Annotated in this window: 61 protein-coding genes (2 of these 61 cut by a window edge); 36 read left to right on the top strand and 25 right to left on the bottom strand. The window is 67.8% G+C overall.

The annotated features are described in order from the left end of the window. Both ACWZHB_RS22705 and ACWZHB_RS22710 read left to right on the top strand, forming a co-directional pair. Positions 1–1,380, top strand: partial view of a multifunctional oxoglutarate decarboxylase/oxoglutarate dehydrogenase thiamine pyrophosphate-binding subunit/dihydrolipoyllysine-residue succinyltransferase subunit gene (locus ACWZHB_RS22705; RefSeq protein ID WP_427903849.1) — the 3' end only. It extends 2,388 nt beyond the left edge of the window; 1,380 of the gene's 3,768 nt are visible here — the last part of the coding sequence; its start codon lies beyond the left edge, outside the window; it ends in the stop codon at positions 1,378–1,380. Between the two features lie 271 nt (positions 1,381–1,651). Next, positions 1,652–2,815, top strand: coding sequence for a hypothetical protein (locus ACWZHB_RS22710; protein WP_427903850.1), 1,164 nt, complete (start codon positions 1,652–1,654; stop codon positions 2,813–2,815). A 15-nt stretch (positions 2,816–2,830) separates the two neighbouring features. Here the strand turns inward: ACWZHB_RS22710 and ACWZHB_RS22715 are convergent, their stop codons facing one another. Together ACWZHB_RS22715 and ACWZHB_RS22720 are read right to left on the bottom strand one after the other, a co-directional pair. Further along, positions 2,831–3,295, bottom strand: a complete 465-nt coding sequence (locus ACWZHB_RS22715) for a hypothetical protein (protein ID WP_427903851.1) — start codon at positions 3,293–3,295, stop codon at positions 2,831–2,833. After that, positions 3,292–4,008, bottom strand: a complete 717-nt coding sequence (locus tag ACWZHB_RS22720) for an SDR family NAD(P)-dependent oxidoreductase (protein ID WP_427903852.1) — start codon at positions 4,006–4,008, stop codon at positions 3,292–3,294. The genes ACWZHB_RS22715 and ACWZHB_RS22720 overlap by 4 nt, the downstream gene beginning before the upstream one ends. 101 nt (positions 4,009–4,109) lie before the next feature. On the opposite strand from ACWZHB_RS22720, the gene ACWZHB_RS22725 reads away from it, so the two are divergent. Then, on the top strand, positions 4,110–4,958 hold the full coding sequence (locus tag ACWZHB_RS22725) for a helix-turn-helix transcriptional regulator (RefSeq protein ID WP_427903853.1): 849 nt from the start codon (positions 4,110–4,112) through the stop codon (positions 4,956–4,958). 96 nt (positions 4,959–5,054) lie between these two features. On the opposite strand, the gene ACWZHB_RS22730 is transcribed toward ACWZHB_RS22725, so the two are convergent. Continuing rightward, positions 5,055–5,687 (bottom strand): hypothetical protein, encoded by a 633-nt coding sequence (locus ACWZHB_RS22730; RefSeq protein ID WP_427903854.1) that lies wholly within the window; start codon positions 5,685–5,687, stop codon positions 5,055–5,057. Positions 5,688–5,766: 79 nt separating this feature from the next. On the opposite strand from ACWZHB_RS22730, the gene ACWZHB_RS22735 reads away from it, so the two are divergent. Next, positions 5,767–6,384 (top strand): TetR/AcrR family transcriptional regulator, encoded by a 618-nt coding sequence (locus ACWZHB_RS22735; protein WP_427903855.1) that lies wholly within the window; start codon positions 5,767–5,769, stop codon positions 6,382–6,384. Positions 6,385–6,484: 100 nt separating this feature from the next. Beyond that, positions 6,485–6,703 carry a hypothetical protein gene (locus tag ACWZHB_RS22740; protein ID WP_427903856.1) on the top strand — a complete coding sequence of 73 codons (219 nt, stop codon included), beginning with the start codon at positions 6,485–6,487 and terminating at the stop codon, positions 6,701–6,703. Positions 6,704–6,776: 73 nt separating this feature from the next. Here the strand turns inward: ACWZHB_RS22740 and ACWZHB_RS22745 are convergent, their stop codons facing one another. Then, positions 6,777–7,769 carry an NAD(P)/FAD-dependent oxidoreductase gene (locus tag ACWZHB_RS22745; RefSeq protein WP_427903857.1) on the bottom strand — a complete coding sequence of 331 codons (993 nt, stop codon included), beginning with the start codon at positions 7,767–7,769 and terminating at the stop codon, positions 6,777–6,779. Between the two features lie 81 nt (positions 7,770–7,850). Between ACWZHB_RS22745 and ACWZHB_RS22750 the strand changes: the two genes are divergently transcribed. Further along, complete coding sequence (locus tag ACWZHB_RS22750) at positions 7,851–8,432, top strand: helix-turn-helix domain-containing protein (RefSeq protein ID WP_427903858.1); 582 nt, start codon at positions 7,851–7,853, stop codon at positions 8,430–8,432. A gap of 28 nt (positions 8,433–8,460) precedes the next feature. Here the strand turns inward: ACWZHB_RS22750 and ACWZHB_RS22755 are convergent, their stop codons facing one another. Continuing rightward, positions 8,461–9,096 carry a TetR/AcrR family transcriptional regulator gene (locus ACWZHB_RS22755; protein ID WP_427903859.1) on the bottom strand — a complete coding sequence of 212 codons (636 nt, stop codon included), beginning with the start codon at positions 9,094–9,096 and terminating at the stop codon, positions 8,461–8,463. A 68-nt stretch (positions 9,097–9,164) separates the two neighbouring features. Between ACWZHB_RS22755 and ACWZHB_RS22760 the strand changes: the two genes are divergently transcribed. The 4 genes from ACWZHB_RS22760 (at position 9,165) to ACWZHB_RS22775 (ending at position 14,389) form a co-directional block, all read left to right on the top strand. After that, positions 9,165–10,700, top strand: coding sequence for a flavin-containing monooxygenase (locus tag ACWZHB_RS22760; protein ID WP_427903860.1), 1,536 nt, complete (start codon positions 9,165–9,167; stop codon positions 10,698–10,700). After that, complete coding sequence (locus ACWZHB_RS22765; RefSeq protein WP_427903861.1) at positions 10,697–11,530, top strand: SDR family NAD(P)-dependent oxidoreductase; 834 nt, start codon at positions 10,697–10,699, stop codon at positions 11,528–11,530. The genes ACWZHB_RS22760 and ACWZHB_RS22765 overlap by 4 nt, the downstream gene beginning before the upstream one ends. Before the next feature lie 16 nt (positions 11,531–11,546). Then, a complete protein-coding gene (locus tag ACWZHB_RS22770; protein WP_427903862.1) occupies positions 11,547–12,500 on the top strand; it encodes an alpha/beta hydrolase in 954 nt (317 codons plus the stop codon). Positions 12,501–12,592: 92 nt separating this feature from the next. After that, positions 12,593–14,389 carry an AMP-dependent synthetase/ligase gene (locus ACWZHB_RS22775; protein ID WP_427903863.1) on the top strand — a complete coding sequence of 599 codons (1,797 nt, stop codon included), beginning with the start codon at positions 12,593–12,595 and terminating at the stop codon, positions 14,387–14,389. Positions 14,390–14,440: 51 nt separating this feature from the next. Here ACWZHB_RS22775 and ACWZHB_RS22780 read toward each other — a convergent pair whose 3' ends face one another. Next, on the bottom strand, positions 14,441–15,310 hold the full coding sequence (locus tag ACWZHB_RS22780) for an alpha/beta fold hydrolase (protein WP_427903864.1): 870 nt from the start codon (positions 15,308–15,310) through the stop codon (positions 14,441–14,443). Positions 15,311–15,394: 84 nt separating this feature from the next. Between ACWZHB_RS22780 and ACWZHB_RS22785 the strand changes: the two genes are divergently transcribed. Next, positions 15,395–15,955 carry a CGNR zinc finger domain-containing protein gene (locus tag ACWZHB_RS22785; protein ID WP_427903865.1) on the top strand — a complete coding sequence of 187 codons (561 nt, stop codon included), beginning with the start codon at positions 15,395–15,397 and terminating at the stop codon, positions 15,953–15,955. Between the two features lie 51 nt (positions 15,956–16,006). On the opposite strand, the gene ACWZHB_RS22790 is transcribed toward ACWZHB_RS22785, so the two are convergent. Together ACWZHB_RS22790 and ACWZHB_RS22795 are read right to left on the bottom strand one after the other, a co-directional pair. Next, a complete protein-coding gene (locus tag ACWZHB_RS22790) occupies positions 16,007–16,717 on the bottom strand; it encodes a cutinase family protein (protein WP_427903866.1) in 711 nt (236 codons plus the stop codon). A 139-nt stretch (positions 16,718–16,856) separates the two neighbouring features. Further along, positions 16,857–17,279 (bottom strand): hypothetical protein, encoded by a 423-nt coding sequence (locus ACWZHB_RS22795; protein WP_427903867.1) that lies wholly within the window; start codon positions 17,277–17,279, stop codon positions 16,857–16,859. A 127-nt stretch (positions 17,280–17,406) separates the two neighbouring features. Here ACWZHB_RS22795 and ACWZHB_RS22800 point away from each other — a divergent pair, with 127 nt between their 5' ends. From ACWZHB_RS22800 to ACWZHB_RS22810, 3 genes are read left to right on the top strand one after another with little or no spacing between them, the layout of a single operon-like run. Beyond that, positions 17,407–18,990 carry a molybdopterin-dependent oxidoreductase gene (locus tag ACWZHB_RS22800; RefSeq protein WP_427903868.1) on the top strand — a complete coding sequence of 528 codons (1,584 nt, stop codon included), beginning with the start codon at positions 17,407–17,409 and terminating at the stop codon, positions 18,988–18,990. 45 nt (positions 18,991–19,035) lie between these two features. Then, entirely contained in the window at positions 19,036–19,245 is a 210-nt protein-coding gene (locus ACWZHB_RS22805) for a toxin-antitoxin system HicB family antitoxin (protein WP_427903869.1), read from the top strand. Then, positions 19,242–19,607 (top strand): type II toxin-antitoxin system death-on-curing family toxin, encoded by a 366-nt coding sequence (locus ACWZHB_RS22810; protein ID WP_427903870.1) that lies wholly within the window; start codon positions 19,242–19,244, stop codon positions 19,605–19,607. Before ACWZHB_RS22805 ends, ACWZHB_RS22810 begins: the two co-directional genes overlap by 4 nt. Here ACWZHB_RS22810 and ACWZHB_RS22815 read toward each other — a convergent pair. The 4 genes from ACWZHB_RS22815 to ACWZHB_RS22830 all read right to left on the bottom strand — a co-directional run bounded on the left by ACWZHB_RS22815 (position 19,579) and on the right by ACWZHB_RS22830 (position 23,876). Then, entirely contained in the window at positions 19,579–21,105 is a 1,527-nt protein-coding gene (locus ACWZHB_RS22815; protein ID WP_427909266.1) for a DHA2 family efflux MFS transporter permease subunit, read from the bottom strand. The genes ACWZHB_RS22810 and ACWZHB_RS22815 overlap by 29 nt on opposite strands. Next, positions 21,089–21,715 (bottom strand): PadR family transcriptional regulator, encoded by a 627-nt coding sequence (locus ACWZHB_RS22820; protein WP_427903871.1) that lies wholly within the window; start codon positions 21,713–21,715, stop codon positions 21,089–21,091. The genes ACWZHB_RS22815 and ACWZHB_RS22820 overlap by 17 nt, the downstream gene beginning before the upstream one ends. 222 nt (positions 21,716–21,937) lie before the next feature. Next, positions 21,938–23,113, bottom strand: a complete 1,176-nt coding sequence (locus ACWZHB_RS22825; RefSeq protein WP_427903872.1) for an alpha/beta hydrolase family protein — start codon at positions 23,111–23,113, stop codon at positions 21,938–21,940. A gap of 154 nt (positions 23,114–23,267) precedes the next feature. After that, complete coding sequence (locus ACWZHB_RS22830) at positions 23,268–23,876, bottom strand: type 2 periplasmic-binding domain-containing protein (RefSeq protein WP_427903873.1); 609 nt, start codon at positions 23,874–23,876, stop codon at positions 23,268–23,270. Positions 23,877–24,123: 247 nt separating this feature from the next. On the opposite strand from ACWZHB_RS22830, the gene ACWZHB_RS22835 reads away from it, so the two are divergent. From ACWZHB_RS22835 to ACWZHB_RS22850, 4 genes are read left to right on the top strand one after another with little or no spacing between them, the layout of a single operon-like run. Continuing rightward, the gene (locus tag ACWZHB_RS22835; RefSeq protein WP_427909267.1) at positions 24,124–25,008 is read left to right on the top strand and encodes an ABC transporter substrate-binding protein; all 885 of its coding nucleotides are present in this window, start codon (positions 24,124–24,126) and stop codon (positions 25,006–25,008) included. 8 nt (positions 25,009–25,016) lie between these two features. After that, complete coding sequence (locus tag ACWZHB_RS22840; RefSeq protein WP_427903874.1) at positions 25,017–26,165, top strand: ABC transporter ATP-binding protein; 1,149 nt, start codon at positions 25,017–25,019, stop codon at positions 26,163–26,165. Next, positions 26,162–26,821, top strand: a complete 660-nt coding sequence (locus ACWZHB_RS22845) for an ABC transporter permease (protein WP_427903875.1) — start codon at positions 26,162–26,164, stop codon at positions 26,819–26,821. The genes ACWZHB_RS22840 and ACWZHB_RS22845 overlap by 4 nt, the downstream gene beginning before the upstream one ends. Continuing rightward, the gene (locus tag ACWZHB_RS22850) at positions 26,818–27,525 is read left to right on the top strand and encodes an ABC transporter permease (protein WP_427903876.1); all 708 of its coding nucleotides are present in this window, start codon (positions 26,818–26,820) and stop codon (positions 27,523–27,525) included. The genes ACWZHB_RS22845 and ACWZHB_RS22850 overlap by 4 nt, the downstream gene beginning before the upstream one ends. Here ACWZHB_RS22850 and ACWZHB_RS22855 read toward each other — a convergent pair. The 5 genes from ACWZHB_RS22855 to ACWZHB_RS22875 all read right to left on the bottom strand — a co-directional run bounded on the left by ACWZHB_RS22855 (position 27,508) and on the right by ACWZHB_RS22875 (position 32,123). Then, on the bottom strand, positions 27,508–27,717 hold the full coding sequence (locus ACWZHB_RS22855; RefSeq protein WP_427903877.1) for a ribbon-helix-helix domain-containing protein: 210 nt from the start codon (positions 27,715–27,717) through the stop codon (positions 27,508–27,510). The genes ACWZHB_RS22850 and ACWZHB_RS22855 overlap by 18 nt on opposite strands. A 70-nt stretch (positions 27,718–27,787) precedes the next feature. Then, the gene (locus tag ACWZHB_RS22860) at positions 27,788–29,008 is read right to left on the bottom strand and encodes an NAD(P)-dependent malic enzyme (protein ID WP_427903878.1); all 1,221 of its coding nucleotides are present in this window, start codon (positions 29,006–29,008) and stop codon (positions 27,788–27,790) included. Positions 29,009–29,397: 389 nt separating this feature from the next. Next, the gene (locus tag ACWZHB_RS22865; protein WP_427903879.1) at positions 29,398–30,954 is read right to left on the bottom strand and encodes an FAD-binding protein; all 1,557 of its coding nucleotides are present in this window, start codon (positions 30,952–30,954) and stop codon (positions 29,398–29,400) included. 51 nt (positions 30,955–31,005) lie between these two features. Beyond that, the gene (locus ACWZHB_RS22870) at positions 31,006–31,272 is read right to left on the bottom strand and encodes a hypothetical protein (RefSeq protein WP_427903880.1); all 267 of its coding nucleotides are present in this window, start codon (positions 31,270–31,272) and stop codon (positions 31,006–31,008) included. Continuing rightward, a complete protein-coding gene (locus ACWZHB_RS22875; RefSeq protein ID WP_427903881.1) occupies positions 31,269–32,123 on the bottom strand; it encodes a PHP domain-containing protein in 855 nt (284 codons plus the stop codon). Before ACWZHB_RS22875 ends, ACWZHB_RS22870 begins: the two co-directional genes overlap by 4 nt. Positions 32,124–32,208: 85 nt before the next feature. Between ACWZHB_RS22875 and ACWZHB_RS22880 the strand changes: the two genes are divergently transcribed. Further along, positions 32,209–33,270: a magnesium and cobalt transport protein CorA gene (locus tag ACWZHB_RS22880; protein ID WP_427909268.1), complete on the top strand. Its 1,062-nt coding sequence runs from the start codon at positions 32,209–32,211 to the stop codon at positions 33,268–33,270. Here ACWZHB_RS22880 and ACWZHB_RS22885 read toward each other — a convergent pair. The 3 genes from ACWZHB_RS22885 to ACWZHB_RS22895 all read right to left on the bottom strand — a co-directional run bounded on the left by ACWZHB_RS22885 (position 33,267) and on the right by ACWZHB_RS22895 (position 35,353). Further along, positions 33,267–33,848, bottom strand: coding sequence for a suppressor of fused domain protein (locus ACWZHB_RS22885; RefSeq protein ID WP_427903882.1), 582 nt, complete (start codon positions 33,846–33,848; stop codon positions 33,267–33,269). The two genes, ACWZHB_RS22880 and ACWZHB_RS22885, sit on opposite strands and share 4 nt — an antisense overlap. A gap of 4 nt (positions 33,849–33,852) precedes the next feature. Beyond that, positions 33,853–34,347: a general stress protein gene (locus ACWZHB_RS22890; RefSeq protein WP_056813349.1), complete on the bottom strand. Its 495-nt coding sequence runs from the start codon at positions 34,345–34,347 to the stop codon at positions 33,853–33,855. A gap of 76 nt (positions 34,348–34,423) precedes the next feature. Then, positions 34,424–35,353, bottom strand: coding sequence for an HpcH/HpaI aldolase/citrate lyase family protein (locus tag ACWZHB_RS22895; RefSeq protein WP_427903883.1), 930 nt, complete (start codon positions 35,351–35,353; stop codon positions 34,424–34,426). A 52-nt stretch (positions 35,354–35,405) separates the two neighbouring features. Here ACWZHB_RS22895 and ACWZHB_RS22900 point away from each other — a divergent pair, with 52 nt between their 5' ends. The 9 genes from ACWZHB_RS22900 (at position 35,406) to ACWZHB_RS22940 (ending at position 42,993) form a co-directional block, all read left to right on the top strand. Then, positions 35,406–36,713: a magnesium transporter MgtE N-terminal domain-containing protein gene (locus ACWZHB_RS22900; RefSeq protein WP_427903884.1), complete on the top strand. Its 1,308-nt coding sequence runs from the start codon at positions 35,406–35,408 to the stop codon at positions 36,711–36,713. Next, positions 36,710–37,300, top strand: a complete 591-nt coding sequence (locus ACWZHB_RS22905) for a DUF1003 domain-containing protein (protein WP_427903885.1) — start codon at positions 36,710–36,712, stop codon at positions 37,298–37,300. The genes ACWZHB_RS22900 and ACWZHB_RS22905 overlap by 4 nt, the downstream gene beginning before the upstream one ends. Positions 37,301–37,411: 111 nt before the next feature. Then, entirely contained in the window at positions 37,412–38,773 is a 1,362-nt protein-coding gene (locus ACWZHB_RS22910; RefSeq protein WP_427903886.1) for a lytic transglycosylase domain-containing protein, read from the top strand. A 96-nt stretch (positions 38,774–38,869) separates the two neighbouring features. Beyond that, a complete protein-coding gene (locus ACWZHB_RS22915; protein ID WP_427903887.1) occupies positions 38,870–39,733 on the top strand; it encodes a lytic transglycosylase domain-containing protein in 864 nt (287 codons plus the stop codon). Between the two features lie 27 nt (positions 39,734–39,760). Further along, the gene (locus ACWZHB_RS22920) at positions 39,761–40,897 is read left to right on the top strand and encodes an Mrp/NBP35 family ATP-binding protein (protein WP_427903888.1); all 1,137 of its coding nucleotides are present in this window, start codon (positions 39,761–39,763) and stop codon (positions 40,895–40,897) included. 37 nt (positions 40,898–40,934) lie between these two features. Next, entirely contained in the window at positions 40,935–41,255 is a 321-nt protein-coding gene (locus ACWZHB_RS22925; protein WP_427903889.1) for a DivIVA domain-containing protein, read from the top strand. Further along, entirely contained in the window at positions 41,252–41,884 is a 633-nt protein-coding gene (locus ACWZHB_RS22930) for a DNA-3-methyladenine glycosylase I (RefSeq protein WP_427903890.1), read from the top strand. Before ACWZHB_RS22925 ends, ACWZHB_RS22930 begins: the two co-directional genes overlap by 4 nt. A gap of 105 nt (positions 41,885–41,989) precedes the next feature. After that, positions 41,990–42,157, top strand: a complete 168-nt coding sequence (locus tag ACWZHB_RS22935) for a DUF3117 domain-containing protein (protein ID WP_011211259.1) — start codon at positions 41,990–41,992, stop codon at positions 42,155–42,157. Beyond that, positions 42,154–42,993, top strand: a complete 840-nt coding sequence (locus ACWZHB_RS22940; protein WP_427909269.1) for a putative RNA methyltransferase — start codon at positions 42,154–42,156, stop codon at positions 42,991–42,993. The genes ACWZHB_RS22935 and ACWZHB_RS22940 overlap by 4 nt, the downstream gene beginning before the upstream one ends. Positions 42,994–43,099: 106 nt before the next feature. Here the strand turns inward: ACWZHB_RS22940 and glgA are convergent, their stop codons facing one another. Continuing rightward, positions 43,100–44,263, bottom strand: coding sequence for a glycogen synthase (gene glgA / locus ACWZHB_RS22945; protein WP_427909270.1), 1,164 nt, complete (start codon positions 44,261–44,263; stop codon positions 43,100–43,102). 110 nt (positions 44,264–44,373) lie between these two features. On the opposite strand from glgA, the gene glgC reads away from it, so the two are divergent. Then, complete coding sequence (glgC, locus tag ACWZHB_RS22950) at positions 44,374–45,591, top strand: glucose-1-phosphate adenylyltransferase (protein WP_378993377.1); 1,218 nt, start codon at positions 44,374–44,376, stop codon at positions 45,589–45,591. A gap of 119 nt (positions 45,592–45,710) precedes the next feature. On the opposite strand, the gene ACWZHB_RS22955 is transcribed toward glgC, so the two are convergent. Then, positions 45,711–46,343, bottom strand: coding sequence for an O-methyltransferase (locus ACWZHB_RS22955; RefSeq protein ID WP_427903891.1), 633 nt, complete (start codon positions 46,341–46,343; stop codon positions 45,711–45,713). A gap of 376 nt (positions 46,344–46,719) precedes the next feature. Here ACWZHB_RS22955 and sigE point away from each other — a divergent pair, with 376 nt between their 5' ends. The 7 genes from sigE (at position 46,720) to ACWZHB_RS22990 (ending at position 52,768) form a co-directional block, all read left to right on the top strand. Further along, a complete protein-coding gene (sigE, locus tag ACWZHB_RS22960) occupies positions 46,720–47,376 on the top strand; it encodes an RNA polymerase sigma factor SigE (RefSeq protein WP_427903892.1) in 657 nt (218 codons plus the stop codon). A 59-nt stretch (positions 47,377–47,435) separates the two neighbouring features. Beyond that, on the top strand, positions 47,436–47,804 hold the full coding sequence (locus tag ACWZHB_RS22965; RefSeq protein ID WP_427903893.1) for a hypothetical protein: 369 nt from the start codon (positions 47,436–47,438) through the stop codon (positions 47,802–47,804). Positions 47,805–47,814: 10 nt separating this feature from the next. Then, a complete protein-coding gene (locus ACWZHB_RS22970; protein WP_427903894.1) occupies positions 47,815–49,362 on the top strand; it encodes a S1C family serine protease in 1,548 nt (515 codons plus the stop codon). A 33-nt stretch (positions 49,363–49,395) separates the two neighbouring features. After that, positions 49,396–49,815 carry a Sec-independent protein translocase protein TatB gene (gene tatB, locus ACWZHB_RS22975; protein WP_427903895.1) on the top strand — a complete coding sequence of 140 codons (420 nt, stop codon included), beginning with the start codon at positions 49,396–49,398 and terminating at the stop codon, positions 49,813–49,815. 182 nt (positions 49,816–49,997) lie between these two features. Continuing rightward, positions 49,998–50,855, top strand: coding sequence for a hypothetical protein (locus tag ACWZHB_RS22980; RefSeq protein WP_427903896.1), 858 nt, complete (start codon positions 49,998–50,000; stop codon positions 50,853–50,855). Between the two features lie 116 nt (positions 50,856–50,971). After that, on the top strand, positions 50,972–51,538 hold the full coding sequence (locus ACWZHB_RS22985; RefSeq protein WP_427903897.1) for a hypothetical protein: 567 nt from the start codon (positions 50,972–50,974) through the stop codon (positions 51,536–51,538). A gap of 150 nt (positions 51,539–51,688) precedes the next feature. Next, a complete protein-coding gene (locus ACWZHB_RS22990) occupies positions 51,689–52,768 on the top strand; it encodes an XdhC family protein (protein WP_427903898.1) in 1,080 nt (359 codons plus the stop codon). Between the two features lie 94 nt (positions 52,769–52,862). On the opposite strand, the gene ACWZHB_RS22995 is transcribed toward ACWZHB_RS22990, so the two are convergent. The 3 genes in view from ACWZHB_RS22995 to ACWZHB_RS23005 are tightly spaced (each overlapping or abutting the next) and all read right to left on the bottom strand, a layout consistent with a single transcriptional unit that may run on beyond the window. After that, entirely contained in the window at positions 52,863–53,801 is a 939-nt protein-coding gene (locus ACWZHB_RS22995; RefSeq protein ID WP_427903899.1) for a glucosyl-3-phosphoglycerate synthase, read from the bottom strand. Then, the gene (gene folP, locus ACWZHB_RS23000; RefSeq protein ID WP_427903900.1) at positions 53,798–54,745 is read right to left on the bottom strand and encodes a dihydropteroate synthase; all 948 of its coding nucleotides are present in this window, start codon (positions 54,743–54,745) and stop codon (positions 53,798–53,800) included. Before folP ends, ACWZHB_RS22995 begins: the two co-directional genes overlap by 4 nt. Further along, positions 54,681–55,581 carry the 3' portion of a long-chain-acyl-CoA synthetase gene (locus ACWZHB_RS23005; protein ID WP_427903901.1) on the bottom strand. It continues 866 nt past the right edge of the window, so only the last 901 of its 1,767 coding nucleotides appear in the window; its start codon lies off the right edge, out of view — the gene reads right to left on this strand; its stop codon occupies positions 54,681–54,683. The genes folP and ACWZHB_RS23005 overlap by 65 nt, the downstream gene beginning before the upstream one ends.

Here is a 55,581-nt window from a genome sequence, read left to right on the forward strand (position 1 = left end):
AAGCGTTCGGTGCGTAAGGCGTACACCGAATCGCTGATCGGCCGCGGTGACATCTCCATGAAGGAGGCCGAGGACGCGCTGCGCGACTACCAAGGCCAGCTGGAGCGCGTGTTCAACGAGGTCCGCGAGCTGGAGAAGTACATTCCGGAGCCGTCGGAGTCGGTCGAGGACGACCAGAAGGTGCCCGCCACCGTGGTCACCGCGGTCGACAAGTCGGTGCTGCAGCGGATTGGCGACGCGTTCCTGAACACTCCCGACGGTTTCAACGTGCACCCGCGCGTGAAGCCGGTGCTGGAGAAGCGTCGCGAGATGGCCTACGAGGGCAAGGTCGACTGGGCCTTCGCCGAGCTGCTCGCCTTCGGTTCGCTGATCGACCAGGGCCACGATGTGCGCCTGACCGGTCAGGACTCGCGTCGCGGCACGTTCACCCAGCGTCACTCGGTGATCATCGACCGGATCAACGCGCAGGAGTACACCCCGCTGCACAACATCGGCTCGGAGAAGCCGGGCTGGTTCGCGGTGCACGACTCCGCGCTGAGCGAGTACGCCGCGGTCGGCTTCGAATACGGCTACTCCCTCGGCAACCCCAACGCACTCGTGCTGTGGGAAGCGCAGTTCGGTGACTTCGTCAACGGCGCGCAGTCGATCATCGACGAGTTCATCTCCTCCGGTGAGGCCAAGTGGGGCCAGCTCTCCGACGTGGTGCTGCTGCTGCCGCACGGCCACGAGGGTCAGGGTCCCGACCACACCTCCGGTCGCATCGAGCGGTTCCTGCAGCTGTGCGCCGAGGGTTCGATGACCGTGGCGGTGCCGTCCACCCCGGCGAACTACTTCCACCTGCTGCGTCGCCACGCGCTCGACGGGATCCGTCGTCCGCTGATCGTCTTCACCCCGAAGTCGATGCTGCGCAACAAGGCCGTGGTGTCCGACGTCAAGGACTTCACCGAGTCGAAGTTCCGTTCGGTGTTCGACGAGCCCACCTACGAACAGGGCATCGGCGACACCACCAAGGTCAAGCGCATCCTGCTGACCTCGGGCAAGCTCTACTACGAGCTCGCCGCGGAGAAGGCCAAGCACAAGCGTGAAGACGTGGCCATCGTCCGGATCGAACAGCTCTACCCGATCCCGACGTACCGCCTCAACGAGGCACTGGCCAAGTACCCCAACGCGACCGACATCGCCTGGGTCCAGGAAGAACCCGCCAACCAGGGCGCCTGGCCCTTCTTCGGCCTCAACCTCCCCGAGGTCCTGCCCGAGCGCCTCGGCCGCCTGCGTCGCATCTCGCGTCGCGCCATGTCGGCCCCGTCCTCGGGTTCGTCGAAGGTGCACGCCGTGGAACAGGCCGAGATCATCGGCGAGGCCTTCGAGCCGACCACGTAGCTTCTTCTCGCACAACGGCGAACGCCGGGTGGATCATCGCGATCCGCCCGGCGTTCGCCGTTTCGCGGCGAGAGATGGGTCACAGAGTTCTCTTATCCAGGCGGCAACCACGTCTCAATGAGTCCCGGTAGTGTCCGAGAACCTAAGGGGCCCGCCCTGATCTGGACTGACCGGAGGGTGCGACGAAGGAGTGCCCGGGGGGAGGGAAGATCAGGGGCCCGCAGGGCCCCGCTCGAGCGCGCCAGCGCTCCAACAAACACGGGAGCATGGCATGGCGAACGGACGTAACGGGTACCTGCTGTTGGGCGGGATCGCCTCGGTGGGAGCTGGCGCCGTGCATTTCATGGCGGCGGGAATGCACACCGAGCACGCGACTCTGGCACGGCTGATGGTCGTGCTCGCCGCGGTCCAGTGCGCGACCGGACTGGCGGTGTTGCTGAGTGAGCGCAAACTCGTCGTGACGTCGATGCTCGCGGTGAATGCTTTCGCGGCCGCGGTATGGGCGTTCACGCGGTTCGCTGATGTGGGGTTCATCGCCGGGTTGACCGCGGAGTCACCGCAGGTAGCGGATACCGTGTGCGCCGCGTTGGGTGCGCTGGCCGCCATTGCCGCGGGAATCGGCCTACTCAGGCCCACCGCGACGTTGCCGCCACTGCGGTCGGGGATCGCGGCCGCGGCGGTGGGGGTGCTCGCGCTGGCGGCGATGCTCAACGGTGTCGGACACGTCCACAGTCACGGGAGCGAGGACGCGCACGCGGCGGGCGGGGACCACGCGCACGGCACGGGCGACGACCACGGCACCGAGGCGAACTGGCCGCGCCCCTTCGATCCGGCGAAGCCGATCGACCTGTCGGGTGTCGCCGGTGTGACGCCGGATCAGCAGGCACGCGCGACCGACCTCGTTCGCAGCACCCTCGACGGCCTGCCCGCCTTCGCGGACGTGAATTCCGTTGGCGCCCTCGGCTTCCGCTCGATCGGCGACTCGGCCACCGGGTACGAGCACTACATCAACACCAGCTACATCCGCGACAACAACTTCCTCGATCCCGCCCACCCGGAGTCGCTGGTCTACCGGGTCGACGGAACCGACCGCACCCTCGTCTCGGCGATGTACATCGCCAACGGCAAGAAGATCGACGACCCGGCCCTGGTGGATTTCGGCGGTTCCCTGATGCAGTGGCACGTCCACGACAACCTCTGCTGGAAAGCCGGCGACAACGGCCCCGTGGTCGCCGGTGTGCTCGACGCCCAGGGCAACTGCCCGCCCAACTCCATCAACCCCGGCTCGGGAAACCCGATGGTGCACGTGTGGATCGCCCCGCACGAGTGCGGTCCGTTCGCGGCGCTGGAAGGCCACGGCGCCGGGCAAGCCTCGGCGGACGGTCGGCGCACCGACACCTGCGGCGGCCATGACCACGGCGGCGGCCACAAGTAGCAGCCGGTCTCTGCTTCACTCCGGCTGCACCCACCGGCGCAGCGCGTCGATGGTCGTTTCCGGAGAAGTGTTGAAACAGAATCGAATTCCCGGAGCGATCTCGCCGGCGACATTGATCAGGCGTTCGAACAGCAGGGTGTGCTCGGGGGCCATCCGCACACCGGCTCCGATCATGGCCACCCGGAACTGCCCGCTCGCCGCGCATTCACGCAGCGTCGCCTCGGCCGCGTCGGGATCGGCGGGGACCTGGCACGAGACGATGTCGAATCCCGCCGCACGCAGGGCGGTTTCACCTGCCGCGATGCGGGCGGTCAGGGTGGCTTCGTCCATCTGCGGGTAGCGGGAGTAGTCGACCGCGTTGGGGTGTAGACCGATCGACAGCACCGTGTTCGGCTGGGCCACTGGATTCTCCGTTCTCATCAGATAGGCGGTGATGCCGAGACCGGCGAGCACCGCCACGAGCAGTGCGCCCGCTTTCACCACGGTGCGGTACCCGTTCGGTCGAAGAATCCGCCGGTCGGGCCGTCCGGGTCGGCCATCGCCACGGCGACGACGGCGTCGGTGCCCTCGGTGACGGTCTGGAAACCACTGTGCCCGTTGAGGTCGGTGGCGGTGTAGCCGGGATCGATCGCGTTGACCTTCATCTCGCCGAGTTCGCTCGCGTACATGACGGTGAGCATGTTCAGCGCCGCCTTGGTGCCCGGGTAGCCGAGGGCTGGTGGCAGCAGGCCCTGCCACTTCGGGTCGGTGATCGTCGCGATCGAGCCGACACCGCTGGAGACCATCACGATGCGGGGGTGGTCGGACACACGCAGCAGCCCCACGAACGCGTTCGTCACCCGAATCGGGCCGAAGACGTTGGTCTCGAACACTTCTCGCAGATCGTCGGGCCTGGTTTCGGAGGGCGCGGTGCGCGGACCGCCGATGGCGGCGTTGTTGATGAGCACGTCGAGGCGGCCCGCCGTGGCCTTGACGATGTCGGCGGCCGCGGCGACCGAGTCGTCGGAGGTCACATCGAGCGGGACGAATCGAACGTCGAAACCGGCCGCGGTGAATTCGGCGGCGGCCGCCTCGCCGAGGGCGGTGTCGCGGGCCGCGAGGAACACCTGCCAGCCCGCTTCGGCCAATCTGCGCACCGTTTCCCGGCCGAGTCCCTTATTGGCCCCGGTGACCAGGGCAATCGTTGTTGTCATGCGTCCAGATTCCCGCCGACGCGCCACGTTCTCCAGTGCTGCCTCGGCATAGGACCGGCGGTACCACCCCCGCGCTCGGGTCCTGCGGCACCATGGGAGAGGTGGACAGAGCGGAATTGGCGACGGTTTTGCGCACCGCGCGTTCTCGGCTGACCCCCGCCGACGCGGGCCTGCCGAGCGGGTCACGCAGGCAGGTACCCGGGTTGCGGCGCGAGGAAGTGGCGAACCTGGCCGGTGTCAGCGTCGACTACGTCGTGCGGCTGGAGCAGGGTCGCGGACCCAAACCGTCCGAGCAGGTGCTCGGCGCGCTCACCAGGGCGCTGCGGCTCACCGATGTCGATCGCGATCTCGTCTATCGACTCGCCGGGTCGGAACCACCGCAGGCCGGGCGGATTCCGATGCTGATCCGCCCCAGCGTGCTGCGCCTGCTGGATCGCCTGGCCGATCTGCCCGTGCTGGTGCTCTCCGCCAAATCCGATGTCCTCGCCTGGAATCCCTTGTCGGCGGCCCTGCTCGGTGATTTCTCCGCGATCCCCGTGACCCAGCGCAACATCATGTGGCAGCGCTTCCTCGGCAGCGGTATGGGCCGCATCGTCATGACACCCGAGGAGGCCGACAGCAACGCGGCCGCCTGCGTCGGCTGCCTGCGCGCGGTCAAAGCCACCTACCCCGATGACCCCGGCCTGACCCGCCTGCTCACCGAACTTCGCACCGGCAGTACCGAATTCGAGGAGCACTGGCAGGCGGGCCGCTCCAGCGTCATGCACAGCCTCACCAAAACCATCGCCCACCCCGACCTCGGCGCCCTCACCCTCGACTGCGACGCCATGCACGTCCCCGACACCGACCAGACCGTCATCATCTACTCCGCGGCCCCCAACACCCCGACCGCCACCGCCCTCGACCTACTCCGCGTAACCGGCCTCGAATCCTTCGCAACACCCGAATAACACCTGGCCGCCACTGGGCTACATCGAGGTCGTCCGCAGTTTCCGGCGGACGCCGCTCCCTGACCGGCCGTGAACCTCCGGCATTTTCGTCTCCGCTCAGTCAGTTTTCTGACTGGCCAGCCCCGAATCGGGCGAAAATGCGGCGCGGATCGATGCGACCGCGGCCTTCGGATCATCGGCCCAGAATGCGACGGTGCTCGCCGTGAAGTCGCCGTGCGGGGTGTGGAAGGTCTGCGGTTCGATCAAGTCGACGCGGATATTGGTCGAGCTGCCGACGATGACAGCGAGCGTTGTCTCGCCGGGGCCGGTGAGCTGCAAGGACTTCGCGCCGTCGTAGGCGCGTAGATCGTTGCGGACGGCGCGGATGCCGGCCAGCGGGAGGTCGAGGGCGACCCGGCGCAGGTAGCGGACCCGCAGGAGTTCATCGGTGAGCACATGGGGATACATGTGGTGCGCGGCCAGCATGCCAACCATCCACAGCAATCCCCAGACCCCGAGTCCCAGCGCGACAAACCGCGCCGCGGGCCACGGAATCAGTAGGTGAACCGCCGGGATCTCCACGGCGCTGACCACGATGAACGCCCAGATGACAGCCGACTCCGCGCCCGCGTACCGAATCGGCGTGCCGCCTTCGGTGTCCGGCCTGCGGCTGACGGCCCGCGCGAGGCTCACCCAGATGTCGGTTTCCAGACGAACGAAAGACCGTGCGAGCCGGCTGATCGGGCGCATGGGACCCTCCTTTTCAATACACTCGCATTGTAAAGGGGCGAAGTGCGGCAATACAAGTGCATTGTGAAAAGATTGGCCCATGCCGAAGCGGGTGGATCACAGTTCTCGACGCGCGACGATCAGCGATGCGGTGATGCGCCTGCTCGCCCGCGACGGCCTGGAGTCGATCAGCCTGCGCCACGTCGCCGCCGAGGCAGGAGTCTCCGCGGGCCAGGTGCAGCATTATTTCCCCAGCAAGGAGGCGATGATGGAGTTCGCGACCACCACCATCGCCGACCGGATCGCCACGCGGATCTCCGCGGCGGGCCCCGACCCCGATCTGCGCCAGATCCTCACCACGCTGCTCCCCACCGACCCCGAATCGGCCGCCGACGCCCGCATCCTGATCGGTTACCTGGCCTTCGCCACAGTCCGCCCCCAGATCGCCGAAACCCTGAAAATGAACGGCCTCGGCTTCCGCGACCACGTCGCAGGCATGCTCCCCGACCACCCCGACCCGACCGCCGCCGCCGAATCCCTGCTCGCCCTACTCGACGGCCTCGCCCTGCACGTCACCATCGGCCAGCTCTCGCCGGACAAGGCCCGCGCCCTGCTGACCACGGCCATCGATGACGCGCAAGGCTATCGCACTCGACCACGACCCCCGGCGGACGACGCACCCACTGCCGACCAGGAGGAAACCCTGACCCCGAACTGATCGACAGCCCCGGTTTTCAGGGCTACCGGTCGGTCGTTTCACAGGGAATCATTCTTCTCGCCGACTCTGCGGCAACACTTTTCGAGATTTGGGAGACAGCGTGTCGATCGGGAAATTTGTCATGGCCGGTATGGCGATTGTGGCGCTGGGGGCCATGGCTCCGGCTACCGCGATGGCCGCGCCGACAGCAGCCGCGCCGGTCGCCGAGACCGGCAGCGCCGATGCGACCAGTGGCAGTGGCACCCTGGTCATGCTCATCGAGGAGCTGTTCAAGCCGTGCCCGTTCAGCAGCACGGTGTGCCCGGCCACCGATAACTGAGTCCGTCGCGAAGGGCCCCGCCGAGACGTTCGGCGGGGCCCTTCGCGCCAGATCGAACCGAGGGTCGATCGGCTTACGCCGACGCCGATTCGGCCAGGTCGGCATCGGCGCGACGTACGGCCACCGCCGCGGCGGTTTCGGCCATCACCAGTTCCGCGTTGATCTGCGCACCGGCCATTGCGCCGGCGGCCGCGGCCGCGCCGACCTGGGCAGACGGGTCGGTGGCGTTGCCCGCGATCCAGACGCCGGGCACCGCGGTCCGGCCGACGGGATCAGCGGGGATGTGGTCGCCCGCGCCGGACGGGTGCGGCTCGGGCGTGAGGCCGAGGTCGGTAAGGAAGGTGGCGCGCGTGTTCATGCGGGGTGCCACGACCAGGGCGTCGCGTTCGATGATCGTGCCGTCGGCGAGCTGGACACCGGTCAGGCGGTCGGCGCCGAGAACCTCGACGACCTTGCCTTCGATGATCCGAATACCCCGCGCCACAAGCTTTTCCGCATCTTCTTCGCTCAGCGGCGCAGCCGTGTGCGTCAGGAACACGATATCGTCGCTGAGCTGGCTGAACAGCAACGCCTGATGCACCGACATCGGTCCACTCGCCAGCACGGCGATGCGCTGATCGCGCACTTCCCAGCCGTGGCAGTAGGGGCAATGCAAGACGTCGTGACCCCAGTGTTCGCGCAGGCCGGGAACATCGGGGAGTTCGTCCGCGAGGCCGGTGGCCACGAGAATCCGCTGAGCGGCCACCGTGCGACCGTCGGCGAGGGTCACCGCGAATTCATCGATATCCGATGAATCAGCCGCACGCCCCACCGCGACAACCTGACCCGACACGACGTGCCCGCCGTACCCACGCACCTCGGCGCGGCCGAGTTCGAGCAGCTCCAACGGCGACATCCCCTCGCGCCCGAGCAGTCCGTGGACGCCCTGAGCAGGCGCGTTACGCGGCGCCCCCGCGTCGATCACGGCGACCGAGCGCCGCGAACGCGCCAGCATCAGTGCCGCGTTCAGCCCAGCGGCTCCACCACCGAGCACCACCACGTCGTATGAATCGTTCAGCTGTGTCATCTCGACCTCCTTCGAGCTCCACCATGCATTCCAGCGCCGAATACTGGCAACCTTCTTTGCCGACATGGCAAACTGGAGAGCATGGACGACCTCGATCAGACCCTCGACTCGGTCGGCCCTCGCCTGCGCGCCCTGCGCAAACAGCGCCAGACCACCCTCACCGACCTCTCCCAGGAAACCGGCATCTCGGTGAGCACCCTGTCCCGCCTGGAATCCGGCGACCGCAAACCCACCCTGGAACTCCTGCTCCCCCTGGCCAAGGCGCACGGCGTCACCCTCGACGAGCTCGTCGACGCCCCGCCCACCGGCGACCCACGCATCCACCTGCGCCCGGTCAGCCGACACGGCATGACCATGCTCCCGCTCACCAAACGCGCGGGCGGCATCCAGGCCTTCAAGATGATCATCGCCCCCGGCGCCCGCGATCGGCCTCAGACGCCGCAGGTGCACGAGGGTTACGAGTGGCTCTACGTGCTCAACGGTCGCCTGCGCCTGATCCTCGGTGACAACGACATCATCATGAACCCCGGCGAGGCCGCCGAATTCGACACCCATGTCCCGCACTGGTTCGGCGCCGCCGACGAACAATCCGTCGAATTCCTCAGCCTGTTCGGCAAGCAGGGCGAGCGCGCACACCTGCGCGCCCGCCCGAAGTCCGAATAGGCCGGAAAGGGCAAGCGATTCGGAGAATTCAGCCCTGCAGTGCCGCGATCAACGCCGGACTCAATGCCAGCGCGGGCAAGGACTCGACCAACAAGTCGACCAACTGCTCGCGGCTGATCGGCTTCTCGACGATCCAGGTGAGGATGGTCTCCTCGACAAACGCGATCCAGCCACGAATGGCCAAGGTGAGCCGCGCCAGTTCGGCACCCTCGGGCGGCAGCGGCAGTTCGCCGATGATGAGATCGGCGATGGCGCCGCGGGTTTCGTTGACCTGTCCGGCCACGTCCGGGGTGACGCTAGCGGGCCCGCGCAGCACCGAGCGGTAGGGCGCGGAGTGTTCACAGACGTAGTCGACGTAGCGTTCGATCGAGTCGCGCAGCATGTCGAACAGCGACAACTCACGGTTGGGCATGATCGCGACGAAGAACTCGGTGCTCACATGCCGGGCGATCGCCTCGTGGAACTCCTGCTTGGACGCGAAGTAGTGGAACAGCAGCCCGCGCGAAATGCCCGCCTGCTTGGCGATGTCGTCGACCGAGATCTCCTCGAGTGATCGGTCGACCAGCATCTCGGCGCCGAGGGTGATCAGCTGCAGCCGACGCTCCTCGGGACTGAGCCGCACACGCTTGGTCTCTCCCACGCTCCTGGTACTCACATCAGCCATCCTAGCCACTACTGAATACGGTTCAATAGCTGTTGACTACGGCTCAATAAGACCGTATTCTGCATTACATGAGTCGCAAGGTTACAGACAAAGTTGTCGAACCCGGAGCAGGCGCCCGCCACGTCACGACGGTCATCGTCGGCAGCGGGTTCGCAGGCCTCGGCCTGGCCATTCGCCTGCGTCAGCAGGGTCGCGAGGATTTCCTCGTGCTCGAGCGCGGCAGCGAAGTCGGCGGCACCTGGCGCGACAACACCTATCCCGGTGCCGCCTGCGACGTGCCTTCGCACCTGTACTCCTACTCGTTCGCCCCGAACCCGGACTGGACCCGGTCGTTCTCCAAGCAGGGCGAGATCCAGTCCTACATCAAGAGCGTCGCCGAGCGTTACGACGTGCTCGACCGCCACGTCTTCGACTGCGACGTCCAGAGCGTCCGCTGGAACGAGGCGACCGCGCAGTGGGACATCCGCACCACCAAGGGCGAGTTCACCGCTGACACCGTGGTCTCCGCGGTCGGCGCGCTGTGTGAGCCGTCGCTGCCGGACATCAAGGGCATCAACGGTTTCGAGGGCGAGATCTTCCACTCCGCCCGCTGGAACCACGACGCCGATCTCACCGGTAAGCGCGTCGCGGTGATCGGCACCGGCGCCTCCTCGATCCAGATCGTGCCCGCCATCGCGAGCAAGGTCGCCACGCTCGACGTCTACCAGCGCACCGCGCCCTGGTTGCTGCCGCGCATGGACCGCCCGTATCTGCTGCCCGAACGGCTGGCGTTCAAGCACCTGCCCGTCGTGCAGCGTCTGTCCCGCGCGGCCATCTACGCCGCGCGCGAGACCCAGGTCGTCGGCCTGACCCGCTTCCCGGCCCTGATGAAGGCCTTCGAGGCCATCTCACGCGCCAAGCTGCAGATCGAGATCCGCGACAGCGAGCTGCGCAAGAAGGTCACCCCGAACTACCGGATCGGCTGCAAGCGCATGCTGATCTCCAACGACTACTACCCCGCGCTCGATCGCGACAATGTCGACGTGGTCACCGACGGTATCGCCGAAGTGAAGGCGGGTTCCATCGTGACCAAGGACGGCACCGAGCGCGAGATCGACGCGCTGATCGTGGCCACCGGCTTCCACGTCACCGACTCCCCGACCTACAACTCGATCGTCGGGCGCGACGGGCGCACGCTGACCGAGGTGTTCGACCAGATCGGCCAGCAGGCCTACAAGGGCTCGGCCATCGCGAACTTCCCCAACATGTTCTTCCTGGTCGGCCCGAATGTCGGCCTCGGCCACACCTCGATGGTGTACATGATCGAATCGCAGATCAATTACGTCAGCGACGCGCTGGCGACGATCGACAAGCAGGGTCTGCGCACGGTCGAGGTGCGCGAAGACGTGCAGCACGCCTACAACGCCGACCTGCAGGAAAAGTTGGGCAAGACCGTCTGGAACACTGGCGGCTGCGCCAGCTGGTACCTGGACAAGCACGGCAACAACACCACGTTGTGGCCGGACTTCACCTTCGAATTCCGTAGGCTCACACGGTATTTCGATGCCGATGCCTACACTACGACAACCGCAGACGCCGACAGGGAAGTGGTGGCAGCACAGTGAGCAAAGATGCTTACTTCACGAACAAGGTATGCGTGATCACCGGAGCAGGCTCCGGCATCGGGCGCGCGCTGGCCGAGAACCTGGCCGCGCGTGGCGCCAAGCTCGCGCTCTCCGACATCGACGCCGAGGGCCTTGCCCAGACCGTCGCCTCCTGCGAGAAGCTGGGCGCGCAGGTCAAGTCCGACCGGCTCAATGTGGCCGAGCGCGAGTCGTTCCTGCTCTACGCCGATCAGGTGAAGGCGCATTTCGGCGTCGTGCACCAGATCTACAACAACGCGGGCATCGCCTACCACGGTGACGTGATCAAGACCGAGTTCAAAGACATCGAACGCATCATGGATGTGGACTTCTGGGGCGTCGTCAACGGCACCAAGGCGTTCCTGCCGATGCTGATCGAGTCCGGCGACGGCCACGTCATCAACGTCTCCAGCCTGTTCGGCCTGGTCACCGTGCCCGGCCAGGCGGCCTACAACTCGGCCAAGTTCGCGGTGCGCGGCTTCACCGAGGCGCTGTACCAGGAGATGAAGGTCGCCAAGGCGCCCGTCAAGGTCACCTGCGTGCACCCCGGCGGCATCAAGACCGCGGTCGCCCGCAATGCCACCTACGCCGAGGGCATGGATGGCGCCAATGCCGCCACCCTGTTCGACAAGTACCTGGCGATTCACAGCCCGGAGATGGCCGCGCAGACCATCACCGAAGGTGTGCGCAAGGGCCAGGCGCGCGTGCTGATCGGCTGGGAGGCCAAGCTGCTCGACGTGAGCGTGCGTTTCCTCGCCTCCGGCTACAACCGAATCTCGGCCGTGGTCAACGGCCGCTTCATGCCGAACTGACAGACCAGGAAACTCCATGCGCGAGTTCAAGATTCCGCTGCCGATCGCCCGCACGCTGCTCGACCCGGTGTTCCGGGTGACGCTGAACGCGCGGCTACCGGTCGCGGTGCAGCGGGTGCTGCTCGACACCGTCTCCCGGCTGCAGTTGGTGCCCGACGGTTCCGTCGTGCAGCACCTGCAGCTGGGTGGGCGCCCCGCCGAGCGGGTGATCGCCGAAACCCCCATTCCGGGTTCGCGTACCCGGGCGGTGCCACCCGAACGTGCCGCGGGCGCGATCTTGTACCTACACGGCGGCGGTTACGTGGTCGGTTCGATCGCCACACACCGTTCGCTGGTGGCCGGTCTCGCGCGCGAGACCGCGTGCGCGGTGTACTCGCTGGACTACCGACTGGCGCCGGAGCACCCGTTCCCGGCCGGGCTCGACGACGCCGAAGCAGCGTTCCTCGACCTGGTCGGCAACGTCGGCTACCGGCCCGATCAGATCTGCCTGGCCGGTGACTCGGCGGGCGGCGGCCTGGCGATGGCACTGGCTCAGCGACTGATCCAACGGCATCAGATGACGCCCGCCGCGCTCGGCCTCATCGCCCCGTGGGTCGATCCCACCGAGGTGCCGAGCAAGGACCGCGATCTGGTGATCAACCGGGCGTGGTCACAGGCGTGTGCCGCCTACTACCTCGGCGACGCCGCCGCAACCGAAGTGGGTTACGCCCCGCTCTCGGGAGACCTGATCGGCCTGCCACCCACCTACGTGCAGGTCGACGTGAGCGAACTCCTGCACGACCAGTGTTGCAAGCTCGTCTCAGCCCTGCGTGGAGCGGGCGTCCACGTCCGGTTCACCGAAACCCGCGGCCTCTGGCACGTCGCGCAACTGCAAGCCGCGCTGGTCACCGAGGCAGCGATGGCACTCAGCGAACTCGCAGAATTCCTGCGAGAAGCAATACAGCCGGTATCGATCAACGATTTACGATAAAGCCTGGTGACGGGCAATTCGGGCGGCGATATCGCAACCGGGCCGAACGTGTCGTAGATTACTGGCGAGTAGAACCCACTGGAAGGGCACAGATGCGAGAGTTCGAAGTTCCGGCTTCCTACACCATCCCGGACGATGCGAACAATTCCGACAACGTCTTCCGCTTCGCGCAGGAGACGCCGAACACGGTCTTGTTCAACGTCCCGAACGGCAGCGGCGGCTGGAATGACGTCACGGCGGCACAGTTCGAGAAGGCCGTCCTCGGCGTGGCCAAGGGCCTGATCGCCGCAGGCATCGAGCTGGGCGACCGCGTCGCGATCATGGCGGCCACCCGCTACGAGTGGACGCTGCTCGACTTCGCGATCTGGGCCGCCGGTGGCGTCACCGTCGCGATCTACGACAGCTCGGCCGCCGAGCAGGCCAAGTGGATCCTGCAGGATTCCGAGACCAAGCTGCTGGTCGTCGAGAACGACAAGCACCGCGCCACGATCGACGAGATCGAGGCCGGTTCGCTGCCCGCGCTCGCCGAGACGATCCAGATCGACAAGGGCGCGATCGACGAGCTCACCAAGCGCGGTGCCGATCTCGGCGACGAGGCCGTGCACGAGCGTCGCAAGCAGGTCGGCGCGGCCTCGCCCGCCACCCTGATCTACACCTCGGGCACCACCGGCAAGCCCAAGGGCGTGCAGCTCACCCACGCCAACCTGTGGGCCGAGTCGCGCTCGGGCGGCATCGAACTGTCGGCGTTCGTGAAGCCGGGTCAGAAGACCCTGCTGTTCCTGCCGCTGGCGCACGTGTTCGCCCGCGCGGTGGCGCTGATCGCCTTCGATTCCAAGGTGATCATCCGCCACAGCTCGGACTGGACCACGCTGGTCGAGCAGTTCGGCGACTTCAAGCCCGACTTCATCCTTTCGGTGCCGCGCGTGTTCGAGAAGGTGTTCAACTCCGCCAAGCAGAAGGCGCACGACGGCGGCAAGGGCAAGATCTTCGACGCCGCCGCGGAGACCGCCATCGCCTACAGCACGGCGCTCGAGACCCCCGGCGGCCCCGACCTGCTGCTCAAGGTCAAGCACTTCGTCTTCGACAAGCTGGTCTTCAGCAAGCTGCGCGCGGCCCTCGGTGGCCAGTGCCTGGCCGCTGTCTCCGGTGGCGGCCCGCTGGGCGCGCGTCTGGGCCACTTCTTCCGTGGTGCGGGCGTGACGATCTACGAGGGCTACGGCCTGACCGAGACCACCGCCGCGTTCAGCGTGAACACCGCCCAGCACATCCGGGTGGGTTCGGTCGGTCGCCCGATCCAGGGGCATGCCGCCAAGATCGCCGAGGACGGCGAACTGCTGCTCAAGGGTTCGGTCGTGTTCGACGGCTACTGGGGCAACGCCGAGGCCACCGGCGAGTCGTTCGAGGACGGCTGGTTCAAGACCGGCGACCTCGGCGCCATCGACGCTGACGGCTTCATCACCATCACCGGCCGCAAGAAGGAAATCCTGGTCACCGCGGGCGGCAAGAACGTCTCCCCCGCGATCCTCGAGGATTCCCTGCGCGCGCACCCGCTGATCAGCCAGGTCATGGTCGTCGGTGACGGCCAGCCGTTCATCGGCGCGCTGATCACCCTGGATCCGGAAGCCCTGCCGGGCTGGAAGGATCGCAACGGCGTGGCCGCCGACACCGCGATCGAGACCCTGATCGAGAACCCGGCGCTGGTCGCCGAGGTGCAGGCCGCGATCGACGAGACCAACAAGAAGGTCTCCAAGGCCGAGGCGATCAAGAAGATCCGTATCCTGCCGGTCGATTGGACCCAGGAGACCGGTGAGCTCACCCCGAAGATGTCGCTCAAGCGCGCCGTCGTCATGAAGCAGTACGCGGGCGAAGTAGACAAGATCTACTCCTAGTCCCCACCCTCGAAAGGCCGGTTGCGTTGCCGCAACCGGCCTTTCGGCTGTTCAGGGCTCGAGTCGGTCGAGGAAGTGCGCCACCAGCGGGGCGATCTCGGGCAGGTGGGTTTCGAGAGCGAAGTGGCCGGTGCCGAACAGGTGCACCTCGGCCGCCGGGAGGTCGGCGAGGTAGGCGTGGGCGCCAGGTGCGGGGAAGAACGGGTCGTCGGCGCCCCAAACGATCAGCGCCGGCGGTGTGTACTTGCGCAACCATGCCTGCCAGGCCGGGTACGCCTCGACATTGGACTTGTAGTCGAAGGCCAGCGAGACCTGCGCTTGTTTGCGGCCGGGCAGGTCGAGGAAGTGCTGGTCCAGAGTCCAGCCCTCGGGTGAGAGCACGGCGGGGTCCGGCACGCCGTGCTCGTATTGGCTGCGCGTGCCTTCCAGCGTGAGCAGGCCGCGGATCGTGTCTTCGGCGCCTTCGTCGTCCGGGCTCAGGGCGGTGAATTCGCGTGCGCCGTCGGACAATCCGGCCTCGTAGGCGTTGGCGTTCTGTATCACCAGCCCGGTGATCCGGTCGGGCATGCGGTCGGCGATCCGCAAACCGACGGGCCCACCGAAGTCGAACAGGTACATCGCGAAGCGACGCAGGCCGATTCGCTCGACGAAAGCCGCGATCGTGTCGGCGAGCCCATCGAAGGTGTAGTCGAAATCATCTGGCGCACTGGTGTATCCGAACCCGGGATAGTCGGGGGCGATCAGCCGGTAGCGGTCGCCGAGCGTATGCATCAGGGTGCGGAACTGGTGTGAGGCTGTCGGAAACCCGTGCAGCAGAAGCAGAACCGGAGCGTCGGGCGCGGTCGGCACGGACTGCCGATAGAAGACGTCTACCCCGTCGATGTCGACGGTGCGGTATTCGATACGGGGCACTTCGCTCATCTTCACATGCTTTCATCCGTAGTTGATGCATTAGTCATACCGCGCCATGACTAATGCGTCAACAGGGCGATGTAGCATTACATGATGACCGCATCGACTCCGCTTATCGGCGAACCGCTGGCGGTGGACCTGGTCAACACCCGTCCGCTCGGCGCGGATCTGCTCGCCAGCCCCGCGCTTCTCGAGGACTGGCTGACCATCCAGGCCTCCCGCGACCCCGACCTGGCCGTCGCCGCCCCCAGTCCCGCCGACCTGCGCGCGATCCGCGCCGTTCGCGAGCACACCGCGGCCGCTATCGACGCTCTGCGCCACGGCCGCCGACCACCCGAATCCGCCCTGCGCGGACTTATCGCAGCCCAGAACGCGGCCCCCGCGATCCTGCGCCCGGCCTGGACCGGTACCGAGATAACGACCGTCCGCCACCGCACCGGGCCGGCCGGGGCCAGGGCCGCCGCCGCCCTCGCCGAAGCCGCCGCCGAGCTACTCGCGGATCCGGCACTGCGCAAACTCCGCCGATGCGCCGCCGACGACTGCGTGCTCCTGTTCGTCGCCACCCACCCGCGCCGCCAATGGTGCTCTCCCGCCCGCTGCGGCAACCGAGCCAGGGTCGCCCGGTACTACCAGCGGCACAAGGAACACCCCTGAGAACGCGCAAGGCCGGTCGCGCCTTCGCGACCGGCCTTGCGCTGTCTGCGATCAGAGTCGTCGCACCGCGAATTGTGCAGCGGTGAGGGTCATTCCATTGATGCCGTAGAGGGTGTGCAGGGCATTGGGTTGGGCGAGGGGGGAACCGTCGCAGATGTTGTCCGAGGGGACACACAGGTCGATGGTCTTGTTCTTGTAGAGCGCGCCGATGGAGATCGCGGGCGCGTCCGCGTCGCGCATGAACCGATCCGAGGGTTTGCCGAACAGCGCGACCGCCGCGACATGCTCGGCGATCTCGGGCGCCATCGGCTCGGGCAGGTACATCTCGTACTCCGGCGGCACACCCTCTGGCACACCGACACCGGTCGCGAACCCGGCCAGCGCCGCACCCTGGGAATACCCGCCGAGGACGATCCGGGAACCGGGGCAGTTCGCCGCGATGTACTCGACCCGACGCTGGGCATCGCTGATGCCCTGCACGACGGAGTGCGCGAAGGCGAGCCGGTCGGCGAAGTTGCTGCCGGCCGGGTAGTCGACGCCGTAGGAGCCGACCGAGCGTCCACCGGCGTTCGCGCGCAGCGCTTCGACGAAGGAGATACCGGTCAGGCCTAGTTCGCCGCCCGGCTCGGCGGTCCCGCGAGCGAACACCACCTCGATATCGGAACAGGGCGCGGCGGTAGCGGAATGGGTGGGCGATACCAGGGGAATCGCGGCTGCCAAGAAGACTGCAGACACGAATCGCGAGAAGGAACGTGCTGTCATTCCGCGCAGACTACCGACCGCGACCGTTCACCGACGCCTTCGGTGCCGATGGCGCGCCGCTGGTGGGCGCGTCATTGCCGAGGTAGGCCGCACTGCTGTGCCGCTGCCGAAACGGCGGTCGCGCATCGGCACTGCGCTTTCACGCCACGCTCACCCGCCTCGATCGCAGTACTCGCAAGCCCGCGACGGCGATCGCGAGGTCGGCGGCGATCTCGAATAACGCTGCGAACCAGGAGAATCCGGTGACCCCTGAGCTCGCCGGTGCATTGACGAAGCTGTCGCTGAGTGGGCCGAACCAATCCGGGAGCAAGTGCACGATCGTGAAGCCGACGGCGCTGGCGAAGCCGACGAACACCGCGGCGCGTGCGGCCTCCTGGTGGCGGCGCAACACCAGGAACACGGTGAGTAGCGCGAAGAGCAGTTGCAGGGTGCCGAGGGCGTTGACGAGGGCTGAGGTCGCGTCCATGCCGCGGCGTAGGTGGTCGGCGCCGTGGACCAGGAGTGCGACGGCGAAGACCGCCGTGGTGGCGCGCAGTGTGGAGTCGGGTGTTGTCTCGGTCATCGGGTTCTCCTGCCGAGCGGGATCACTTCTACTACGCAGTGTAGTTTTCATGGGCCTCCGGTGACAGGTGTTCGGCCGTCACAAATCGGTCACCGCCGCTGATCCGGCCGCGACGTACGCTCTGTGCATGGCGTTCTTGCGGGTGGTGGCCGGGATCGTGGCCGCCGCACTGGTGCTCGGTGTGGCGGAGTTGGTCGCGGTGTTCACCGGGGCGGGTGGTGCGCCGGCGTACGCGCTCGGGGCGACGGTTATCGACCACACGCCCGATGGGATTCGGGAATGGGCGATTTCGACCTTCGGGACCAATGACAAGGCCGTGCTGTTCGCGTGCATGGGGGTGGTCGCGGCGATTGTCGCGGGGGTCGCTGGAGGGTGCGAGCGCAGGACTCAGCCGATCGGGTCGGTCACGTTCGCGGTTTTCGGCGTGATCGCCGCTGTCATCGGCGCCGGGCGGATCGGCGGGTTCTTCGGGGCACTCCCCGCGCTGATCGGCACTGCCGCTGGGATTCTCGCGTTGCGAGGGCTCACGCGCCGGATCGACGCGGCCTCTGGTCAGCAGCCCGCAGCGGCAGCGTCCGGCGATACCCCGGCGCAGGACCGCGGCATCGAGGGCAGTTCGACTGCTGCCGAGAGCCTCGCCGCGAAGGCCGGGCGCCGTCGAGTCCTCGGCGGGATCGCGGCCACCGGGGTATCGGCTATCGGCGCCGGGCTGGCAGGGCGATTGCTGGGCGGGGCACGCAGTGACGTGACCGCCGAGCGGGCGACGGTCGAATTGCCCAGGCCCGCAACCCCTTTGCCAGGCCTCGCGCCGGACGCCGATCTGCGCGTACCGGGGCTGACCTCCTACATCACCCCGAACAGCGATTTCTACCGTATCGACACCGCGCTGATCGTTCCCCAGGTGTCCACAGACTCCTGGTCCCTGCGCATCCACGGCATGGTCGAACAGGAAATCACGCTCACCTGGGACGATCTGCTTCGCCGGACGCCGGTCGAGCGCCTTGTCACCCTGGCCTGTGTGTCCAACCCGATCAACGGCGACCTCATCGGCAACGCCCGGTGGCTCGGCTACCGCCTCGACGAGCTCCTCGCGCAGGCCCGCCCGCTCCCCGACGCTGATATGGTGCTGTCGCACAGCAAGGACGGCTGGACCGCGGGCTCGCCGCTGTCGGTCCTCACCGACGGTCGCGACGCGCTGCTCGCCATCGGCATGAACGGCGAGCCCCTCCCGGTGCAGCACGGCTATCCCGCCCGCCTCGTCGTCCCCGGTCTCTACGGCTACGTCTCCGCCACCAAATGGGTCACCGAACTCGAGGTCACCCGCTTCGACAGGGCCACCGCCTATTGGACCCGCCGCGGCTGGTCGGCGCAGGGCCCGATCAAGACCGGCACCCGCATCGACACTCCACGCGCCCGCGGCCGAATCCCCCAGGGCCGCACCGTGATCGCCGGTGTGGCCTGGGCCCAACATCGCGGCGTCACCGGCGTCGAAGTCCAGATCGACAACGGCGACTGGCGCCCCGCCCGCCTGTCCACCGAGGTCACCATCGACACCTGGCGCCAATGGACCTACGACTGGGACGCCACCCCGGGCCAGCACACCCTGCGCGCCCGCACCCTCGACCCCACCGGCCCCCAAACCGCCGTCTCCCAGGACGTCGTCCCCGACGGCGCCACCGGCTACCCCACCCTCACCATCCAGGTCAGCTGATCGCAAGGTCAGGCCCGAAACCATCACCGCTGGTATCATTCCGGTATGACGACGATCAGTGTGCGACTCCCGGACCAACTACACTCGGGGATCACAGCAGCAGCCGAAGCCGACCATATCTCGGTGAATTCAGCGATCGTCCAGGCTGCGCAGGCATGGGTCGATGCGCAGGTTCACCGCGCACGGGCACGCGTCTCGGTGCAGCAGATCATGCTCGAGGACGCCGACCTGCTCGCGCAGTTGGGTGACGAGTGACGCCGGAGGTTCTCCTTCGAGTCAATGCGACGGTGCTGGATGGGCGTGCGGAAGTGCGCGATCCTGGTTTGGTCGCTTCTGCCGCAGACCGACCTCATCTGACTATGTCAGGTTCCGAGGCCTACCCCACCATCGAAGAGAAGGCCGCTGCACTGATTCACGCGATTGTGCGAACGCGACCATTTCTCCGCGGGAACAAGCGAACCGCCTGGGTCGCCGCTCGCCTGATGCTGAGTTGCCATAGCAAACGCCCCGGCTGTACGGCCACCGAAGCGAACGATCTGTTCCAGCGATTGTGGACTGATGACGACGATCTGACCGTTTCCGACATCGTCAAGAGACTCCAGATCGTCGAGTTCTAGCGCTGGCAGATTGAAATTTCACGATCAGACCGAGGCGTCCGCTTTCTCCAGCGTGGGAGCCTTGCCCGCGGACTTCCCGATGGCCGACGAACAGGGCCGAGGCGACTACACCGATCAGGAGGATGGCGGCGGGCAGGATCATCGACTGGGCCAGTGAGGTGCTGAATTCGTCGAGGACCTGGGGTGGGAGCGGGCCGGTGGCCGTGCCCTCGCCGACCGGCCCACCGCCGCCGAGGCCGTTGGCGGTGAGGCGGGCGGCGATCAGGGCACTGATCGCGGCACTGCCGAGGACCGCGCCGACCTGGCGGGTGGTGTTGTAGACGCCTGCGCCCGCGCCTGCCTGAACGACCGGCAGGTTGTGGGTGGCGGTAGAGGCGAGCGGGGCCCAGATGCACGAGCTGGCGAGGCCGCCGACGCCTGCGGCGATCAGGAACCAGATGATCGACGAGTCCGGGGTCATGAGCACACCGAAGGACGCCACCGAGCCGGCGAACAGCACGAAACCGATGGTCGGCAGCAGCCGTGGTGGCAAGCGGTCCGATACCTTGCCGATGAACGGCGCGGTGAAACCGGTGATGATCGCCATCGGCGCGAAGACGAGCGCCGACATGGTCGGCGACATCTCCCGCACCGACTGCAGGTAGAAGTACGACGGCACCATCATCGAGGTGACCGCGGCGCCCATCGCGGCGATCGCCAGGTTCGACAGGGCGAAGTTGCGGTCGCGGAACAGACTCAGCGGCAGCAACGGTTCGCCGGTGTTGCGCGCCTGGTTGATCACGAACACCACCAGCATCACCACACCGAAGCCGATCAACAGCCAGATCCGCAACGACCAATCCTGCGAATTGCCTTCCTGGATACCGAAAACCAGTGCCAGCATGCCGATTCCGCTCAGGATCACCCCGACGATGTCGAACTTGTGGTCGTTGGTCGGCAGCGCGGGCACCAGCCACACGGCCAGCCCGAACGCGATGATGCCGACCGGCACATTGACGAAGAAGATCCACTCCCAGCCGAGGTTGTCGACCAGCACACCGCCGAGGATGGGACCGACCAGCGTCGCCAGCCCGGCGACACCGCCCCACAGACCCATCGCGGCGCCCCGCTTGTCCGGCGCGAAGGTGCGGGTGATCACGGCCATCGTCTGCGGCGTCATCAGCGCGGCACCGATGCCCTGGGCCGCGCGGGCGGCGATCAGCATGCCGATGCTGCCCGACAGACCGCACCAGAGCGAGGCGGCGGTGAAGATCGCGAGGCCGATCAGATAGATGTTCTTCGGCCCGAACTTGTCACCGAGGCGACCGGTGACCAGCAGCGGCACCGCGTAGGTGAGCAGGTAGGCGCTCGTGACCCAGATGACGTTGGAGATGTCGGTGTGGAGTTCGGTCATGATGGCCGGATTGGCGACCGCGACGATCGTCATATCCAGCAGGATCATGAAGAACCCGACCACCAGGGCGAAGAGCGCTAGCCACGGATTACGTTGGGAGGTCATCGAATTGGTTCCCATCGGGAGAAGGATTCAGACTGATGCGTTCGCCGGTCTCGGGGTCGAACTGTTCCCACGGCACGGCACCGTTGCCGAGTTCCGCGGCGAAATCCTGGATCCAGGTGAGTTCGGCGTGGACGGTGGCGCGAATGTATTCCAGGACAACGTAATAGCGACGCGGGACCGCACGGCTGCGCGTCCAGCCGAGCAGTTCGTCCAGTTCGGTCCGCGACTGACTCAGGTGCTCCACGCGCTCATCGAGCAACGCGACAACCTGCTCTTGCGGGAGGGTGTGCGCCTCGGACAGCGCCACCCGGAAGATCGGATACTCCTGCACGGGCATGCGCAGTAACTCCGCGATCCGCTCCCGCAGCGCGGTACGCCCGGAATCGGTGATCCGATAGGTGGTCCGCTCGGGCCGATTCCCCGCCCGCCCGATCCCCTCCGCGGCCACCATCTCACCATCGGCCAGCCGCGCCACCACGTGATACAGCGAGCCCGGCCGCACCTTGACCAGCAGATCCTCGCGCCGGGCAATCAGCAGTTGATACATCTCATACGGATGCATCGGCCGCTCGTCCAGCAACGCGAGCACCGCGATAGCCAACGGCGTCATCGCATTCCGCCCGACCTGCCCCACCCAGGCCACCTCCACTCAGCTTCATGTTCCAGACCAAATATTCCAGTAGGAATATACGGATTGGGACATAGCCTGGCAAGGCCGTAACAGACCGCTTACCCCGTCCTTGGGAATGCGTACTCGCTGGATCTACTTCACGCCGCCCGAGAACTACCGCGAGCGGGAGTGTGCGCTCGGCCGGGCGTGGCTGTCATCGGCCTACGGGACCAGGACCATGTCCGGGTGCAGCAGGGTGGCCGGCAGCTCGGCGAGATCGGCGTATCGGCCCAGCGTCGTATCGAAGAAGCTGCGCAGATAGTCGCGTTGCACATCGAGCGACGCGAGCGGATCGATGGTGCCGACCGCCTGTGCCGCGGCAGCGGCGGGGATGAGGCCCGCGGTGATCAGGGGAGCGGCCATCAGCTGGATGTCGCAGAACGACATATGTTGTGCGTCGCCGAGCTGGAAATGCAGCTTCGGTCCGCGGCTGGTGGCCCAGAACTGTTCCCAGCTCGGCACGTCGTCGCGGTCGTGACCTTCGCCGCTGATGAGCATGAAGGGGCGGTCCAGCCCGTTGGTGACGGCCGAGCCCCAGAGGCGGCCGTCGAGATCGACTGCCGCGGCGATCCGGCGGTCGTCGTGCATCGCCTGGGCCGCGGTGGCGCCGCCGAGGGAATGGCCGAACATCCCGATCTTCGACACGTCGAGCACTCGGGCCAGGTTCGCGGGCAGCGGCTGCTGACCGGCGTCCGGGTTGTTCCCCGCGGTGATGTCGACGAGCTTGTCGAGCACAAATCGTGTGTCGGCCACCCGCGCCGCCATCGCGATCGCGCCCTGAGCCTCGACTTCGCCGGGATCGATGGTCGACGGCAGCACGCTGGGTTCGATCCGCCCGTCGGGGAATTCCGTCGCAACCGACTCGTACGTATGACTCAGGGTGACCACGATGAAACCGTGGCTGGCAAGGTCTTCGACGTGCGCGGTACTCAGCTCACGCGGCATGCCCATACCCGGCGAGAACACAATGATGGGGCGAGGTCCACGAGAGATCTCCGCGGGCGCGCCGAGGTGGCCGTGGCTGGGCGCCAACGTCAATCGCTGCGTCGATGCTGCCCCGATCTGAGCAATGCTGTCGGCATAGATCCGGGTGAGGCTGGGAGACATCCATGGCCGCACGGGCGTTCGGGTCACGTCGGCAGCGGGATACCAGATGCTGGCCATGAATTCGCGCGGCACGGCCGGCTTGTACGGATCGGGCCGCGAGGTATCCACCATGTGCAGATCCACCACACCGATCGGCTCGGCACCGGATGGTTCCGGCAGGGTCACGAGCACCGGGTCCTGGTGCGGCGGCTCAGGTTCGGCGTGTGCTACGACGTCGACCGTGGTCAACATCAGTAGCACGAGAACCGAAACGCACCGAAATACTCTCGTCCGCAAGGCTATTCCCCCCAAGCATCGACACCACACGCCTTCTGCCGGTTCAGCCTAGCCCGAGCCGCTCGGAGGCGGATCGGCCGGCGCAGGCCGAGTGGTCCGACGTCCCGCGCTACAGCCCGTGGGCGTCCAGCCAGGATCGGGCTGCGTCGGCGGGGTGGGTGCCGGTTTCGATCTTGTTGATCGACTCGATCAGATCCTCGGTGGTGAGTTCGCCGGCGACGTAGTTGAGCTTTTTCAGCTGCTGACGGTCGAAGATGCCGGTGCGGTAGAGGGCAAGGATGTTCTGGGCGCGGAGGGTGTAGTCGGGGTCGGGGAGGGCGTCGCGGGGGCGCAGGTCGGTGCCCTCTGCCGCATCGGTCACCGAAAGACCCGGTGGGAGCGCGGCATTGACCGCGGCGGCGACCTCGCCCGGTTTGCGTGCGGGAGAGGTCGGGTTCCAGCGGTCGAGCAGGGCGCCGTTGCGGGCGGGCAGGACGGCGATGCGGGCCGCGTCGAGATCGGCGAGGGGGGTGGTCAAGCCGGTGACGACGGTGGAGTCGACGCCCACGCGGTCAAGGGCTTGGGAATAGATCTCGGCGAGCAGAACCGATTCCGCCGACGAATCCGCACCGACCGCGATCACCGGACCGGCCTCGTCGGAAGCGCAGGAAAGGGTGCTGAAAGCGCAGGTGACGGCCAGGATCGCGGCGGCGGTTCGACGCACGGCGACCGAGTGCATCCGGCGACACCAACTTTCTGTATTTGCCGTCAACCCGCGCAATTCGGCCCGACGGCGGGCAGTATGAACTACCAGAATGTACCTGTGGCCCCCGGGTCGCACGCACAGCGCACTGCCCGCCTTTGCCGGAAGGACACCAGTGAAAACCGCCTTCGCCTCCTCATCACCAGGACAACGTCGACCGGCACGCCGCCTCGCGGTGCGGGCGGGCCGGGTGCTGGCTGCCGCGGTGGCGCTGGCCGCCGCCATGATCGTCGCCGCGTGCGGCAACAGCGATCCGCTTGCCGCCAAGGGCGATTGCACCAGCGACGCGTTGATCATCGGGTCGGCCAACTTCCCCGAATCCGAGACCGTCGCCAACATCTACACCGAGGTGCTGCGGATCAACGGCTTCAAGGTGGACACCAAGTTCGACATCGGCTCGCGCGAGGCCTACATTCCCGCGCTGCGCCAGTGCGCGATCTCGCTGATCCCGGAATACACCGGCAACCTGCTGCAATACCTCGACAAAGACGCCACCGCGACCGCGGCACCCGAGGTGAACGCCGCACTCACCAAGGCACTCGGCGAGGACCTGGCCATCGCGACGCCCGCGCCCGGCGAGGACTCCGACGCGGTGGTCGTCACCCGCGCGACGGCCGACAAGTGGGGCCTGAAGTCCATCGAGGATCTCGCGCCGCACTCGGCCGAGGTGAAGTTCGGCGGGATGGCCGAATTCGCGCAGCGCCCAGGCGGGCTGCCGGGTTTGAAGAAGACCTACGGACTCGACATCACCGACGCCAATTTCGTGCCGATCGCCGACGGCGGTGGCCCGGCAACGGTGCGCGCGCTGGTCGACGGCCAGGTGAACGCGGCCGATATCTTCACCACCTCGCAGGCGATCGCCCAGAACGACCTCGTGGTGCTCGCGGATCCGAAGCACAACTTCGCGGCCCAGAACGTGGTGCCACTGTTCAACGCCGCCAAGAAGACGGACAAGGCCGTCGCGGTGCTCGACGCGGTGTCGGCCAAACTGACCACCACCGAACTGATCTCGCTGAACACGGCCGTCTCGGGTGACAGCAAGATCGAACCGAAGGCCGCCGCGCTCGCCTGGATCACCGCACAAGGGTTGAACTCCCCCATCGGCTAGGAGCCCCGTTGTCCGACATCGTCTTTCGCGGCATCGACAAGACCTATCCGAACGGCACACACGCGGTACGCGACCTGAACCTGCACATCGACTCGGGTTCGTTCACCGTCTTCGTCGGGCCGTCGGGCTGCGGCAAGACCACCTCGATGCGCATGATCAATCGCATGGTCGACCCCACCGCGGGCACCATCACCGTCGACGGACGCGACATCGCGACGGTCGATCCGGTGAAACTGCGCCTCGGTATCGGCTATGTGATCCAGAGCGGCGGGCTGCTGCCCAACCGCAAGGTGATCGACAATGTGGCGACCGTGCCGATGCTGCTCGGGCAATCGCGCAGGGCCGCCCGCGCGGCCGCGCTGGACGTGCTGGACCGGGTTGGCCTCGATCGCGGTCTGGCCGAGCGGTATCCGGCGCAACTGTCCGGCGGCCAGCAGCAGCGCGTCGGGGTGGCGCGGGCGCTGGCCGCCGACCCTCCGGTGCTGCTGATGGACGAACCGTTCAGCGCCGTCGACCCGGTGGTGCGGGCGGAACTGCAGTCGGAGATGCAGCGACTGCAGGCGGAGCTGCACAAGACGATCGTGTTCGTCACCCACGATATCGACGAGGCGATCACCCTCGGCGACAAGATCGCGGTGTTCGGGCGCGGCGGGGTGCTACAGCAGTTCGACACACCCGAACACGTCTTGGCCCAGCCCACAACGGATTTCGTCGCCGGGTTCGTCGGCCGGGATCGTGGCTATCGGGGGCTGTCGTTCCGCAGCGCCGAAGCTGTTGCGCTGGCACCGATTCGGACGATCGAACCGGACGAGATCGCCGACCTGCGGCTCGCCCAGGGCGAGTGGGCGCTCCTCGTCGATGCCCTCGGCAAGCCGGGCGGCTGGATCGACGTGACCGGTGTGGAACGAGTACGCGCCGGAAAACCCTTGGACTCCAGCGTTTCCGCCGGTGGTTCGCTGTTCACCCCGGGCGGTGACCTCCGCCAGGCGCTGGACGCGGCCATCTCGTCACCGTCGGGTATCGGCGTGGCCGTCGACGACGCGGGTACGGTGCTCGGCGGCCTGCTCGCCACCGATGTCCTCACCCAACTCGCCGAACAACGCGAAGCCGAGGACGCCGAACGCAACCAGGAGTTCTTCGCCAAGGGCACGTCGTGAGATATCTGATCGACAATTTCGCCGACATCATGGCGATCACCCGCACACATCTGGTGCTGGCGCTGGTGCCCCTGGTGCTCGGCCTGGTGATCGCGGTCCCGGTCGGCGCACTGATCCGCGAAAACCGCTGGGCCAGAAGAATCGTCACCACCGCGTCGAGCCTGGCGTTCACGATCCCCTCGCTTGCCCTGTTCGTGATCATCCCGCCGCTGATCGGCATCTCGATGATCGACCCGCTCAATGTGATCATCGCGCTCACCGTGTACTCGGCGGCGCTGCTGCTGATCGCGGTGCCGATGGCGCTCGATACGGTGCCTGCCAGCGTGATCGACGCCGCCGACGCGATCGGGTTCGGACGATTCCGGCGCACCGTCACGGTCGATATGCCTTTGGCGCTCCCGGTTTTCACCGCCTCGCTGCGCGTGGTGGTGGTCACCAATATCGCGATGGTGTCGGTGGGTGCGCTGATCGGAGTGGGCGGGCTCGGGAAGCTGTTCACGCAGGGCTATCAGCGGGATTACCCCGACCAGATCGTCGCGGGCATCATCGTCACCCTGGTGCTGGCGCTGATCTTCGACCGGCTGGTCTTCCTGCTCGGCACCCTCGCCACGCCGTGGACCCGCGCCGATTCGCGCGTGAAAGGGGCGCGCTCGTGAATCTTTTCGTCGAAGCCTGGAACTATCTGAGCGATGGCGCGAACTGGGGCGGACCCACCGGCATCGAACATCGCCTGCTGCAACACCTGTGGTACAGCTTCCTCGCGGTGGCCTTGTCGGCGGTGGTCGCGGTGCCGCTGGGGTTGCTCATCGGGCACACCCGCCGTGGCAGCGCGGTGATGGTCGGTTTCGCCAATGCCATGCGGGCACTGCCGACGCTGGGTCTGCTCACCTTTCTGGTACTCGGACTGGGCCTCGGGCTGATCCCGCCCCTGCTGGCGCTGATCACCGTCGGCGTTCCCCCGCTACTGGCGGGTGCGTACGCGGGCATCGCGAACGTGCAGGCCGACGTCGTTGACGCCTCACGGGCGATGGGGATGACGGAGAGCCAGATCCTGTTCCGGGTCGAGGTGCCCAATGCGATGCCGGTGCTGCTCGGCGGGTTGCGTAGCGCCACTTTGCAAGTCGTCGCCACCGCGACCATCGCCGCCTACGTCAACCTGGGTGGGCTCGGCCGCTACATCTTCGACGGGATCGGCCTCTACCGGTACGACCTGGTGCTGGTCGGCGCGCTGCTGGTGGCGGTGTTGGCGCTGGTGCTCGACGGGCTGCTCGCGGTGGCGGTCTGGGCCAGCGCGCCGGGGTCGGGCCGGGTCACGCGCTCCGCTGCCCCCGGACCCGCAGCCTCAGTCGTCGCCGAGTAATGCGCGCAGGTGCGGGTCGTCCGCCAGGACCTCCCGCATTCTGGCCCGCTCACGCGCACGATGCGCCTGCGCCTGGATCCACTCCTGCGCGGCCAGCACCATCGCCACGTTCACCGACACGCCCTCGGCCTCGGCTCCGGCGGCCAACTGCTCGTAGACCTCGTCGGGGAGCTGCACGGTGATCGCGGTCATCGTTCGATGATCCCAGACGACAGGAAAGCGCCCCCGCTCCGGTGGGAACGGGGGCGCTTGTCAGCAGAAATCAGGCGACGCCCTCGGCGCGCGCGGCTTCCGCGACGGCCTCGGCAACGGCCGGGGCGACGCGCGGATCGAGCGGGCTCGGGATGATCTTGTCGACCGCGAGCTCGTCGGCGACGACACCGAAGATCGCATCCGCGGCGGCCACCTTCATGCCCTCGGTGATGCGGCGGGCACCGGCATCGAGCGCACCCTTGAACACACCGGGGAAGGCGAGGACATTGTTGATCTGGTTCGGGAAGTCGCTGCGACCCGTCGCCACGATCGCCACGTACTTGGCGGCCACGTCGGGGTGGATCTCCGGGTCCGGGTTGGACATCGCGAACACGATCGCCTCGGGGGCCATCGAGGCGATGAGCTCCTCAGGGATGGTGCCGGCGGACAGGCCGAGGAACACATCGGCACCGGCCAGCGCGTCGGCCGGACCACCGGTGAGACCACGCGGGTTGGAGCGTGCGGCCAGGTCGGCCTTCACCCCGTTGAGACCGTCGCGACCGGCGCTGACGATGCCCTTGGAGTCGAGCACGACCACGTCGGGGACACCGGCGGCGAGCAGGATGTTCGCGCAGGCCACACCGGCCGCACCGGCACCCGAGACGACGACCTTGAGCGCGGACATGTCACGGCCCTGCACCGCGGCCGCGCCCTTGAGGGCGGCGAGCACCACGATGGCGGTGCCGTGCTGGTCGTCGTGCATGACCGGGCAGTCGAGTGCCTCGATGACACGACGCTCGATCTCGAAGCAGCGGGGGGCGGAGATGTCTTCCAGGTTCACCGCGCCGAAGCTCGGGCGCAGGTGAATCAGTGTCTGGACGATCTCGTCGGGATCGGTGGTGTCGAGCACCAGCGGGATCGAGTTCAGACCCGCGAACTTCTTGAACAGCGCGGCCTTGCCCTCCATCACGGGCAGCGAGGCGCGCGGGCCGATGTCACCGAGGCCGAGCACGGCGGTGCCGTCGCTGACCACGACCACGAGCCGGTCGGTCCAGGTGTAGCGCTTGGTGAGCGCGGGGTCCTCGGCGATCGCGCGGCTGACCTGGGCGACACCGGGGGTGTAGGCGATCGAAAGATCACGCTGGGTCTCGAGGGGGGCGCTGAGCTCGACCGACAGCTTTCCGCCGAGGTGACCCGCGAAGATCTCCTCCTGGGTGATCGCGGCGAGGCTCGCTGCGTCATCGGCCTTGGGCGCCGCGGTGGCATTCGGTGCGTCAGTCACAGGTGACACGATTTCACTCCTGCTCGAGTCGGGCTCAACCGGGGGACGGTTACCGCCGGGTATATCGGAACAATGATTTCTAGGACGCTCATCGGGTGCGCGACCGCACGCGTTTCGCGGTGGCTACCGGTACGCGTGGCGCGGCACTGATCCGCCGAGCGGAACCGGACGGGTGTGTCCGGGCGAGCAAAACGGGTCGACCTCCGTTGCGACGGTGCGTCGCAGGGAGAAGGTCTCCAATGTCCCCGAACCCGGCGGTGGCAAGGGTAGGGAATCCGCAACATTCTGCCAGCACGGTGCGCCTATTACCAAACCGCGTCATGTGTCGAGCGTAGCCGCGTCGAATTGCCGTGGCGTAAGCGAAAACTCGCAGTGCAGCGGGAACATCCGGTGAACTCTCACACCGTGGCGGGGGTGGCCGCGGTGAGCTCGCCGCCGAGCGGCTCCGGCCATTCCTCGCGGCGCACCCACACGTCGTCGAGCCCACCGCAGCGCAGCCGCACCCGCCAGTCGGCGTGGGCGGCCGGGTGGTCGATGCGCCGGTGGATGCCGCGGGTCTCGGTGCGCACGAGCGCGCTGTAGCCGGCCCACCGGGCGACGGCGAGCAAGGCGGCGGCCTGGCGCGCCCGCAGCTGCCCGACGCCGAGGCCACCGAGTTCGAACTGGGCGCCGGGCCACATGGCGTCCAGTTCGGCGATGCTGTCGCCGAGGCTGCCCGCGCTGCGCCGGTAGCTGCGCCGCAGCGGCAACGTGTGTTCCTGCACCAGACCGACCACCGAGCGCGGGTCGATATGAGCATGGGGACCGAGGCCGGCGCCGGGCACAGCGCGCGCACTGCTCGCCCGCTCGTTGACGAGCGCGAACGCGGCGGCACCCTGACCGGCCCAGGTGCCCGAGGCCAGCGCCCACGCGCCATTCAGTCCCGCGGTGGCGCCCGCCGCTCCGGTGACGACCTGCCTACCGGTCACATCGCCCGCGCAGAACAGGCCGCGGATCGTCGTCGAGCAATCGGTGCCGGCGATGGCCAGCCCACCCGCACCGCGAATGGTCCCCTCCAGCACCGCCCGCACGGGCACCCGGCCCGTGGCATCGATCGCGCCGTGTCTGCTCAACCAGTGCCGCACCGTGTCGGGCACCTCGTTCAGTGCGGCGAAGACCCGCCGACCGTCCGCGATCGCGGTGAGTGCCGCCGGGTACCGGTCGGGCAGTTCGGCGCCCGCCTCGTCGTAGAGGGCCGCGAAATGCACCGAGAGTCCGGGCGCGACCGCCGGATGCGGAAGTACTCGCGACAGCACCGGCGCCAGTCCGTAGGCGCTGGAGAATTCCATCCCACACAGTTCGGCACCGGCCTCGGCCGCCATCAGCAGGCCCTCGCCGGTGCTCACCTCGGTTCCCGCACCGCCGGACAGGAAGGCACAGCCACCGGTGGCGACCACGACCGCACCCGCCCGGATGGCCCACGGCCGAAACTTGTTGTGGCGCTGGACCCCCGCGGCCCCGGCCACGGTGCCCGCCGGATCGACGAGTAGTTGCAGCGCCGGATGGTGATCGAGAATCCGCACGCCCGCCTCTAGCGCGCCGCGACGTAGTCTGCGCAGGTAGCTCGCGCCGTCGAAGTGAAGGTGGGCCGGGTCGCCGTTCGGGTGTGGCACGCGGTGGCGCGCGCCCGACCAGGTCTGCAATTGCCGGTGGGTCTCGTCGACGACGCGGTGCAGCCAGGCCCGATCACCGAGCCCGCCACCGGCGGCGAACACCCTCTCGACCGCCTCGGGCCGCCCGGGACCGGGCGGGATATCCCAGAGCACGGTGGTGCCGTACACGGTGGGACCGCTGGAACCGCAGCGGCTCTTGTCGACCAGAATCACCCGCGCGCCCGTCGCCGCGGCCGAGACGGCGGCCCAGAGCCCGGCGGGTCCACCGCCGAGGATCAGGACGTCGGTTTCGATACTGGCCACAAAGAGAAATATTCGGGCACCGTTCACCCGGCCGCAACCATTACGCGGCCATCAACCCCACCATTGTGTCCAAAGCAATACACCGGCCGTGATCAAGACCGTCCCGGAGCCGAACAAGGTGGACATTCCGCGACGCCGGTCGGCGAAAACCTGCGCGACGACCACCACCACGGCGGCCACGAAATGCCACGTCAGCGATTCGGCGCCCGGCCCCGGAAAGTCGCGACGCGAGCCGATCACCGCCGCTCCGATGACCACACACAACAGGGCGAGCACCCCGCCCGCGACGACGCCGCTGACCGTGCGCACCAGTGTCACGGGGCGATCACCGGCGTCCCGCTCGCCTTGTCGATGAGCGCCTCGTACTGGTCGGGATCGGTGCCACACGCGCCGATCTCGATGGTCTTGTTGGTGCCGTGATAGTCCGACGAGCCGGTGCGCACGAGGCCCAATTCCCGCGAAAGTCCGCTCAGCACAAGGCGATCGGCTTCGCTGTGATCCGGGTGGTCGATCTCGAGCCCGCCGAGGCCCAGCCCGGCCAGCTCCCTGATCTCGTCGAGCGCCAGCAGCCTGCCCCGCTTACGCGCGCGAGCATGGGCGATCACACTGACGCCACCCGCGGCCGCGATCAACTGCACGGCCCTGGTCAACGGGGTATCGGCCTTCTCGGCGTAGTACGGCCCGTGCGGGGCGAGCAGATCGATGAACGCGTCGTTCACACTGTCGACCACCCCGGCCGCCATCAGCGCCTGCGCCAGATGTGGCCTGCCCACCGCCGGACCCGCGCTCGCCATCACCGCGACGGGATCGATCGGCAGTCCGTCCGCCGCCATCTTCTCGGCCATCGCGCGCACCCTGGCCACCCGCTCGCCGCGCAACCGCTCGCGCTCGTCGGCGAAGCCGCGATCGGCCGGGTCGAACAGATACGCCAGCAGGTGCACCGGCACCGGGTAGCCGTCCTCCCCCATACCCGTGCACGACATCTCCATGCCGCGCACCAGGGTGAGCCCCGAGGGGCGGGCCGCCTCGGCCTCGGCCCAGCCGCCGGTGGTGTCGTGGTCGGTGATCGCGACGACGTCGAGACCGGCCGCCGCGGCATGCCGCACCAGTTCGGCAGGGGTGTCGGTGCCGTCGGAGGCGGTGGAATGGGTATGCAGGTCGATGCGCACACCCTCAGTCTTACAGTGCGGTCTCGGGTCCCGCGCGTCGCCGGTCGCTGCCCGTAGGATCCGCCTGGTGCCCTCCCTCCCGCCGATGCCGTCGTTTCACGGGCCGAATCGCGTGACGAAATCGCCGAGACCGCAAGTCCCCGTGCCGACGGCGCGAGCGATCGTCGACTGCGGGGTCTACGTCGACGGCAAGCGGCAACCAGGGCATTTCACGCCACAGCAGGCACTGACAGCGGCCGACGCCACCGATTCCGGATTCGTCTGGATCGGCCTGCACGACCCGGACGAGCGGCAGATGAACGACATCGCCTCGACCTTCGACCTGCACCCGCTGGCGGTGGAGGACGCCGTGCAGGGGCGTCAGCGACCCAAGCTCGAGCGCTACGGCGACACGCTGTTCCTGGTCTTGAGTACGGTCTGCTACATCGACCACGACATCGACTCGACCAGTGAGATCGTCGAGACCGGCGACATCATGGTCTTCACCGGACCACGCTTCGCGATCACGGTGCGCCACGGCGAACACACCCATCTGTCGAACGTGCGCCACGAGCTGGAAGCGCAGCCCGAACAGCTCGGATACGGGCCGACCGCGGTCTTGCACGCCGTCGCCGACCACGTGGTCGACACCTACGTCGACGTCACCGAATCCGTCGGCGGTGATATCGACGAGATGGAGGAGGCGGTGTTCACGCCCACTTCGAAGATCGGCATCGGGTCGATCTACCAGCTCAAACGCGAAGTGGTGGAACTGCGAAGGGCGGTGGCGCCGTTGGCGGTTCCGCTGGAGCGGCTGGTGAACAACACCGACCTGCCGGTGCCGACCGAGATCCGCCGCTATCTGCGCGACGTCGCCGACCACCAGGTCACCGTCGCCGATCACATCAGCTACTTCGACGAAGCGCTCAGCAGCTTGGTCAACGCGGCGCTGGCCAAGATCAGCGTTCAGCAGAACACCGATATGCGCAAGATCTCGGCCTACGCCGCGATGGCCGCGGTGCCGACGATGATCGCCGGCGTCTACGGCATGAACTTCGACCACATGTGGGAACTGCACCAGGTGTGGGCCTACCCCGCGGTGCTGCTCGTCATGGCGGGGCTGTGCGCGCTGCTGTTCCGCAGTTTCCGCCGCAACGGGTGGCTCTAGAGCGTCACCGCGCCGCGCTCGGGGTCACGCACGTCGATACCGGCCTCGGCCCAGGCATCGCGCAGTGCCTGGGCACCGCGCACCCGCACCCAGGCGGCCTCGGTCGCGGTCACCGGGGTGACGCTGAGATAGCGGACCGGCTCGGCGGGATCGGGCAACGGGATCGCGGGAATATCACTCTCACCGAGCACGACCGCGGTGAACTTCGCGTTGCGCCACAGCGGTTCGCCGAGATCGAGGAGCGCGTCCGCTTGCAGCACAACGCCTTCCACCGACGGCGAGGCGACGAGGATGCCGAGGGACTTGGCCACCCCGACCTGCGGATCGGCGCTCATCAACAGTGTCAGCACCAGTTCCGCGCGCGGGCCACGCACCGGGTCGGCCAGGAGATCGGACGGATCTCCCATCGGATGACGTGAACCGCCCAGCGTCGCGTAATGGACCGCGCCGTCGCCGGGGATGCGCAGGATCTCGACGGGTTCGAGCCCGAGGAAGGTCAGCGAGGCCGAATCGACCTGCGCGCGTTCGACTTCGAAGTGGTCCAGCACCGCGGCGCGGACCGTGTTCTCCACATCCATCGCGCTACAGGGCCAATCGGGCCAGCATGTCGCGGGCCTGTTCGGCCGACTTCGGGTCACACAGCACGTCGTAGCGCCCCGCGACCAACTGCATGGTCGAGGCGAAATCGCGCTGGCCCTTCGTGGCCGCGTACGGGATCGAGGTGGTGATCACGCCGAACACGATGCCGCCGAGCAGGCCGACGACGAGTGGTCCGAGCGCACCGCCGGTGGTGGTGAACAGGCTCAGCAGCAGACCGAGGAACAGGCCGAGCCACGCGCCCGACACCACGCCGCCGCCGATGACCTTGCCCCACGTCAGCCGGTAGAGCACCCGCTCGACCTGCATCAGATCGACACCGACGATGGTCACGTCCTGCACCGGGAACTGCCCGTCGGCCAGGTAGTCGACCGCACGCTGCGCCTCGGCGTAGGTCGGATAGGAGCCGACCGGCCAGCCCGACGGCGGCGTCGGCAACGCCTGCCGCCCGCGATTCGAGTTGCCCAAGGGATTCGTCATAGTCCTATTCTGCTATTCGTCGACCGACTGTGCCGCAGTGAAACGCACCATCGCGCTGCTCGGCGGCTATCGGCGATCAGCCGGCAGTCCTTGTCATTCCCGCGGCGCGGCCTTTGTCGGCTACCACCTGTGCCATTTTGGCGCTGGCCTCGTCGATCATCTCATCCCCCAACATGACAGCGCCACGTGCGCCGCCCGCCTCGGAGGTGTGGAAGGCGTAGGTCTCCAAGATCAACTCGGCGTGGTCGTAGTCGGCCTGGCGCGGGCTGAAGATCTCGTTGCACGCCTCGACCTGGCCGGGATGCAGCACCCATTTGCCGTCGAAACCCAGTGCGGCCGTGCGGCCTGCGGCTCGACGGAACCCCTCGACATCGCGAACCTGCAGGTAGGGGCCGTCGATCGCCTGCAGGCCGTGCGCACGCGCGGCGAGCAGGATCGTCATCAGGATGTGGTGGTAGGCATCGCCGACGTCGTAGCCCTCCGGCTGCTCGCCGACGACCAGCGTGCGCATATTGATGCTGGCCATGAAATCGGCGGGCCCGAACACCAGCGCCTGCACGCGCGGGCTCGCGGTGGCGATCGCGTCGATATTGCGCAGGCCGAGGGCGTTCTCGAGCTGCGGTTCGATGCCGATCCGGCCCACCTCGAGGCCGCTCGCCTTCTCCAGCTGGGTCAGCAGCAGGTCAAGGGCCCGCACCTGACCGGCGTCGGTGACCTTGGGGAGCAGGATCGCGTCGATCCAGCGGCCCGCGCCCTCGACCACGCTGATCACATCGGCGAAGGTCCACTCGGTCGACCAATCGTTGACGCGCACCACCCGCAACTGCGCGCCCCAGCCGGGTTCGTTCAGCGCCGCGACGATGTTCGCCCGCGCCGCGGCTTTGGCACCGGGGGCGACCGCGTCCTCCAGGTCGAGGAACACCTCGTCGACCGGTAGCGTCTTCGCTTTCGCGATCATCTTCGGGTTGCTACCCGGCACCGCGAGTACCGAACGACGTGGCTTCATGAGGAGCGCCTCCTGACTCTGTCGGCCGGTTCCGACCGATAGCCTGATGGTCATGGCAACCACCAGGGTGTATGTCGCCCGGCTCGCCGGCCTGACGGTGCTGGGTCCGGACGGGGAGTCTATCGGCCGGGTCCGCGATGTGGTCGTCGCCGTCCGGCACGGGCGCCAGCCGCCACGCGTGCACGGGCTCGTCGTCGAATTGCTCACCCGGCGCCGGATTTTCGTGCCGATGCTGCGGGTCACCGCGATCGAACCGGGCATGGTCACGCTCAACACCGGGACCGTGAGCCTGCGCCGCTTCGCCCAGCGCCCCGGCGAGCGCCTCGCCATGGCGCAGATCCTCGATTCGCCGGTGCGCGTGAACGACCCGGATCTGCCGGATCTGGCCGAGGTCGACGTGCTCGTCGCCGATCTGGGGATCGAGCAGACCAGGACCAGGGACTGGATCGTCAGCCGGGTCGCGGTGCGCGGGCATCGGCGGATCGGGCGCAGGCGCTCGGTGCACGTGGTGGAGTGGTCGCAGGTCGACGGGCTCACCCCCGCCGAGGTGGACCGGCCCGGCCAGGACGTGACCACCCTGCTCACCCAGTTCGAGGGGCTGCGCGCGGCGGATGTCGCGCACCGGTTGCGCGAGCTGCCGGAGAAACGTCGCATCGAGGTGGCGATCGCGCTCGACGACGAGCGCCTCGCCGACGTGGTCCAGGAACTGCCCGACGACGACCAGGTCGACCTGCTCGGCCACCTCGAGGTGCGCCGCGCCGCCGACGTGCTGGAGGCGATGGACCCCGACGACGCCGCCGACCTGCTCGGCGAGCTGCCCGAGAGCGAAGCCGAATCACTGCTGGCACTGATGGATCCCGAGGAATCCGAGCCGGTGCGCCGGCTGCTCGCGCACTCCCCTGACACCGCGGGCGGCCTGATGACGCCGAAACCGATCGTGCTCGGGCCCGCGACGACCGTCGCCGAGGCGCTGGCCCGGGTCCGCGACCCCGACCTCACGCCCGCCCTGGCCTCGATGGCCTTCGTCGTCCGGCCGCCGACGGCCACGCCGACCGGCCGCTATCTGGGCTGTGTGCATATTCAGCAGTTGCTGCGGGAGCCGCCCGCGCATCTGGTGGGCGGGATCGTCGACAGTGATCTCGCGCCGTTGTCACCCGATCTGCCGCTCTCGGCGGTGACCCGCTATTTCGCCACGTACAACCTCGTGTGCGGGCCGGTGGTCGACGCGGAGAATCACCTGCTCGGCGCGGTGACCGTCGACGATGTCCTCGATCATCTGCTGCCAGAGGACTGGCGCGAGGAAGAGCCACCGGCACTCGGCCAGATCGAGGCGAGCCTGGCGAAGGGGAGTTCGGCGTGAGCGAGAAGAATCAACCACGGCAGCGGCTGGAGACGCCGGTCGGGTCGCGCTTGCGCTTCGACTGGGACTCCGACGCGTTCGCGCAGGGCAGCGAGCGGGTGGCGCGGTTCCTCGGCACCGGGCGGTATCTGGCGATCCAGACGGTGATCGTCATCGTGTGGGTGCTGCTCAATGTCTTCGCGGTGACACTGCGCTGGGACCCGTACCCGTTCATCCTGCTCAACCTGGCCTTCTCCACCCAGGCCGCCTACGCCGCGCCGCTGATCCTGCTGGCGCAGAACCGCCAGGACAACAGAGACAAGGTCTCCCTCGAAGAAGATCGCACCAGGGCCGCGCAGACCAAGGCCGATACCGAGTTCCTCGCCCGTGAACTCGCATCCCTGCGCTTGGCGGTCGGTGAGGTCGCCACCCGTGACTATCTGCGCCGTGAGCTGGAGGAAATCAAGGACGTGCTCGACCGGATCGACGCGGTCACCACGCCCGACGGCGCGCCGAAGACGGACAAAAAGCGAAAAGCGGTCCGCAAGAAAACCTCCGGTCAAACGCCCTCTTCCGCCCCGATTTCGCCTGGTGCTCCAGATGCATGACCGGAAATGCTCAACAACTACCTGACCGGTAGGTAACCTGGATCACGTTGTTCCGGGCGGGCCGGAGGGGGACTCTGCGGACCGCCGCTTTTCGACGAAAAGGGTGTGGCCGTGCGAATCTCTGCTCCGATAACGATGTCGGCCCTTGTCGTCGCAGGTCTCGTCGCCTCGGGGTCGGGGGTGCACACCAGCGAACCGAGCACCGCGCCGACCGCGCCGGAGGCCCTGCTGGCCGCCACGGCAGGCACCGCCGAGGACACACCCGAAACCGATCCGTCCGAGATCGTCGGCCTGTTGCCGGTCGCGCAGGAAGCACCGCGCAGACTGCGGGCGCTCAACACCAACACCGCCGCACCCTTCGCGGGAACCGTTCCACTGCAGAGCATTTCGCTACCCACCGGTAGCGGCGCGCTCGGCATCCCGGAGATCGTGCTCGCCGCCTACCGCAACGCGGAGCTGGCCATGGAATCCGCGCAGCCGGGCTGCGGGCTCACCTGGAACCTCCTGGCGGGCATCGGCCGGATCGAATCCGGGCACGCCAGCAGCGGTCGCACCGACCCCGCCGGAACGACGACGACGCCGATCTTCGGGCCCGCGCTGGACGGCACGCTGCCCGGCAACGAGATCATCAAGGAAGCCGACGGCGGATTCGTGCGGGCACTCGGCCCCATGCAGTTCCTGCCGAGCACCTGGGTGCACTACGCCGCCGACGGCAACGGCGACGGCGCCTCCGATCCGCACAATGTCTTCGACGCCGCGCTGGCCGCGGGCAAGTACCTCTGCTCGGGTGGCATGAACCTGCGCGAGGCGGCCCAGGAATTGCGCGCGGTGCTGCGCTACAACAACTCCATGTCCTACGCGGCCAACGTACTGAGCTGGTCGGCGGCGTATCGGACCGGCGGCGCGCCGAGTCAGGTGGCCATCTCGCCCGAGATCATCCCGCCGGGCAGTGGACCGCTGGTGGCGCCGAATGTGCTGGCGGCGTCTACCGATACGCCAACCACCACCCCCAAGCCCGCGCCCACCACACCGAAGACCACCACGCCGACCCAGGTGATGATCACGCTGCCCGGTCTGCCGCCGATCCCGTGTGGCATCTTCTGCCCGGCGCCGGTCGCCCCGCCCGAGAACTGCGTGAGCCAGCCGCTGCCCGCCGACATGCCGAACCCGCTCGAACCCGACAAGCCCGCAGGCAAGCCCGCCGAGCAGACCTACGGCGCTGCGGCGCCGAAGGATCCGGCCGCGCCCGAGCAGCCGGTCGTCGAGCCCGCCGCGTGCACCCCGGAGGCTGCCGTCGCACCGGTCGAGCCCGCACCCGAAACGCCGGAGAAGACGCCGGAACCGGGTGTCGCGCCTGCCGAGGAACCCGCACCCGCCGAGCCCGCGCCGGTCGCGCCGACGCAGCAGCCCGGCATCACGCTGCCGTTCGGCATCGTCATCCCGCTGCCGCCCGCCCCCGCACCAGCCCCGTAGAAATCAAACCGAAACTCAGATCACAGAGGGGTAACAAAAAGGTCTCGGGTGCGGTAATCTCTTCTCATCCAACACGGTTGAGGAGGGCACCACACAGTGGGTCGTCATCGGAAACAGTCACCTGCGACAGTCCGCCGCAGCTCGCTCATCGCACTGACCGGTTTGGTCCCCGCTGGATTGGTAGCCGTCACCGCGGCCGCCACCGAGGCGACCACGGCAACCAACGCAGCTGTCGAGCACGACCTGCTGCCCGGCACCGACCCGGAGCCGACGGCCAACCTGGTCGCGGCGCCACAGGCCGACATCGCCGACATCGTCCATGCGGAAGCGCGCCAGTCGGCCTCGGCTACGCCGGTCGTGAAAACCGTTGCGCTGCCGGATGATCGCGTGTCCGCCGATATGCCCGCGGGCCCGCTCGGTATTCCTGGCATCGCCGTGGCGGCCTACCAGACCGCCGAACAGCAACTGGCCGTGGAGAATCCGCACTGCGGGATGTCCTGGTCGCTGCTGGCCGGCATCGGCCGCGTCGAATCCACCCACGCCTACGGCAAAGCCGACGCGCAGGGCAATCCGATCAAGGCGGTCTACGGGCCCGTTCTCGACGGCAGCCTTTCCGGCAACAATGTCATCCACGACAGCGACGGCGGCGAGCTCGACGGCCTCGGCGGCTACGACCGCGCCATCGGCCCGATGCAGTTCCTGCCCGAGACCTGGCACCGCTACGCGGCCGATGGCAACGCCGACGGCGTCGCCGACCCACAGAACCTCTTCGACGCGGCCCTCACCGCGGGCCGGTACCTGTGCGACGGCGGCCTGAACATGCGCGACCTGTCGCAGCAGTCGAAGGCGATCCTGCGTTACAACAACTCGATGGCCTATGTCGCCAACGTGATGGCGTGGTCGGGTTCCTACTCCAGCGGCCTCGCCCCCAAGCCCCAGGACCTCCCCCAGATCCACTAGGTGGCCGTCGACGCATAACATCGGGGTATGTCAGTGATTACGGAAGCGGATGTGCGGGCGGCGCTCGCGAAGGTCGACGACCCGGAGATCCGCAAACCGATCACCGAGTTGGGGATGGTCAAGTCCATCGCCATCGCCGACAGCGGTGATGTGCACATCGAGATCTACCTGACCACCTCCGGGTGCCCGTTGCGGACCGAGATCATTCAGCGGGTCACCAAGGCCGTCGCGGACGTCAACGGTGCGGGGGCGGTGACCGTCGATCTCGATGTGATGAGCGATGAGCAGCGCACCGAGCTACGCAAGTCGCTGCGTGGGGATTCGGCCGAGCCGATCATTCCGTTCGCCCAGCCGGGCTCGCTGACCCGCGTCTACGCGGTGGCTTCCGGTAAGGGTGGCGTCGGCAAGTCCAGCGTCACCGCCAACCTCGCCGTCGCGTTGGCGCAGCGCGGGCTGTCGGTCGGCGTGCTCGACGCCGATATCTACGGCCACTCCATCCCGCGCATGCTCGGCTCCGACGCCAAGCCGACCCAGGTCGAGCGGATGATCATGCCGCCGGTCGCGCACGACGTGAAGATGATCTCGATCGCGCAGTTCACCCAGGGCAACACCCCCGTGGTGTGGCGTGGGCCGATGCTGCACCGCGCGCTGCAGCAGTTCCTCGCCGACGTGTTCTGGGGCGACCTGGACGTGCTGCTGCTCGACCTGCCACCCGGCACCGGCGACGTCGCGATCTCCATCGCCCAGCTCATCCCCGGCGCCGAGATCCTGGTCGTCACCACCCCGCAGCCTGCTGCCGCCGAAGTGGCCGAGCGTGCGGGCGCGATCGCCCTGCAGACCCGCCAGCGCATCGCGGGCGTAGTCGAGAACATGTCCTGGCTCGCCCTACCTGACGGTTCCCGGATGGAGTTCTTCGGCTCCGGAGGCGGTCAAGAGGTCGCGGACCGGCTCACCCGCGCGGTCGGCGCGAACGTACCGCTTCTCGGCCAGGTCCCCCTGGAACAGGCGCTGCGCGAAGGCGGCGACGAAGGCACACCGATCGTCCTGTCCGACCCGACCAGCCCGGCCGCGGTCGCCCTGCTCGACATCGCCGACAAACTCGCCGTCCGCAAGCGCGGCCTCGCGGGCATGTCGCTGGGAATCGACACCACCCGCCATCTCTGATTCGGGGGTTGTCGGTGGCTTTGCCTAGGCTGGGAAGATGCTGACGCTGCTTCTTTACGTGCTCATCGTCGGGTTGGTCGCGGCGATGCTGTTCCTCGTCGCGAGTGCGGTGTTCGGGCGGGGCGAGGAACTCGGGCCGCTGCCCGAGGGGACCACCGCTACCGTGCTGCCCGCCGACGGGGTCTCGGGGGCCGATGTGCGGGCGTTGCGGTTCCAGCAGGTGGTGCGCGGGTACAAGGCCGGCGAGGTCGACTGGGCGCTGGGCAGGCTGGCCGAGCGGATCGATGAGCTGGAGTTCGAGTTAGCGCAGGCCCGGCACTGGCAGGCCCAGGCGACGGCGGGCCAGGAGCGCGGGTGAGCGAGCTCGCCGACGACGGACTGGTTCGCTGCGACTGGTCGACCGGCTCCCAGCTCTACCGCGATTACCACGACACCGAGTGGGGGCAGCCCCTGCACGGCGACGACGCCATGTTCGAACGGCTCTGCCTCGAGGCATTCCAGTCCGGCCTGGCGTGGATCACCGTCCTTCGCAAGCGGCCCGCCTTTCGCACCGCGTTCGCCGGATTCGAGATCGCGAAGGTCGCCGAGTTCGACGATCACGACCGCGCGCGGCTGCTGGCCGACGCGGGCATCGTGCGTAACCGCGCCAAGATCGACGCGGTGATCAACAACGCCCGGGTTGCTCGCGACCTGCCGGTGAGCCTCGACGAGCTGGTGTGGTCGTTCGCACCCGCGCCACGCCCACGGCCGACCTCGATCGCGAATGTGCCCGCCACCACACCCGAATCCATTGCTCTGGCAAAGGAATTGAAGCGTCGCGGGTTCGCTTTCGTGGGCCCGACGACGGCGTATGCCCTCATGCAGGCAACCGGCATGGTGGACGATCACCTGGATGTTTGCTGGGTGAGAGCGGTACCGAACGGAACCGACTCAGCAGTCACATTTCGTACTCAGGTGTCCGCCCGCGGCGGCAATAGGGAAGAATAGGACCGGTGTGGCCCGCCGAACACCCGGCGAGCCCGCTGGTTGGCGACAACCGGCAGACGAGAAACAGTGCGCAGAACCACCGCGCAGATCTGGAGGGAGCAGAGGATGGCGGCCATGAAGCCCCGTACCGGGGACGGTCCCCTCGAAGCAACCAAGGAAGGTCGTGGAATCGTCATGCGGGTTCCACTCGAGGGTGGCGGGCGTCTGGTCGTCGAACTCACACCGGACGAGGCTGCGGCGCTCGGTGACGAACTGAAGAGCGTCACCAGCTGAGTGCGCTGACCGAGGTCGCCGCACTTCTGGCCTGTCCGGAGTGCGGCGACGAACTGCATCCGCACGATCGTGCGCTGCGATGCGGTACCGGTCACAGCTTCGACATCGCCCGCCAGGGTTATGTCGGACTGCTGACCGGCGCATCGACGAAAATGACCGGCGACACCGCCGACATGCTCGACGCCCGCGCCGCTTTCCAGGGCGCGGGCCATTTCGCCCCGATCGCCGCGGCGATAGCGCACGCCTTCGATGCGCCTACCGACGCCGACGCGGTGCTCGAGATCGGCGCGGGCACGGGCTACTACCTCGCCGACGTCCTCGACGCGTACCCCAGCCGCTTCGGCATCGCCTTGGACGTGGCCAAGCCCGCCGCCCGCCGAGCCGCCCGCGCACACCCCCGAGCGGCGTCCGTACTGGCCGACGCCTGGCGCGGCCTACCCCTGCGCGACGGCACCCTCACCGGAGTCCTCTCCGTCTTCGCCCCGCGCAACCCCGCCGAAGTCGCCCGCGTCCTCGCACCCGGCGGACGCTTCGTCGTCGTCACGCCCACCGCTCGTCACCTGGGCGAGCTGATCGGCCCCCTCGGCATGGTGCGCGTCGACCCCGACAAGGACCGCCGCCTGGCCGACGCACTGGCCGACACCTTCACCCGTACCACCCACACCCCCGTCGAGTTCCCGATGAAGCTGTCCCGCACCGACATCACCAACGTCGTCGCGATGGGCCCGTCGGCCTTCCACGGCACCCCCGCCGACGACCCGCGCATCGCGGCGCTACCCGACATCACCGAAGTAACGGCCTCGGTGACGGTGTCGACCTACTCGCCGAACCGCTGACCGCATTCGCACCGATCAGCCCGCGATCCTTCCCCGCCGACAGCACCGCACCCGACGACGCACGCGCGAGGACCCCACACACACAGCCCCGGGTACGCACCGAGCACTAGCGCAGCACGCTCCGATACACCTCGAGCGTGCGCTCGGCGATTCGCGCCCAATCGAACTCCGCGATCGCGCGTGCCCGCCCGGCCTCGCCGTAGCGCACCGACAGCGCCGGATCACCCGCGACCTCGTTCACAGCAGCCGCGAGCCCCAGCTCGTACTCGCCCGTCGCTTCGGGGTCGTAGTGCACCAACCGACCGGTGACCCCGTCGTCGACCACCTCGGGAATCCCGCCCACATCGGAAGCCACGACCGCGGTCGCGCACGCCATCGCCTCCAGATTCACGATGCCGAGCGGTTCGTAGACCGACGGGCACACGAAGACCGTAGAGGCGGACAGGATCTGGCGGACCTGTTCGGCGGGCAGCATCTCCTTCACCCAGAAGACGTTGCCGCGCTGCCGCTGCAATCCGTCGACGGCCTCGGCGACCTCCACCTCGAGTTCCTTGGTATCGGCCGCACCCGCGCACAGCACCAACTGGATATCCGGGTCGAACGCGGCGGCCGCGGCGAGCAGATGCCCGACGCCCTTCTGTCGCGTGATCCGCCCGACGAACGACACGATCGGCAGATCGGCGCGTACCCCGAGCCGTTCGAGCACCGGCCGCTCCCCGGCCGGCGGGCCGGGATGCCACACCTGAGCGTCGATCCCGTTGTGCACCACATGGACTCGATCGGGGTCGATCGCGGGGTACGCGTCGAGCACGTCGTGACGCATGCCCTCGCTCACCGCGATCACCGCATCGGCATGCTCCATCGCCGTGCGTTCCGACCACGACGACAGCCGGTACCCCCCGCCGAGCTGCTCGGCCTTCCACGGCCTGCGCGGTTCCAGCGAATGCGCCGTGAGCACATGCGGAATCCCGTACAGCATGGCGGCCAGGTGACCGGCCAACCCCGCGTACCAGGTATGCGAGTGCACCACGTCCACACCGCCCGCCGCATCGGCCATCCGCAACTGCGCCGACATCATCTGCAACGCGGCGTTGGCGGCATACAACTCGGGGTCGGGGCGGTGCACCACGGCACTGTTGCGCGGCGCGCCCATGCAGTGCACGGTGACGTCGCAGAGCTCACGCAACCGGGAAGTGAGTTCGGTGACATGAACTCCCGCACCGCCGTACACCTCGGGCGGATACTCGCGGGTCAGCATGGCGACCCGCAGCGATTCCGCCTGCGTCCGCTCGCCAGCGCCACCATCACTCACAGCCTCAAATTAGACCCTCGGGTCGACATGGGCCACCGTAGCCGCGCTGGCACTGTACTTTGAGCAGGGTGAGGAGCCAGCCGCACGTACTCGGGATCGTGCTCGCCGGTGGCGAGGGCAAACGACTGTTTCCGCTCACGGCCGACCGGGCCAAGCCCGCCGTTCCGTTCGGTGGCGCGTACCGGCTGATCGACTTCGTGTTGAGCAACCTCGTGAACGCGGGATACCTGCGCCTGTGCGTGCTCACCCAGTACAAGTCGCATTCGCTCGATCGCCATATCTCCCAGACCTGGCGCCTGTCCGGATTCACCGGTGAGTACATCACTCCGGTGCCGGCGCAGCAGCGGCTCGGGCCGCGCTGGTACACCGGCAGCGCCGACGCGATCATGCAGTCGCTCAACCTGATCTACGACGAGGACCCCGATTACATCGTGGTGTTCGGCGCCGACCACGTGTACCGGATGGACCCGGAGCAGATGGTGGCCAGCCATATCGCCTCGGGCGCCGGCGTCACCGTGGCGGGCATCCGGGTGCCGAGGGCGGAGGCGAGCGCGTTCGGCTGCATCGACTCCGACGAGTCGGGCAAGATCACCCAGTTCCTGGAGAAGCCCGCGCACCCACCGGGCACCCCCGACGACCCGAACGTGACGTTCGCGTCGATGGGCAACTACGTGTTCACCACCCGCGTGCTCGTCGACGCCATCCGCGCCGACGCGGAGAACTCCGACTCCGACCACGATATGGGCGGCGACATCATCCCGAAGCTGGTCGCCGACGGCAAGGCCGCCGTCTACGACTTCGCCGACAACGACGTCCCCGGCGCCACCGAACGCGATCGCGGCTACTGGCGCGACGTCGGCACCATCGACGCCTTCTACGAGGCGCACATGGACCTGGTCTCGGTGCACCCCGTGTTCAATCTCTACAACAAGCACTGGCCGATCCGCGGCGCCGCCGAGAACCTGCCGCCCGCGAAATTCGCCCAGGGCGGGCTCGCCCAGGAGTCGATCGTCGGGGCGGGCTCGATCCTGTCGGCGGCCACGGTCCGCAACTCGGTGCTGAGCTCGAACGTGGTGATCGAGGACGGCGCCACGGTCGAGGGCAGTGTGTTGATGCCCGGTGTGCGGATCGGGCGTGGCGCTGTCGTGCGCCACGCGATCCTCGACAAGAACGTGGTGGTCGGCGAGGGCGAGATCATCGGCCTCGATCTCGACCGTGACCGGGAACGTTTCGCTGTCAGCAACGGCGGGGTCGTCACCGTCGGCAAGGGCATCTGGGTCGGCTGAAACATTGGCGGCCGGCGCCGCGGTTCTCGGCGCTCGACTCCACCTCTTCCCTCGCTACGGGCACTTCTTCGTCGCACCCTTCGGTCAGTCCATCGGCGGAGGCGCGCCGAGAACAGGGATCAACCCCGCGACGCGCAGAGCAACCCGTCACCGATGGGAATCAGCACGCTCGTGAGCTCGGGGTTCTCCGCGATCGCGCGAGTAGCCGCCCGCACCGCCTGCGTGGCAGGGTCGCGCTGCGCCTGATCAGGAACCCGCCCACCGAGCAGCGCGTTGTTGAGGATGAACGCGCCACCCGCACGCAGCAACCGCACACCCTGTTCGACGTAATTCGGATGTTCCATCGGCGCCGCGTCGATGAAGACCAGGTCGTAGGACCCATCGGCCAGCCGGGGCAACACGTCCAGCGCGCGCCCGTTGATCAGGCGCGTGCGTGACGGCGCGATCTCCGCGGTCCGGAACGCTTCCTTGGCCGCGCGCTGATGCTCGGGTTCGGAGTCGATCGTCGTCAGCGTCCCGTCCTCACGCATGCCGTCGAGCAGCCACAGCCCGCTGACGCCCGCCCCCGTACCCACCTCGACCACCGAGCGCGCGCCCAGCATCTGCGCGTACATGCTCAGCAGCGCACCGACCGCCGCGGGCACCGGCGCCGCGCCCAATTCGGTGGCCCGCTCGCGCGCTTCCAGCAGGACCTCGTCCTCGACGACGGACTCCTCCACATACGCCAGGTTCCGCTCCACGTTCGATGCCACGGTTATGAGGCTATGTCACAGAAGGGGTCTGTGTATTCAGCAAAGGGACCGATCCGGCACTGTGTCGCACAGATCCCGACCAATTGCCGGAAGTTTGCGGATAGGTCACAACCCGCCCCGAACTGCTGGTTCTCCGTTGCCGACCGGACTAGGCTCTAGTCCGACCAGAATTCTCAGGTCACACTCAGGATCTCCACACCTGACCCATATCAGGGCAGGAAATAGTTGCCCTACGCAAGGCCAGCCGATCGCGGCGGGCACGAGACTCGGGAACAACCGCACACAGTTGCTGGTTGATTGTCGATAAGCAAGGTTCGCTGACCCGGACCAGCCAGGTTTCGTGCCAGCGGTCCCGAGTAGGAGGTGTCCCATCCCGATGGTAGACACGGCACGTCAAGACGCCACCGACCAGACTCTGCCCGCTGATCTCCTGGCGGCAGCAGCCGAAGACGCCGAACTCACCGGCACCGCCGCCTTCGACGCGACGGGCGATCGCGCCGCCATGCCCTCCTGGGACGAACTGGTCCGCGAACACGCCGACCGGGTATACCGCCTGGCCTACCGCCTGTCCGGCGACGCCCAGGACGCCGAAGACCTCACCCAGGACACGTTCATCCGGGTCTTCCGCTCGTTGCAGAACTACCAACCCGGCACCTTCGAGGGCTGGCTGCACCGCATCACCACCAACCTGTTCCTCGACATGGTCCGCCGCCGCAACCGCATCCGCATGGAGGCGCTGCCCGAGGACTACGACCGGGTGCCCGCCGAAGGCCCCACCCCCGAAGACGCCTACCACGATTCCCGCCTCGACCCCGACCTGCAGAAAGCACTCGATTCGCTGGCGCCGGAATTCCGCGCCGCGGTCGTGCTCTGTGACATCGAGGGTCTGTCCTACGAGGAGATCGGCGCCACGCTCGGCGTGAAGCTGGGCACCGTGCGAAGCCGGATCCACCGCGGACGTCAGGCACTGCGCGAGTACCTTGCGCATAATGGAAGTGAGCAGCGGTACTCCGCTGAAGCCCACACAGCGTGACGGGTGTTTCGACGTCGCCTGGTGGCTCAGGTGATGTCGGTCGGAAGGAAGAAATCCGCATGAGTGTGGACCCCAATGCCGCAGGTCGCCCACCGCGCTTTCAGCCCACCGAGCATTTGGCCAGTGAGGCCGTCGCGGCCTTCGTCGACGGCGAGCTGCGGATGAACGCCTATCTGCGTGCCGCCCAGCATCTTTCGGTCTGCCCCGAATGCGCGGCCGAGGTCGACGCGCAGCAGCAGGCGCGGATCGCGCTGCGCCGGGCCGCCGAGGTCGCGATTCCGCGCAGCCTGCACGACAGCCTCTCGCGCATCCCGCTGGCCGATCTGCCCGGCAACGCACCCGAACCGCAGCGCCGTAACGAGGCATTTCTCGGATTCATCACAGATTCCTTCACCGCGACCCGGTGGACAACGTGGCGGCGCAAGTAGAGTCTCGGACGTGACTGGCGAATCGACGAATTCCGGATCGGCCGAGCACTCGGGTTCGGGGGCAGAATCAACGAATGACGCGCGGGGCACGCTGCGCCCGTCCGACGCGCCGAGTCTCGGTCCGCGCCCGGTCTACCGGCCGCACATCGACAGCCACACCGCGCGTGCCTTCCGTCGCCCGAACGGCCAGGCCGGTTCGTTCGCCCCGCACGACCCACAGCGCGCCACGAACAACGGCGCCGACGAAGGACTCGTCCAGCGCCCGCCGGACGGTGTGCTCGCCGAGGCGTTCGCCCGGCCGGAAGGCTCGTCGGAGCTGCTGCAGCGCGAGCCCGGCGCCGGCGAACCGAAGACGGTCGTCGCGGGTCCGGTGGATCCGTGGCGCGATCCCGACGCCGCCGCCCGGCTCGGCGCACCGGCCGTCGACACTCCCCCGCCTGCCCGGCTGCCGGTCGCGACCAAGCTGAGCGCCCGCGAGGTGTTGTTCGGTTCGCGCGTCGCGCCGAAGGCCCTCGCGCTGCTGGCCGTCCTCGCCCTCGGTATCGCCGTCGTCGGCGGGCTGGTCGGCCGGGTCACCGCCGAGACCGCGTCCACCCTCACCTCGCGCAAGGTGACCCTCGATCAGAGCGCGGGCACCGAGACACCACACAGCCAGATCGCCGCGGTCGCCAATGCCGTTCTGCCCTCGGTGGTCTCGATCCGGGTCACCGTCGGCGACAACGGCGCCACCGGTTCCGGCGTGGTGATCGACGGCGGCGGTTACGTCGTCACCAACAATCACGTGATCTCGATGGCCGCGACCGACAAGTCCAACCGGGCCGCCATCCAGGTGCAGTTCTCCGACGGCACCAGGGTGCCCGCGCAGATCGTCGGGCGCGATCCCAAGACCGACCTCGCGGTGCTCAAGGTCGAGGCGAAGAACCTGACCGTCGCCAATCTCGGCAAGTCCGCCGATGTGCAGGTCGGCGACGACGTCCTGGCCGTCGGTTCGCCGCTCGGCCTGAGCAAGACCGTCACCTCCGGCATCGTCAGCGCCCTGCACCGGCCCGTGAAGCTGGCGGGCGAGGGTAGCGACACCAACGCGGTGATCGACGCCGTGCAGACCGACGCCGCGATCAACCCGGGTAACTCCGGTGGCGCGCTGGTCGACATGGAAGGTCGCGTGGTCGGCATCAACACCGCCATCCGCAGCGAGACCGGCGGTTCGGTGGGCCTCGGCTTCGCCATCCCGGTCGACGTGATGACCACGGTCACCCAGACGCTGATCCGCGACGGCCAGATGCACCACCCGGTGATCGGCCTGAGCGCGCGCACCAAGACTGTCGCCAACGAGGTGATGAGCGGTGCCGCCGTCGCCGACGTGGCGCCCGGCAGCCCCGCCGACAAGGCAGGCATCGTCGAGGGCGACGTGGTGGTGCGCATCGGCGACCGTGAGGTCACCGGGCCCGACGAACTGGTGGTCGCCGTGCAGCAGCACAAGATCGGCGACACGGTGAACGTGCAGTTGATCCGCGATGGCAGGCAGGTGGACGTGCCGGTCACCCTCGAATCCGACTGAGCTGGGACCGTGCGCGCCGGGTAACCTGGATTCGTGTTCAGCAACATCGGGTGGAGCGAGATGATGATCCTGCTCGTCGCCGCCCTCGTGATCCTCGGTCCGGAGCGTCTGCCCGGCGCCGTCCGCTGGACCACCGGTGCGCTCCGGCAGGCGCGCGACTACGCCAGCGGCGCCACCACCCAGCTGAAGCAGGAGCTCGGACCGGAGTTCGACGACCTGCGCAAGCCGCTCGCCGAGCTCAACGAGCTGCGCGGCATGAGCCCGCGGGCCGTGGTCACCAAGCACCTGCTCGGCGGTGACGATTCGGTGCTGCGCGATCTGGAGGGCGCGGTGCCCGACAAGAAGCAGCTGTTCGGCACCAGCAGCGGCATGCCGGGCACCTCGTCGACCCCCGCGCCGCAGAAGTCGCTGGAGCACAACGAGCGCCCTCCGGTCGACTACGACGCGACCTAGACCAGGAAACACACCGCACGGTCGGCATTTGCTACGAGATCGCGCCGGCCGATCATCGCGGGCGGCGACCTCGCATGTCCGCGATTTGCCGACATTCCCGTTCCGAGGCCGTTGTCTCCCAAGACAGTTCGATGTCAACAGTTATAGACACACAACGCTGTCGAGCTGTCTAGACTTCGCACATGTCGGCCGATGACGTGGCACGAGTTTTCGCGATCGAGGACAAGGTCGAGAGACTCAAAGCAGCCACCGACGGGGTGGCGGCTGCACAGCAGACCATCAACGAACTAACGAGGATCCGGCGAGCCGTGATCCGAGAACTCCATGCCGACGGCTGGACGTTCGCCCGGATCGGTGCCGCCGCCGGATTGTCGCGTGCGCGCATCCACCAGGTGAGCACCCAGGGTCCCGTTCCCGAAGGACTGTTCTTCGGCCACGGCACACTGACCGTGCTCGCCCCCGAGGTCCGCTCCGGCAGGCTACTCGGCGCGCCCGATCCCCAGGCCGCCCAACGGCTGGCCGAGCTACTGCGGCAACTCGGCTTCGCCGCGAACGTCGAGACGTTCATGCCAGGCAGGCCGATCGACCTCAATCGAGACGGGCTGGTGATTCTCGGCGGGCCCGAACTCTCGCCAAGCCTGCGGCAGCTGGTCGTGGCCGATCCCCGCCTGCGCCGGACCGTCACCAGGGCGGGCGATACCCGGCGCGGCATCGAGGACAGGGCCGCGCGCCGCGTCTATCGGCCCGGCGGCACCGAACCGCACGACATCGCCTACCTGGCCCGGCTGCCCCGGCCCGACCGCCGTGGCAGCATCATGCTGATCGACGGTCTGCACCCGCCCGGCTCATTGGGTGCGATCCGATTGCTGGCGACCCGATTGGCGACCCTGCACGAACGTGCGAGCACGCATTTGTTCTCGGTCCTGATCGCAGTACGGTACGACCGCGCAACCGGTGAACCCGTTGATGCGGATCTTCTCACCCCGGTATACCGCCATGAAACAGACCCCAAGTTGGTTACGACCCGGGTTCGTCCGTGACGTGATCTAAACTCGTTGCGCTTAGTGATCTGCATCACTGTACTGTTATGGATCACAAGTCGTCCGCGGTGGTTAGATTGCTAGCGAGTAACCGAGTGTGAGTAGGTGAGCATCACATGTTCTCGTCTCCTGAGGCCAGCGCATGCCGGGTTCTGCCCGTGCACGCAGCAGGGCACCCCAGGCCCGTTTCGCCTGTCGACGCCGAGTCGACCATCGGCGATGTCATCGTCACCACCCATCGCGTGACCTACAGCGACCGCCTGAAGGTCTTCATCGGCCCCCACGAGGACGTGGACAGCTTTCTGCGCCCGATGCGCCGGATGGACGGCCATCAGCGCTACGCGCTCGATCTGACCGTGCTGCCCGAACCGGTGCCCGCCACCGAGGTCACCACCACGGTGAGTTCGGCGCGCGGCGATCTCGCACTCGGCTGCGCCGGTTCGGCGGACGCGATGACGCTGCAGCTGCGCACGACGGTCGATCACGTCACCCGGCGCTTCACCCTCGGACTACCCGGCGGCCGGCTCGGCCTACCGACGGTGTACCTCCCGCACGGCAACGAGGACACCTACGTCTACCCCGAAGAGGTGTTCACCGCCGACAGCGCGGTGGAGATCTTCCGCGACTTCTTCCGCAGCGGTGTGGTGCCGATCGGGTTGCAGCGGCGCGAGATCCTGGACTGACCTGCGCGAAGCCGCCCGGCTCGGTCGATTCACCTGCTGCGCGGGAGTCGGCGATGCCGCATGCTCGGCGCGCGAGAATGCTCGAAGATAGCTAGGCTGGTCAGACAGTCACAAGCCTTTCGGCGGTGACCGCGGAAAGGCCGGTGCGGGATGCGCGAACTGCTCGGGACAACACTCGAACTGCTCCCCGACCAGGCCGTGGCGCTGGCCAGGATCATCGATCGGACCGGTGCGGGGCCGCGCGAGACCGGCGCCGCGATGGTGGTGACCGGCGACGGGCAGGTGCTCGGTTCACTGTCCGGCGGCTGTATCGAATCGGCTGTTCTGCACACCGCCCACCAGGTTCTGCTCGACGGCCGGGCAAGTCTCGAGCGTTTCGCCGCCGCCGATGAGATCACCGTCGGCCTCCCGTGCGGTGGCGAGATCGAAGTCTTCGTCGAACGCCTCGACAACACGGATGTCCCCACCTTGCGCGCGCTCCACAGCGCCCTCGAAGCCCACCGTCCGGTCGCCTACGCCACCACCCTCGAGTCGACCCCCGACAGGAGACTCCTGCACCCCGGCGACTCCCACCCGTGGCGCGGCCTCGACCACGACGCCGCAGCGCTGCTGACCGCAGGCCACAACGGTCTCATCGGCGCCCAGGACTGCACCCCCGCGCAAGCCGACCGCCCCCGCACCTTCGTCCAGGTCTTCCGCACCCCCGCCCGGATGATCCTGGCCGGCGCCAACGACTACACCCGCGCGCTCGCGGTCACCGCCGCGACCCTGGGCTACCACGTCACCGTCGTCGACGCTCGCGAAACCTTCACCACCCCAGCCCGTTTCCCCGCGGCCGACGAGGTGGTGGTCGACTGGCCACACCGGTATCTGGAAGCCGAACAGGCCGCTGGCCGCATCGACGCCCGCACCGTCGTCTGTGTCCTCACCCACGACCCCAAATTCGATGTCCCCCTGCTGGCTTCGGCCCTGCGCCTGCCGGCCGTCGCCTTCATCGGCGCCCTCGGTTCCCGCCGAGCCCACGCCGACCGCACCACCCGCCTACGCGATGCGGGCCTCACCGACGCCGAAACAGCCCGCGTCCGAAGCCCTCTCGGCCTCGACCTCGCCGCCATCACCCCCGAGGAAACAGCCATCTCCGTCCTCGCCCAGATCCTCGCCGACCGAGCGAACGCCACAGCCCAACCCCTGGCGAACCTAGACGGCCCCATCCACCGCCGACCGAACTAGACGCACCTCCGAAAGTATGGACGGGCGGTCGCCGCCCACAACGAGATCAGCCAGGGGCGCCGCTTCGGACCGAAGCGGCGCTCCGAGGGGACGGCTATGCCGCGACTTGTTCTGGGCGAAGGGTTTTCATCGGGGGGCGGTCTTCCAACGAGACCGTGGTGGTGTGGGCGATGAATTCGCCTTCTATCAGTGGGAATTGGGTGAGGGGGGCGCCGGAGTCGGGGACGCCGGTGCGGCGCAGGGCGGTGCCGAGGATCTGGCGGCTCATGACGCCCAGGTCGGAGAGGGGGCGGTTGCGGTGGGTGCGGACGCCGAGGTTGACCTGGGTGATGGCGTCGAGGCCCATCGTGTCGTAGGTGTCGAGGAGCAGGCCGATCTCGACACCGTAGCCGGGGGCGAAGGGGACCGAGGTTAGCAGTTCCCTTGTGCCCGCGTATTCGCCGCCGAGCGGCTGGAGGACCTGGGCCAGTTCCGGGCGAAGGGCGGCCAGCAGGGGGCGGGCGACGAGTTCGGTGACTCGGCCGCCGCCGTTGGCGTCCACCGACTCGCCCTGACGGAGGGGGCGGCGGTAGTAGGCCTTGGACAGGTGGGTGCCCGCCATCATCAGCAGCGGGCCGAGGAGCTTGGGTACGAAGTCGGGGTCGGGGTCGATCAGGTCGGAGTCGACGAAGGCGATCAGGTCGCCCGTCGTGCACGCCAGCGAACGCCACAGCACCTCGCCCTTGCCGGGGACCGGCTCGAGTTCGGGGACGGCTTCCTCGCGGGAGACCACCTCGGCGCCTGCCGCGCGTGCGCGTTCGGCGGTGGCGTCGGTGGACCCGGAGTCCAGCACGATCAGTTCGTCGACCAGGGTGCCGAGCAGCGGCCGGATACTGGCCACGACGTCGGCGACGGTGTCCTGTTCGTTCAGCGCGGGCAGCACCACCGAAACGGTGCGGCCTGCCTTGGCGGCGACGAGTTCGCCGACCGTCCAGTCAGGGGTGTCCCAGGTGTGGGTAGTGGCCCAGGCGGGCTCGCGGTGTTGGATTTTCATGCCAGACCTCGCAGAGTTCGTGCGGGGGGCCGGATGCCCTGGATCGCGGCGATCATGTCCACGACCCGCCGGGTTTCGGCGACTTCGTGAACCCGGAAGATCCGAGCGCCTCTGGCTGCCGACCATGCGGTTGCCGCCAGTGTGCCCTCGACCCTTTCGGTAAGACCTACCCCTAGAGTCTCCCCGATAAAATCCTTGTTACTCAGTGCCATCAGTACTGGCCATCCGGTTTTTACAAGACCGTCGATTCCGCGCAACAACTCGAGCCCGTGATAGGTGTTTTTTCCGAAATCATGGGTGGGATCGATCACGATGCCATCGGCGCGCACCCCCGCGGCGGCGGCATGTTCGGCCGCGGCGACGACGGTGGCGGTCACCTCGGCCACCACATCGGCATACCGAACCCGGTGCGGACGGGTGCGCGGCACGGCACCGCCGGTGTGGCTGCAGACGATGCCCGCCCCCGTCTCGGCGGCGACGTGCACGAGGTCGGGGTCGGCCCCGGCCCAGGTGTCGTTGATCAGGTCGGCACCCACGGCGACGGCCGCCCGCGCGACAGCACCGCGCCAGGTATCCACACTGATCAACAGGTCCGGATACTTCGCCCGGATCGCCGCGACGAACGGCACCACCCGCTGCGTTTCCTCGGCCGCGTCGACCGTGACACCCGGCCCTGCTTTCACCCCACCGATGTCGACCAGATCGGCACCTTCGTCGACCGCACGCGACACACGTTCCATCGCGGCACCGTCGCTGAACGTGGCACCACGGTCATAGAACGAGTCCGGCGTGCGATTCACGATCGCCATCACCAACGCGCGATCCGTCGCCACATCGCGCCCACAGAAGGTACTCATACGAATTCCGACATTACGGGTGCTACCTCGGCGCCTTACCGGCGGCAACGTCGGCCGCGTATTCGGCGTAAGCGGGGATGTAGCCATCGGTCGGGCCGGACAGGACATACAGCTGACTGTCCGGATCGGGTGCGTAGCCGAGCTGACGCAATTCCACTTTTCGGCTCTTGAACGTCGAAGTCTGTTCCAGCTCCTCGACCACGCGCACATAGAGCGGAAGCGCGTACAGCGGAAGACGCCCGTAGACGGTCGCGGCCAGTGCCTTTCCGTCGAACGTGGCGCCGGCGGCCAGGGTGATCGCCGCCATGCCCGCCTTTCCGTCGGTGCCGGGAATATCGACACCGTAGACAACGGCCTGCTCGACACTCGCGTCGTGCCCCAGCGCGCCCTCGACCTCCGTGGTGGCCACGTTCTCGCCCTTCCAGCGGAAGGTGTCGCCGAGGCGGTCGACGAACGCGATGTGCCAGAGGTGCTGATCGCGGACGAGGTCGCCGGTGTCGAACCAGCAGTCGCCCTTCTTGAAGCCGTCGCGCACCAGTTTGGACTCCGACGCCTTCTTGTCGGTGTACCCGTCGAACGGCTGACGGTCGTTCACCTTCGCCAGCAGCAGCCCGACCCCGCCCGAACGCACCCGGCGCAGCTTCCCGTCGCGACCGCGCGCGGCGTGGCCGGTCTCGTCGTCGTACTCGACGACCGCGTACGGCAGCGGGCACAGACCCGCGGTCCGGTCGACGCCGAACGCGTTGACGAACGCCAGCGGCGCCTCGCTCGACCCGTAGAACTCGACCACCCTGGCGATCCCGAACCGGCGCCGGAACTCGTCCCACAATTCGGGCCGCAGCCCGTTGCCGACCACAAGCCGAATCCGGTTGCCCTTCTCGGCCGCACGCACCGGCTGGTTGACCAGATACCGGCACAACTCG

Source organism: Nocardia sp. FBN12 (assembly GCF_054031145.1).

Coding starts and splice junctions, on each gene's coding strand:
- ACWZHB_RS22710 (WP_427903850.1), top strand. CDS start 1,652: ATGGCGAACGGACGTAACGGGTACCTGCTGTTGGGCGGGATCGCCTCG.
- ACWZHB_RS22720 (WP_427903852.1), bottom strand. CDS start 4,008: ATGACAACAACGATTGCCCTGGTCACCGGGGCCAATAAGGGACTCGGC.
- ACWZHB_RS22730 (WP_427903854.1), bottom strand. CDS start 5,687: ATGCGCCCGATCAGCCGGCTCGCACGGTCTTTCGTTCGTCTGGAAACC.
- ACWZHB_RS22735 (WP_427903855.1), top strand. CDS start 5,767: ATGCCGAAGCGGGTGGATCACAGTTCTCGACGCGCGACGATCAGCGAT.
- ACWZHB_RS22745 (WP_427903857.1), bottom strand. CDS start 7,769: ATGACACAGCTGAACGATTCATACGACGTGGTGGTGCTCGGTGGTGGA.
- ACWZHB_RS22750 (WP_427903858.1), top strand. CDS start 7,851: ATGGACGACCTCGATCAGACCCTCGACTCGGTCGGCCCTCGCCTGCGC.
- ACWZHB_RS22755 (WP_427903859.1), bottom strand. CDS start 9,096: ATGGCTGATGTGAGTACCAGGAGCGTGGGAGAGACCAAGCGTGTGCGG.
- ACWZHB_RS22760 (WP_427903860.1), top strand. CDS start 9,165: ATGAGTCGCAAGGTTACAGACAAAGTTGTCGAACCCGGAGCAGGCGCC.
- ACWZHB_RS22770 (WP_427903862.1), top strand. CDS start 11,547: ATGCGCGAGTTCAAGATTCCGCTGCCGATCGCCCGCACGCTGCTCGAC.
- ACWZHB_RS22775 (WP_427903863.1), top strand. CDS start 12,593: ATGCGAGAGTTCGAAGTTCCGGCTTCCTACACCATCCCGGACGATGCG.
- ACWZHB_RS22780 (WP_427903864.1), bottom strand. CDS start 15,310: ATGAGCGAAGTGCCCCGTATCGAATACCGCACCGTCGACATCGACGGG.
- ACWZHB_RS22785 (WP_427903865.1), top strand. CDS start 15,395: ATGACCGCATCGACTCCGCTTATCGGCGAACCGCTGGCGGTGGACCTG.
- ACWZHB_RS22790 (WP_427903866.1), bottom strand. CDS start 16,717: ATGACAGCACGTTCCTTCTCGCGATTCGTGTCTGCAGTCTTCTTGGCA.
- ACWZHB_RS22795 (WP_427903867.1), bottom strand. CDS start 17,279: ATGACCGAGACAACACCCGACTCCACACTGCGCGCCACCACGGCGGTC.
- ACWZHB_RS22800 (WP_427903868.1), top strand. CDS start 17,407: ATGGCGTTCTTGCGGGTGGTGGCCGGGATCGTGGCCGCCGCACTGGTG.
- ACWZHB_RS22805 (WP_427903869.1), top strand. CDS start 19,036: ATGACGACGATCAGTGTGCGACTCCCGGACCAACTACACTCGGGGATC.
- ACWZHB_RS22815 (WP_427909266.1), bottom strand. CDS start 21,105: ATGACCTCCCAACGTAATCCGTGGCTAGCGCTCTTCGCCCTGGTGGTC.
- ACWZHB_RS22820 (WP_427903871.1), bottom strand. CDS start 21,715: ATGACGCCGTTGGCTATCGCGGTGCTCGCGTTGCTGGACGAGCGGCCG.
- ACWZHB_RS22825 (WP_427903872.1), bottom strand. CDS start 23,113: ATGTTGACCACGGTCGACGTCGTAGCACACGCCGAACCTGAGCCGCCG.
- ACWZHB_RS22830 (WP_427903873.1), bottom strand. CDS start 23,876: ATGCACTCGGTCGCCGTGCGTCGAACCGCCGCCGCGATCCTGGCCGTC.
- ACWZHB_RS22835 (WP_427909267.1), top strand. CDS start 24,124: ATGATCGTCGCCGCGTGCGGCAACAGCGATCCGCTTGCCGCCAAGGGC.
- ACWZHB_RS22855 (WP_427903877.1), bottom strand. CDS start 27,717: ATGACCGCGATCACCGTGCAGCTCCCCGACGAGGTCTACGAGCAGTTG.
- ACWZHB_RS22880 (WP_427909268.1), top strand. CDS start 32,209: ATGCCGTCGTTTCACGGGCCGAATCGCGTGACGAAATCGCCGAGACCG.
- ACWZHB_RS22885 (WP_427903882.1), bottom strand. CDS start 33,848: ATGGATGTGGAGAACACGGTCCGCGCCGCGGTGCTGGACCACTTCGAA.
- ACWZHB_RS22890 (WP_056813349.1), bottom strand. CDS start 34,347: ATGACGAATCCCTTGGGCAACTCGAATCGCGGGCGGCAGGCGTTGCCG.
- ACWZHB_RS22895 (WP_427903883.1), bottom strand. CDS start 35,353: ATGAAGCCACGTCGTTCGGTACTCGCGGTGCCGGGTAGCAACCCGAAG.
- ACWZHB_RS22900 (WP_427903884.1), top strand. CDS start 35,406: ATGGCAACCACCAGGGTGTATGTCGCCCGGCTCGCCGGCCTGACGGTG.
- ACWZHB_RS22920 (WP_427903888.1), top strand. CDS start 39,761: ATGTCAGTGATTACGGAAGCGGATGTGCGGGCGGCGCTCGCGAAGGTC.
- ACWZHB_RS22925 (WP_427903889.1), top strand. CDS start 40,935: ATGCTGACGCTGCTTCTTTACGTGCTCATCGTCGGGTTGGTCGCGGCG.
- ACWZHB_RS22935 (WP_011211259.1), top strand. CDS start 41,990: ATGGCGGCCATGAAGCCCCGTACCGGGGACGGTCCCCTCGAAGCAACC.
- sigE (WP_427903892.1), top strand. CDS start 46,720: ATGGTAGACACGGCACGTCAAGACGCCACCGACCAGACTCTGCCCGCT.
- ACWZHB_RS22965 (WP_427903893.1), top strand. CDS start 47,436: ATGAGTGTGGACCCCAATGCCGCAGGTCGCCCACCGCGCTTTCAGCCC.
- ACWZHB_RS22980 (WP_427903896.1), top strand. CDS start 49,998: ATGTCGGCCGATGACGTGGCACGAGTTTTCGCGATCGAGGACAAGGTC.
- ACWZHB_RS22985 (WP_427903897.1), top strand. CDS start 50,972: ATGTTCTCGTCTCCTGAGGCCAGCGCATGCCGGGTTCTGCCCGTGCAC.
- ACWZHB_RS22990 (WP_427903898.1), top strand. CDS start 51,689: ATGCGCGAACTGCTCGGGACAACACTCGAACTGCTCCCCGACCAGGCC.
- ACWZHB_RS22995 (WP_427903899.1), bottom strand. CDS start 53,801: ATGAAAATCCAACACCGCGAGCCCGCCTGGGCCACTACCCACACCTGG.
- folP (WP_427903900.1), bottom strand. CDS start 54,745: ATGGCTACATCCCCGCTTACGCCGAATACGCGGCCGACGTTGCCGCCG.